Genomic DNA, 52,160 nt, shown 5'->3' on the forward strand with positions numbered 1-52,160 from the left:
CCCCCCCCCCCCCCCCCCCCCCCCCCCCCCCCCCCCCCCACCTGAAGGGTGGACGGGATCTGGCCCGGCTGAGCGAGGTGTTCCAGTCAGCCGCGTCTGTCGCCGACTCGTTCATGTCGCCGTCTCGCTCATGTCGCCGCCCTGAGACGCGAGTTCACCGAGGGCGTCGGCCAAAGCCTCGCGAATCCCCCCTCCCGCCATGACCGGTCAGGCTCTTCCGGCACTACTCCTTTCAGCCGTACGGCGACGTCGCTGGAGAAGCCATGTGCCCGGTTCCCTCGCGCCGTAAGATCGGTGATCTCAGGGGAGGTGGTCATGGGGAGGCAACGCCTTGGCGCGCCGACGCTGGAGCAGGTGGCTGCCCACGCCGGAGTGGGACGAGGCACGGTCTCCCGCGTCATCAACAACGCGACCGGCGTGAAGAAGTCGACGCGCCAGGCCGTGCAGCGCGCCATCGAGGAACTGGGCTACGTGCCCAATCTCGCCGCGCGCTCACTGGCCGGCCGACGGGCCGACGCCGTCGCCCTCGTGTTGACGGAACCGGACTGGCGGCAGTTCGCGGAGCCCTTCTTCTCCGAGATCGTCCGCTCGCTCGCGGACGCGCTGGCAGACACCGGGATGCAACTGCTGCTGACGCTGGTCCGTTCGGACGCCGAACGGCAGCGCTTCCTGGAGTACGCGCGCGGCGGCCGCGTCGACGGAGCGTTGCTGGTGTCCGTGCACGCCGGCGATCATCTGCCGGACATGCTCGCCGAGGCCGGGTTGCCGACCGTCATGCTGGGGCGGCGCTCGAACGACGAGTTCGTCAGCTACGTCGACGCGGACAATGTCGGCGGCGCCCGCAGTGCCGTGTCCCACCTGCTCAAACGGGGCCGTAGGGCGATCGCCACCATCACCGGACCGCTCGACATGTACGTCGCCCAGTGCCGGTTGCGCGGCTATCACGAGGCCTTGGCCATGGCGGGCCTGGAGGGCGAGCGGTCCTGGGTCGCCGAGAGCGACTTCACCGAGGAGAGCGGACGCCGCGCCATGGCCGAACTCCTCGAACGGCACCCGGAGATCGACGGCGTCGTCGCGGCGTCGGACACCACGGCGGCGGGTGCTCTGCAGGCGTTGCGCGCGGCGGGACGGCGCGTGCCCGAGGACGTCGCCGTGATCGGCTTCGACGACTTTCCGTTGGCTGAGCAGACCAAGCCGCGTCTGACCACGGTTCGTCAGCCGCTGGAGGAGATCGGGCGGGCCATGGTCCGGCTGCTCCTGGAGGAGATGGACGAGCCGGCTGTGGCCTGGCGGCACGTCATCCTCCGTACGGAGCTGGTGGTGCGCGAGTCGTCCTGACCGCCTTCGGCGGGAACAGGAGTTTCGGGAGCGCTCCCAAATCAAGCACGAACGACCCGCGCATTCGGCCATCCCCCACCTGCTCTCCCCCCTGTCCTGAACTGGGCCTTCGAAAATGCTTCGATCGATTCTCGCCCGCAGCCTTGTCAGGAACATGCACTCTTCCTAGAGTCCCTGCCGAACCGAAGGCATGGGAGCGCTCCCGCAGATCCGCCTACGGGAGCGCTCCCACTCCTACTCCCCCACCCCCTTCGGAGAGGATCCGCATGCGACCGTCACCGCACCATGCCCGCAACGCACGTGGCCTGATCGGCGCGCTGCTCACCGCGCTCGTCTCGCTGGCCGCGTTGCTGACCACCGCGCCGGCGGCACAGGCCGACACCACCATCTGTGAGACCTTCGGATCGGCCACGGTCCAGGGACGCTACGTCGTCCAGAACAACCGCTGGAACACCAGCCAGACTCAGTGCGTCACGACCTCCGACTCGGGCTTCAGGGTCACCCAGGCCGACGGCTCGGTCCCGACGAACGGCGCCCCGAAGTCGTACCCGTCCATCTTCAACGGCTGCCACTACACCAACTGCTCCCCCGGAACCAATCTGCCCGCCCAGCTCAGCACCATCTCCGGCGCGCCCACCAGCATTTCCTACAACTACGTCAGCAACGCGGTGTACGACGCGGCGTACGACATCTGGCTCGACCCCACACCCCGCACCGACGGCGTCAACCGGACCGAGATCATGATCTGGTTCAACAAGGTCGGATCCGTCCAGCCCGTGGGCTCCCAGGTCGGCACCGCAACCGTGGCCGGACGCCAGTGGCAGGTGTGGTCCGGAAACAACGGCACCAACGACGTGCTGTCCTTCGTCGCGCCGTCGGCGATCAGCAGCTGGAACTTCGACGTCATGGACTTCGCCCGGCAAGCCGTTTCCCGCGGGCTGGCGCAGAACAGCTGGTACCTGACCAGCATTCAGGCGGGCTTCGAGCCCTGGCAGAACGGCGCAGGCCTCGCCGTGACCTCGTTCTCCTCCACGATCAACACCGGTGGCGGTCCGGGCGGCTCCACGGCCTGCAAGGTGGCCTACGGGACGAACGTCTGGCAGGGCGGCTTCACGGCCGACGTCACCGTCACCAACACCGGCTCCTCCGCTGTCGACGCCTGGAAGCTCGGATTCGCCCTGCCTGCCGGGCAGCAGATCACCAGCGCCTGGGGGGCCGGCGTTTCTCCGTCGTCGGGAGCGATCACGGCAAGCAACCTGGCCTACAACGCGCAGATCGCACCCGGCGGTCAGGTGTCCTTCGGCTTCCAGGGCACTTACGGCGGCACCTTCGCCAAGCCCGCCGGTTTCAGCCTCAACGGCACCTCCTGCGGCGCCGCCTGACCCGCGGCTCCCACACTCCGGGGCCCGCCCGGCTTCCTCACGCCAACCGGGCGGGCCCCGGCTCCAACCAGCGGGGCCCCATCCCAACGGGCATGATCCTTCCCGAGGCTGTCAAGCTCGCCGGTATCGCAGGTCCACGGCCTCTGCGGGGTCGCCGTCGTGAATCCGGGCCCACCGGACCGGCTCGATACCGGGGCAGTCGAACAACCGCACTCCGGAGCCGAGCATGACCGGCGCCAGATGTACGCGGAACTCGTCGATCAGGTCGCGCTCCACGCACTGCCGGGCGATGTCCTGGCTGTGCAGTTCCAGGTCCTTGCCCTCCGCCGCGGCCAACCCGATCTCGACCGCCTCGGCCACATCGCAGTTGAGGAACGTGACACCGGGATCCGGAATCGCGTCCTCAGGGTGATGTGTCAGTACGAACACCGGACCACTCCACGCTCCGCCGTACGGCTGCTTGCTCGCCCGGCCGGGATACCGCTCAGCGAGCGCGTCGTACCCACTACGACCCCCGAGCACGGCCCCCAGACTGGCGATCGACTCCTGGACGACGCCCCGACCGGCCTTCACCCCGGCCATCCAGTCCATCGAGTGGCCCGGACCAGCCGCGAACCCGTCCAGCGACATCATCAGATGCCAGCGCACCTTGCCCTTGCCCATGAGGCCCTCCGTACGTCTCTGTGTACCGGTGTTGACCGACCGGCGCGCCGAAACTCGTCGGTGAACGACCGAACCATCGCGCACGGTCCTCGACAGGGCACGATGCCCGACCGCTGGCCAGTGGCCAGCGGCCGAATGGTCCCGCGCGCTGAGGCTCCCACCGATCGTCATCACCTGCTGTCGTCGGCCGCGATGGTGTCTGACAGGGCCGCGCGTCCGGCCTCCAGTCGGGCCGCTGGGATCCTGAAGGGCGAGCAGGAGACGTAGTCGAGGCCGGCACGGTGGAAGAAGTGGATGGACTCCGGGTCACCACCGTGTTCGCCGCACACCCCCGTCTCGAGGCGGGAATTGACGGCGCGCCCCTCGTCGAGGGCCAGTTGGACAAGGCGTCCGACGCCCTCCTGGTCGATCGTCTCGAACGGCGAGACCCCGAAGACCTCCTTCTCCAGGTACAGCGGGAAGAAGGACGCCTCCGCGTCGTCCCGGGACAAGCCCCAGGTCGTCTGGGTGAGGTCGTTGGTGCCGAAGGAGAAGAAGTCGGCGAACCGGGCGATGCTGCCCGCGGTGAGCGCCGCACGGGGCAGCTCGATCATCGTGCCGATCGGACAGGCCAGGGCCTCGCCGGTCTCGGCCGCGACTTCCGCGAGGACGCGTTCCGCTTCTGCCCGGGCCAGGCGCAGTTCCTCGACGGTGCCGACGAGTGGGACCATGATCTCGGCGCATGGTCGGCCGCCGTCGCGCAGACGTTGAACGACGGCCTCGGCAACGGCCCGCACCTGCATCGCCATCAAGCCGGGCACGGCTAGACCGAGGCGCACGCCGCGCAGGCCCAGCATCGGGTTCTGCTCGTGCATCCGCTCGACGGCGTCGAGCAGTTCGCGGTCATGGACGTCAGGATGTGCGGCGCTCGCCAGCCGGACGGCCAGCTCCGTGCGGTCGGGCAGGAACTCGTGCAGCGGCGGGTCCAGGAGTCGGATGGTCACCGGCAACCCGTCCATGGCCTTCAGAATGCCGGTGAAGTCCGCCCGCTGAAGCGGCAGCAGGGCCTCCAGGGCCCGTTCGCGAGTGGTGTTGTCGCGGGCCAGGATCATCGCCTCGACCAGGGCCCTGCGCTCGCCGAGGAACATGTGCTCGGTGCGGCACAGACCGATGCCCTGCGCCCCGAGGCTGCGGGCGCGCGCGGCGTCCTCCGGTGTGTCGGCGTTGGCGCGGACCTCCAGGCGGCGTACGGAGTCGGCGTGTGCGAGTGCTCCCTGCACCGCCTCGGTGAGCGGTCCGGTGCTCACACCTGTCTCCAGTGCATGTCCGACGTCCGATGCGGTCAGCGGCAGCGCGCCGAGGTGTACGGTGCCCGCGGTGCCGTCGACGGAGACGGTGTCGCCCTCACTCACGACCACCCCTGATTCCGTGGTGAGCCGACGGGCGACCGGATCTACGGCGAGTGACTCGGCCCCGCACACGCACACCTTGCCCATGCCCCGGGCGACGACGGCGGCATGGCTGGTCTTGCCTCCCCTGCTGGTCAGGACCGCCTCCGCGGCGATCATGCCAGGCAGGTCGTCGGGGGTCGTCTCCCGGCGGACGAGGACCGTGTGCTCACCGGCCGCAGCACGGCGTACGGCCTCGGCGGAGTCGAAGACCGCAACGCCCACTGCCGCTCCCGGCGAAGCGGGCACGCCGTGGGCCAAAGGCACATCGGTGGAGCGGGTCTCGAAGCGGGGGAACATCAGCCGCGTCAGTTCCGTGCCGTCCACGCGGGTCAGTGCCTCGTCGGGCGTGATGGTCCGCTCCTGGCTCAGGTCGTGGGCTATACGGAAGGCGGCCTCGGCGGTGCGCTTGCCGACCCGGGTCTGCAGGATCCACAGCTTGCCGCGTTCGACGGTGAACTCGACGTCGCACAGGTCGCGGTAGTGGCTCTCCAGCGTGCGCAGGTGGTCGCAGAGTTCGGCGTACGCGCGCGGGTCGAGCGCCTTGAGCTCGCTGATGGGCAGGGCGTCGCGCACGCCGGCAACGACGTCCTCGCCCTGCGCGTCGGGCAGGTAGTCGCCGTACATGCCGCGTTCGCCGGTGGCGGGGTCGCGGGTAAAGGCGACGCCGGTGCCGCTGCTTTCAGAGGTCACGGTGGAACCCAGGTTGCCGAACACCATCGCCTGGACGTTGACGGCGGTGCCGAGGTCCGCGGGGATGTGTTCGCGGTGGCGGTAGACGCGGGCGCGCTCGGTGTTCCAGGAGTCGAAGACCGCGAGGATGGCGCGGAAGAGTTGGTCTGCGGGGTCCTGCGGGAAGTCCTCGCCGGTCTCCTTACGGATGATGGCCTTGAACTCCTCGGTCAGCAGGGCGAGTTCGGCGGTGTCGAGCAGGTGGTCGTCGGCGACCGCACGCCGGGCCTTGTGCTCGGCGATGGCCTGCTCGAAAAGGTCACCGTCCACGCCCATCACGGTGTGTCCGAACATCTGGATGAGTCGGCGGTAGGAGTCCCAGGCGAACCTCTCCTGCCCGGACGCCTTGGCGAGCCCGGTGACGGACTGGTCGTTGAGCCCGATGTCGAGGATGGTCTCCATCATGCCGGGCATGGAGAAGCGGGCGCCCGAGCGCACGGACACCAGCAGGGGGTCGTCGGGCGCGCCGAGGGTGCGGCCCATGGTCTGCTCGAGACGGGCCAGAGCCTGGACCGCCTCGACGCCGAGTTCGGGTGGCTCCCCGCCCGTCTCCAGGTAGACCTTGCAGGCGTCGGTGGTGACGGTGAATCCGGGCGGAACGGGTAGGCCGATCCTTGTCATCTCGGCGAGTCCGGCTCCTTTGCCGCCGAGCAGGGCGGCCATGTCCCGGCCGCCCTCGGCGAATTCGTACACGTACTTCGTCGGCTTGCTCATCATGGCCTCTCAGACATGAGGTACGACGGCCACGGGGCAGCCGACGTGGTGGATGGCGGCGTGCGCGACGGGGCCGGTGCGCGGGCCGGCGGGCCGCTCCGTGATGCGTCGGCCGACGACGAGCAGACTCGCCCCGCAGGCGGCTCGGACCAGCACGGACTGCGCACGGCCCTCGGTCACCGTCTCGGCGACCTCGACTCCTGGATACTTCTCGCGCCACACCTGCAGGACGGCGGTCAGGAAGCCGAGCCACTCCTCGGCCCGCTGCGGGCCTTCCACCAGGTTGATGTCGCCGGGGCCGAGTCCGATCGGGGAGGGCTGGTGCCAGGCGTGGACGACCTTGAGGCGTGCCCTGCGCAGCCGGGCCTCCTCGAAGGCGAACTCGATGACCTCATCGCAAGGGTCGTCGAGGTCGACACCGAGGACCACGTCGCGGTATCCGGTGCGGGTGGACGCGCTGCCGTCACCCGCGAGGAGGTGCTCGTCGCAGGCCTCCTCGCCGGCCCGGACGAGTACGACGGGCCGGGTCGCCCGTGCCACCACGCCCAGCGCGACCGAGCCGACCAGGAGTCCGGTGAAGCCGGTCAGGCCGCGTGAGCCCAGCACGAGCAGGTCGGCGTGCTCGGCCGCCTTCAGGAGAGCGGCGGTCGCGGGGCCCTCGACCTGCTCGTCCTCGATGCCGACCTCGGGGCAGATGCGGCGGATGCGGTCCTCCGCCTGGCGCAGGAAGCGGCGGGCGAGGTGCCGCTGCGCGGCCGTGACCATTTCGCCGTCTTCCTGGCGCGGGTGCCAGTTCCATGCGTGCACGAGCCGCAACGGCCGGTCGCGGCGTACCGCCTCGTGAGCGGCCCACTCCGCGGCGGCCAGGCTCTCGGCGGATCCGTCGACTCCGGCGATGACGGGCACAAGCATGATGCGCACCTCCTGCGCTCGACCTGCTCCTCGATCCCAGCGTCGTCCCGTGGTCTACCGGCGGGTATGGGCCGCCAGGTCACCAACCGGGTCCGTTCGGCCCCTGCGCGGGCGGGGGATCCAAGGCCAGCGTGGAAGGCCCACGGCCCGGAAGGCGGCACACCATGCAACGCATGATCATCATCGGTGTCGACCGGTCGGCACACAGCCGTGCCGCGGCCGACTGGGCCACACGCGAGGCGCTGCTGCGCGGACTCCGACTGCGGGTGGTGCATGTGTCGCCGCCGGCTTCGTTGGATCCCGTGGAACAGTGGCCATACGATCCAGAGGCCGTGACGGACCACGTGGTGGCCGAACTCATCGAACGGCACCCGTCGTTGCGGCCATGGGGTGACAGCCTCACCGGAGCGCCGGCCCCGGTTCTGCGCGCCGTGGGCAAGGACGCGGAAGTGCTCGTGCTCGGCCTGCGAGGCGAGGGCGGTCACGCCGGAATCACTGTGGGATCGACGGCGGCGATCCTTGCTACGTCGTCGCCCGGGCCGTTGGTCCTGGTCCCCGGCACGTCGGCCGAGGATGGTCCGTCACGCCCTTCCTCCGGCGTGACCGTCGGCATCGACGTCCGCAGACCGGCAGGCGGCGCGCTCGACTTCGCATTCGAGGCGGCACGGCTGCGCGGCGCCCGCCTGCACGCTGTGTACGCCTGGAAGCTGCCCGCGCACACAGCCGCTTCGCCCCTGCCCGTCCTGGAGGAGGACCGCGCCGAGTGGGAGGACCACGAGGTCCAGCTGCTTTCCGATGTGCTGCGGCCGTGGCGCGCGAAGTACCCGGACGTCGATGTTCTGGCGGACGTAGTGTTGTTCACCCCGGTGGAGGCCCTCGCCCATGCCTCGGAAGGCGCCGAACTGGTGGTGGTCGGACGGCGTTCCGGCTCGGTCGGCACCGTCCGGGACCTGCTGGAGCATTGCCGGTGCCCTGTCGCCGTGGTGCCGTCCTAGGCAGGGCGGGTCCGGCGGATCGGACCAGTGGCACGGCGGGGAGGGTCGGCCCGTCGGGTCGGGTCGTTCGGCCCCTGTGGGCGTACGGCGTCGGCGCACCGTGAGGGGCATGAGCCCCAGGGGCGGTTACCCGGGCTCCACGAGGCATGCCGGCGGCTATCACCCGCGCCCCCCACTCGACGTGAGTGGGGGGCGCGGGGTCTGGTCGGTGTGCTCTCAAGGGAACGGGAGCGCGGCCCGGTCAGGCGGCCGGCAGGGACAGGGTGCCGCCCGCCTCGGCGCGCGCAGCCTCGACCGCTTCCCACTCCTCGGTGCTCAGGTTCGCGAGTGCGGCCGGGAAGACGCCGTCCTGCTCTTTGAGGATGTGGTCGCGCAGCAGGGCCATCGCCTCCATCAGACGGTCCGGCCAGGCCGGGTCCGAGGGCGTCGCGCGGTCGGCGGCCTCGTCGAGCACCGACTCGATGCGACGGTGTTCGGCCTCCAGGGCGGCGATCTGTTCGGGGAAGTCCCCGGCCAGCGCCGGGAACAGACCGAGCTCCTCCACCTGGGTATGCGGGCCGAGCACGGCCACGATCTCCCGGGCGACCTGCGCCATCCGGGCCGCTCCGCCCCCCTGGTGGGCGGGGCGCAGGTGGCTGATCAGGCGGACCACCTCGTCGTGCTCACGGGTCAGCTCGTCGATCGACGCCAGCGACTGGCATCCGCAGTACTCGCACACCGGTCTTCTCCCTGTCCTTCGTTCCTCTTGGTTTCGTCGGCTGGCCCTTACGCGGTGGTGTCGGCGGCGCGGTACTCGCGCCGACCGCCGGTGCGCGGCTTCCGCTTGTCGCCTGCGGCGCGGACACCGGTGAGTGTGAAGGCCAGTGCCGCCGCGGCCACGATCGCGAGGAGGACAAGACCGACCGCGTACGAGCCGTACTCGCCGTACAGCGAGCCCATCACCAGCGGCGGCAGGAAGCCTCCCAGCCCGCCCGCGGCGCCGACCACGCCGGTGACCGAGCCGACCTGGTTCGCCGGGGTGCGCAGGGCCACCAGGGCGAAGGTCGCCCCGCTGCCCGCACCGAGCGCGCCGGCCATGGCCAGGAAGGCGATGGTGCCCACCGGGGCCAGTGCCGGGGTGAACGACTGCACGACCGCTCCGGCCACGACCACGGCCAGCGCGCCGGCCAACACCCGCACCGGGCCCACCCGGTCCGACAGCCAACCGCCGATCGGGCGCATCGCGACCGCCAGCAGCACGAACCCGGCCATGCGGTTCGCGGCGTCCGCCTGGGTCAGGCCGTACCCGGTCTTGAGGTAGGTGGGCAGGTACACGGAGAACGCCACGTACCCGCCGAACGCGACCGCGTACAGCGCGGACGCCTGCCAGGTGATGCCGAGGCGGGCGGTGGCGGCCAGGCGGCGGGTCAGCGACTCGGTCGGCACGGTGCGTCCGGGTGCGTCGCGCAGCAGCAGTGCGGCGGCGACGGCGTACGCGGCCAGGACCGCGGCGGTGATCAGGAACGGGGTCTTCATACTGTTCGCGGCGACCAGCTTCACGGTGGTCAGGGCGCTGATCGCAGTGCCGCCCATGCCGGCGCCGAAGACGCCGATGGCCAGGCCGCGCCGCTCGGGCGGGAACCATGCGTTGACGAAGGGCACGCCGACGGCGAAGGCGGTGCCTCCGATGCCGAGGAAGAACCCGCCGATCAGCAGCGCCGTCAGTGAGGAGTGCCCGGCCAGGCCGAGGTAGAGCACCGGCACGATGGTGACCGCCGACACGATCGGGAACATGATCCGGCCGCCGAACCGGTCGGTCAGCGCGCCCACCGGAATCCGGCCCAGGGAACCGACCACGACCGGCACCGCCACCAGCAGCGACTGCTGGAACGACGACAGGTCGAGGCCGTCCTTGAACCGCGGGCCCAAGGGACTCAGCAGCGCCCATGCCCAGAAGTTCACAGCGAAACCGACCGTGGCCAGAGCCAGCATCAGCCACGCCCGGCCGGACACCGGAGCACCCGATGGCGAGCTCCCGCTCTTCGACTTCAACGACTGGACCATGTTGTCCGTCCCTTTCCTTTGCCTGGTGGTACAGCGCCAGCGGGATCGCACGCGCACAGCAGGCCCCTTGCCTGCCAGGCGGCGTCCCGCAACCACTGTCGGCATCCGGAGCCACCGCCGGGATGGGCCATGGGTCCCTATCGACGGACGGACAGGCCCTGGGCTCGGCTCCGGCCGTCCCTGCTCGCCCCCGCCACCCCGAGCACCGGGTTGCGGGCCGTGGCCCCCGCGAAGCAGCGGCCACGGCCGGCGCTCCCGACGGGACCCCTCAAAGGAGGGCCGGTCGGCCCTACCCCCTCGCAGCGCCCATGGGTTCCATGGACTGATGTCCCAGAACGACGCCTTTCGCGCACTCGACCGGCAGGAGTGCCTGCGCCTGCTGACCAAGGTGCCGGTCGGCCGCGTGGTGTACACCCGGCAGGCCCTGCCCGCGGTCCTCCCCATCAACTTCTCCCTGGACACGGACTCCTCCGTCCTGCTGTGCACCTCGCCGGACTCGAACCTTGCACACGCCATCGACGGCGTCGTGGTCGCCTTCGAGGCGGACGAGTTCGACGCTGCCACCCAGTCCGGCTGGAGCGTGGTCGTCACCGGACGGGCCACCGTGGTGACCGACCCCGACGAGCACGAACGCCTCTCGCAGACCGGCCCCAGCTCCTGGATGCCCCTGCACGATGCGGCGTTCGTACGGATCGAGTCCGAGATGGTCACCGGACGCGAGCTCTGGGGAGCGTGCGGCACACTGTGAGGGGCAACCCGCAGCGACCGCTGGGGCCTTGACGCCTCCGTGCGGACAAGGCGCGAGCCGACAGTGCGAGTCAGTCCGTCGGTTCGGACCTCGGATCGTCCTCGCATCAATGCTCAGATCAGGGCCTCCGGCCCCGGCCCCGGCCCCGCTGTGGGACCAGGCACAGCGTATGCACGCACGCGGGGCGTTCTGCCGCCGTCCGGGCCGTATCCGAAGCGGATCAGCAACTACGGGCAGCACCCCTGCCGCGATCCGGCCATCGCCACCCGCAGGTCCGGCCACTCCATGGCCTGGTGCAGCATTGAGGTTCGCACCCCGCGCTGGGTCGCCGTGAGCAGCACGCGCTGAAGGGCCTCCCCCGCCCTCAGCCTCATCTGGGAGCCCACCCGCGTCTGCCCCCTGGCCTGCCTCCACCGCCGGGCCGAGGCCGTGCCCGACCGTATCCGCCGGGTCGTGTGCGGCTCGCAGGGCTCCGACGAGCGTGGTGAGGCAGCGGTGTTCGCCGATCAGGCTCTCGACGAGGAGGCGGGCCGGGCCTCGGGCATGCGGTGGGCGGCGGGGTAGAGCGCGGCTTCCTCGGCTGCGGCGTGGGGCAGGAGCGAGCGGTCGCAGAGGGCCACGAGACCGGCGTGGATCTTCCCGGCGGCGTTCGGGTCGCGGTCCACGGCGGTGAGCAGCATTTTCACCCGTCCGGCCAGCTCGCCGGTCGGGTGTGGTGTGCCTCGGCTGATTGCAGGGCCGTGGCGTCCTCGGTGTTCGAGGCAAGGGTCAACTCGCTCATGTCGGTGTCTCCAGCAGGTCGGACCGGAGCAGCAGGCCCATGCGGTCGGGAAAAGGCATCCGAAGTGCCGGGGCGGATGCCGCGTCCGGCCGCGCGGGGCGGCCGGACGCGTGTGATCGAACCGGGCGACACGCGCCATACGCGCTGCGCCTGCGGCAGCCAGGGACGGGGGAATTGGCCGCCCGTCAGGCGCGGGACGCGGTCGTACGTGACAGGTGCGCATCTGCGGTTCGATCGCTGCCCAGCGTGCATGACGGGCGTGCCCGACTCCCAGCCGACCGGACCCGGCACCGGGGCCATTGGTCCCTATTGCAGCCGTCTCGGACTGGGCCGGAAGGCCATCCGGCAGGGGCCGCCGGCCCCAGGTACACCAAGGTTGTCACCGCCTAGCGTTCCCAGCCATGGAGAACGATCAGAACGCTCGGCGTCAGGCGTCAGGTGCCGGGGAAGGCTGGCCCCTGGCCGCCCGCAGGCTGCTCACCCGCAGCGAGGTGTCGGCTGACGGGCGCGCCGTGTTCGGCGAGAACGACGGCAAGTGGGAGGGCTTCTACCGGGACCGGTGGGCTCACGACAAGGTGGTGCGTTCCACGCACGGTGTGAACTGCACCGGCTCGTGTTCGTGGATGGTGTATGTCAAGGACGGCATCATCACCTGGGAGCACCAGGCCACCGACTACCCCTCGATCGGCGCCGACTGCCCCGAGTACGAGCCGCGCGGCTGCCCGCGCGGAGCATCGTTCTCCTGGTACACCTACTCGCCCAGCCGCGTCCGATATCCCTACGTGCGGGGCGAGTTGCTGAAGCTGTGGCGTGAGGCACGCAAGCGGCTCGGCGACCCGGTGGCGGCCTGGGCCGAGATCACCTCCGACCCGGCGAAGGCGCGGGCGTACAAGCGGGCTCGCGGCAAGGGCGGTCTGGTGCGCGCCGACTGGGAGGAGGTGTCCGAGCTGATCGCCGCCGCCCAGGTGCACACAGTGAAGGAGTACGGCCCCGACCGTGTCGCGGGCTTCTCCCCGATTCCGGCGATGTCGATGGCGTCGTTCGCGGCCGGTGCCCGGTTCCACTCGCTGATCGGCGGCACTCTGCTGTCGTTCTACGACTGGTACGCCGACCTGCCGATCGCCTCGCCGCAGGTCTTCGGCGACCAGACCGATGTCCCCGAGGCGGCCGACTGGTGGAACGCCGGCTACCTGATCATGTGGGGTTCCAACATCCCGGTGACCCGCACCCCGGATGCGCACTTCCTGACCGAGACCCGCTACAACGGCACCAAGGTCGTCGCGGTCAGCCCCGATTACGCCGACAACGTCAAGCACGCCGACGAGTGGCTGTCCCCGCACCCGGGCACCGACGGCGCGCTGGCGATGGCCATGGGCCACGTCGTCCTGCGCGAGTTCCTCGTCGACCGCGAGGTGCCCTACTTCCAGGACTACCTGCGCAAGTTCACCGACGCCCCCTTCCTGGTGACCCTGCGCGAGCACGACGAACACGGTCTCGTCCCCGACGGGTTCCTGACCGCCGCCGACCTCGGACACGACACGGAACATGCCGAGTCCAAGACCGTCCTCCTGGACGGGGCCACGGGCCAACCCGTGGTCCCGGGCGGCTCGCTCGGCTTCCGGTGGGGGGACGCCGAGCGAGGCCGCTGGAATCTCGATCTGGGCGATGTCGTACCCGAGCTGAGCCTGCTGGAGTCGGCCGAGGACACCGCGTCCGTCGCCTTGCCCCGATTCGACGAGGGGACCACCGAGGGCGGATCGGTGATGCTGCGCGGCGTTCCCGTCCGCTGGGTCGGCGGCCGACTCGTCACCACCGTCTTCGACCTGATGCTCGCCCAGTACGGGGTGAGGCGTCCCGGCCTCCCCGGCAGCTGGCCGTCGTCCTACGAGGACGCGTCCGAGCCGTACACCCCTGCCTGGCAGGAGACGATCACGTCCGTGCCGGCCGAGCAGGCGGCCCGGATCGCCCGGGAGTTCGCCCGCAACGCCGAGCGCACCAACGGCCGGTCCATGATCGCGATGGGCGCCGGCACCAACCACTGGTTCCACTCCGACACCATCTACCGGGCCTTCCTGGCCCTGACGACGATGACTGGCTGTCAGGGCGTCAACGGCGGCGGCTGGGCCCACTACGTCGGCCAGGAGAAGGTCCGCCCGGTCACCGGCCAGCAGCACTTGTCGTTCGCCTTCGACTGGCAGCGGCCCACCCGGCACATGGCGGGCACCTCCTACTGGTACCTGAACTCCGACCAGTGGCGCTACGAGGCGTTCGGGCCCGACGAACTGGCCTCCCCGCTAGGGGAAGGGCGGTTCAAGGGCAAGGGGTTCGCCGACTGCCTGGCCCAAGCCGTGCGGCTCGGCTGGACGCCCGGTCACCCCGGCTTCAACCGCAACCCCCTCGACCTCACCGACGAGGCCGCGCGGGCGGGGCGCCCGGTCGCCGAGCACGTCGTCGACGAACTGAAGTCGGGGCGGCTGCGGTTCGCGGTCGAGGATCCCGACGATCCGGCCAACTTCCCGCGTGTCCTCACTGTGTGGCGCGCCAACCTGCTCGGCTCGTCCGGCAAGGGCAACGAGTACTTCCTGCGCCACCTGCTGGGCACGGACGCGGCGGTCCGCTCCGAACAGACCCCGCCCGAGCACCGGCCGAAGGACGTGGTGTGGCGGGAGGAGGCACCCGAGGGCAAGCTCGACCTGCTCGTCACCATGGACTTCCGGATGACCTCCACCAGCCTGCTCTCCGACGTCGTCCTGCCGGCCGCCACCTGGTACGAGAAGGACGACCTGTCATCCACGGACATGCACCCCTTCGTGCACGCCTTCACCCCCGCCATCGCCCCGCCCTGGCAGGCCCGTACCGACTACGACACCTTCCTGACCATCGCCGACAGGTTCAGCGAACTCGCTGCCGAACACCTCAGCACCCGCACCGACGTCCTGGCGGTACCGCTGCTGCACGACACCCCTGACGAACTCGCCCAGCCGGGCGGGGTCGTACGGGACTGGAAGACCGGCGAGTGTGAACCCGTCCCCGGGCGGACCATGCCGAAACTGGTGGTCATCGAGCGGGATTACGCCGCGATCGCGCAGAAGATGCGCGCCGTGGGCCCGCTGCTGGACACCCTGGGCACCACCACCAAGGGCGTCACCGTCCACCCTGACCAGGAGATCGACGAGCTCCGGCACCGCAACGGCACCGTCAGGGACGGAGTCGCCGCCGGACGGCCCTCGCTCGCCACCGCGTCCCACATGTGCGAGGCGATCCTCGCCCTGTCCGGCACCACCAACGGACGGCTGGCCACCGAGGGCTTCAAGGAACTCGAGAGGCAGACCGGCAGCGAGGGCCTGGTGGAGCTCTCCGCCGAACGCGAGGCGGAACGGATCACGTTCGCCGACACCCGTACCCAGCCCCGCTCGGTGATCACCTCCTACGAGTGGTCGGGCTCGGAGACCGGCGGCCGCCGCTACTCCCCCTTCGTCATCAACACCGAGCACAAGAAGCCCTGGCACACCCTCACCGGCCGCCAGCACTTCTTCGTCCAGCACGACTGGATGGCCGAACTCGGCGAGCAACTTCCCGTCTACCGGCCCCCGTTGAACACGCCCCGGCACTACGGCGACGAGCAGTTGCACGAGAGTGGACGCGCCGAGGTCACGGTCCGCTATCTGACCCCGCACTCCAAGTGGTCCATCCACTCGAACTACCAGGACAACAAGTACATGCTCGACCTGTCCCGCGGCGGACCCACGATCTGGATGTCCACGCAGGACGCCGAGAAGATCGGCGTGAGCGACAACGAGTGGATCGAGGCGTACAACCGCAACGGCGTGGTCGCCGCCCGCGCGGTGGTCACCCACCGGATGCCCGAGGGCACGGTGTACATGTACCACGCCCAGGACCGCAACGTGAACGTGCCGAAGACCGAGGTCAGCGGCAAGCGCGGTGGCATCCACAACTCCCTGACGAGGCTGCTGCTCAAGCCCACCCATCTCGCGGGCGGCTACGCGCAGTTCACCTACGCCTTCAACTACTACGGCCCGACCGGCAACCAGCGCGACGAGGTCACCGTCATCCGCCGCCGCAGCCAGCAAGTGGAGTACTGACATGCGCGTCATGGCACAGATCGCGATGGTGATGAACCTCGACAAGTGCATCGGCTGCCACACCTGCTCCGTCACCTGCAAGCAGACGTGGACCAACCGCACCGGCGTCGAGTACGCCTGGTTCAACAACGTCGAGACCAAGCCCGGTGTCGGCTACCCCCGCCGCTACGAGGACCAGGAGCAGTGGAAGGGCGGCTGGATGCTCGACAAGCGCGGACGTCTCGTCCTGCGCTCCGGCGGACGTCTCAAGCGCCTGCTGTCGATCTTCGCCAACCCCGACCTGCCGTCCATCGAGGACTACTACGAGCCGGTCACCTACGACTACGACAACCTCGTCAACGCCCCCGCCCAGGAGGACATGCCCGTCGCCCGCCCCCGCTCCGTCCTCACCGGCAAGCCCACCGCGATCACCTGGGGCGCCAACTGGGAGGACGGCCTGGGAGGCGCGCCCGAGAACGCGGGGGGCGATCCGAACCTGACCGGTGAGTGGGCGGAGAAGGTGAAGTTCGAGTTCGAGCAGACCTTCCTCTTCCACCTGCCCCGCCTGTGCGAGCACTGCCTCAACCCGGCATGCGTGTCGGCCTGCCCGTCGGGCGCGATGTACAAGCGCGTCGAGGACGGCATCGTCCTGGTCGACCAGGACCGCTGCCGGGGCTGGCGGATGTGCGTGACGGCGTGCCCGTACAAGAAGGTGTACGTCAACCACGCCACCGGCAAGGCCGAGAAGTGCACCTTCTGCTTCCCGCGCATCGAGGCCGGCCAGCCCACCGTCTGCTCCGAGACCTGCGTGGGCCGGCTGCGCTACCTCGGCCTGCTTCTCTACGACGCCGACAAGGTCGGCGAGGCCGCCGCCACCCCGGACGAGAAGGACCTCCTCGACGCCCAGCGCGGGGTGTTCCTCGACCCGCACGACCCGGAAGTGCGCGCCGCAGCCCGCGAGTCGGGCATTCCGGAGGACTGGCTGGACGCGGCGCGCCGCTCCCCGGTCTACGACCTGGTCATGCGGTACAAGGTGGCGCTGCCGTTGCACCCGGAGTACCGGACCATGCCGATGGTCTGGTACGTCCCTCCGCTCTCCCCCGTCCTCGACGCCGTCGACGCAGCCGGCGGCAACCAGGACGACCCCGACCACGTCTTCGCCGCCGTCACCCGCCTGCGCATCCCGCTGGAGTACCTGGCGGAACTGTTCACCGCCGGGGACACCGACGTGGTCGCCGGCGTACTGATGAAGCTCACCGCGCTTCGCTCGTACATGCGCGAGCGCACTCTCGGCGAGGCCGGCGACGAGGCCCCGCTCAAGGCCGTCGGCCTGAACGCACGCGAGGCGGAGGACCTGCACCGGCTGCTCGCCGTCGCCAAGTACGCCGACCGGTACGTCGTCCCCGCAGCGCATATGGAGGACGCCGCCGCGCTGACCGCGATGGAGAACCGCTGCCCGGTCGAGACGTCCGGCGACGACGAGCCCCGCAAGGTCATGCTCGGCATCCCCACCCTGCGCCGCCGTACACCCGAAGCTCCCGCCGGAGGCCGTCCGTGAGCCCGCTGCCCTCAACGATTCCCGCGCTCGTCCGCACCCGCGTCCGCGCGGCCGTACGCCGCCCGGCCCGTCTCACACCTGAGGAGACTGCCGGCCGAGCCCTGATACTGCGGCTCGTGTCGCTGCTCCTGCAGTACCCCGACTGCGAACTGACCGCAGCCCGGACAGAGTTGACCGTCCTGGTGGAGGCTCTTCCGGCCACGCCCGCGGCCGAGGAACTGGCCCGGTTCACCGACTGGTTCGCCGCACAGGATCCCGAGGCGCTGGAGCGGCACTACGTCGAGATGTTCGACCTGCGCCGCAAGAGCAGCCTCTACCTCACCTACTACCTGCACGGCGACACCCGCCGTCGCGGCATGGCCCTGCTCACCCTGAACCAGCGCTACAAGGCCGCGGGCTGGGACATTGACGGCGGCGAACTGCCCGACCACCTGCCGGTCGTGCTTGAGTTCGCCGCCCTCGTAGGCCCGGGTGGTGGCGAGGCACCGCTGCGCCACCACCGGCGCGGCCTGGAACTGATCCACCGGGCGCTGACCGACGCCGACTCGCCCTACCTTCACGTGCCGGCCGCGCTGCTCACGCTGCTGCCACCGCCCACCGAGGCGGACCGCGCGGCGGTGGCCCGGCTCGTCGCGGAGGGCCCGCCGAACGAGGAGGTCGGGCTCGACCCCTACGGGACTTACGGAGACGGCGAGTTCGCCCCTCCCGGCACCTTCGTGCCGCCGGTTCCTGCCCCGCCGACCTCTGTGCCACCCGCTCCGAGCAGCCGTACGGAAGGCCCCCGATGAACGCCGTACCCACCACCCTGGCCGCCGCGTCCACGAGCGGCGCAGATCTCCTGCTGTGGGTCGCCGTTCCGTACATCTGTCTCGCGGTGTTCGTCGTCGGGCACGTCTGGCGCTACCGGCAGGACCAGTTCGGCTGGACCTCTCGCACCAGCCAGCTCCTCGAACACCGCTGGCTGCGTTTCGGCAGCCCGCTGTTCCACCTGGGCGCCTTCATGGTGATCGCCGGGCACGTGGTGGGCCTCGCCATCCCCGACTCGTGGACCGAGGCGGCCGGCATCACTGAGCACGCGTACCACACCACGGCCGTGTGGGCGGGTTCCGTGGCGGGCGTCGCCATGGTCACCGGACTCGGCATGCTGTGCGCCCGCCGGCTGCTGACCCGATCGATCCGGTTGGGTACCGACCGCAGCGACAAGCTTCTCTTCCCCTTGCTGTCCGCCACCGTCCTGCTCGGTATCACCGCCACCGCCGCCCACAACGTCTTCGGCCCCGGCTACGACTACCGCTCCACCGTCTCCGTCTGGTTCCGCGGCCTGTTCGTCCTCCAGCCGCAGCCCGAGGCAATCGCCGGAGCCCCGCTGCTGTTCCAGCTGCACGCCCTGACCGCCTGCCTGCTCTTCGCCGCCTGGCCCTTCACCCGGCTGGTCCACGTCTGGAGCGCCCCCATCGGATACCTCGCCCGCCCCTACCTGGTCTACCGCAGGCGAGCCACACCGGCCACGGCCCCGACGGCCGCGGGCCGGCCCCGGTCGGCCTCCGGCTCCCGGCGAGCCGCATGAGTCACTGGATGGCACTGGTGTCGATGGACACCTGGGCGCAGAACTCCTTGAAGCCCTCGGGCAGCCTGGGCGACCACAGGACGGTGAGGTTGGGCTCGGGTGCCGGGCCGAGGTTGTAGAGGGTCTGCAGGAAGCGGAAGGAGGTGCGGGTGACCAGCGGGCGGCCGTCGGTTCCTATGCCGCCGATGGACTCCGTCACCCAGGTGGGGTCGCCGGAGAACAGGGCGTCGTACTCGGGGGTGCGCAGGAACCGGACGATCCGCAGCTTGATCACGAAGTCGTCGATCAGCTCCTGGGCGCGGATTTCATCGAGGATCCCCTCGTCCAGGTCCCGCTGGAGGTAGACGTCCAGGAAGGTGGAGGTGCGGCCCAGCGACATCGCGGCGCCGTTCTGTTCCTTCACCGCTGCCAGGAAGCCGAGGTAGAGCCACTGCACCGCTTCGTGGGCGGTGACGGCGGGGCGGGTGATGTCGCAGCCGTAGGAGTCGGCCATCTGCGTCAGCTCTCCCAGTGCCCGGATCTGTTCGGCCAGTTCCTCGCGGTCGCGGATGACGTCCGGCGTGGAGGGCTGTGCGTCCAGGAGGGCCTTCTCGGCCCGCTTGGCCTCGATCAGTCGGGTCGTGCCGTACAGCGCGACGCGCCGGTAGTCACCGATGATCCGGCCGCGGCCGTAGGCGTCGGGCAGGCCGGTGATGATCCCGGCCTTGCGGGCGGCGCGCATCTCGGGTGTGTAGGCGTCGAAGACGCCGTCGTTGTGGGTCTTGCGGTAGGTGCCGAAGACGCGGGTGACGAAGGGGTCGGTCTGGTAGCCGTATGCCGTGAGCCCGTTCTCGACCATGCGCAGCCCGCCGTTGGGCATGATCGCCCGCCGCAGTGGCGCGTCGGTCTGCAGGCCGACGATCAGTTCGCGGTCGCGGTCGATGAAGCCCGGCCGGTGCGAGGTGATGGTGGACGGGTTGCCCGGGTCGACGTCGAGGATGCCCCGGCGGCGCTCTTCGGGGAACAGGGCGGCGACCTTGCCCCAGACGGCGAGGGTGCGCTCGGTCGGCCCGGTCAGGAATGTGGAACCATCCTCGTAGGGCGTGTAGTTGGCCTGAATGAAGTCGCGCACGTCGACGTGGTCCCGCCAGTGCGTGCCGGCGAAGCCCCGCCATGCCTCGGTCCTCGACCGGGGTCCAGCTGTCACCGTTGCCGTCATCGCGGTTACTCCCTCACTCCGCATGTGAACCTCTGCGCTTTTGATGCTCGTCCGTCGTCCTGCCCGCCGGGAGGGCCTGTCGGCGCACCGGAGGCCCGCCATCCGTCCCTGTTGTGCCGGGCCGTTGGGCCCCGTCAGGCGGAGCCTGGCTTTCTGATCAGCCCTTCCAGGACGCACTCGGGAGGGCAGCCGCGCCCAGTCCCTGCCCAGACCCCAAGTGGCACCGGCACTCGCGACCGTTGGGGCGATGAGGACGGCGTAGATGAGGTGGCAGTCGGCAAACGGGTTGGTCGACATGCTCGCCGGCCCGGCGGACAGGGTGCTTGGCCGGCGGCCACTCGGCGATCCACATCAGCGGCCATCATGGCCGTGCCGGCGCTCGCCGCGAGCCGCCAGCCGATGCCTGCGACCAGGGTGAGGCCGATGCCGAGCAGGCCGAGCATGAACAGCCAGGACGACGTCGGCACCTGTACTCCGGACCCCCTTTCGCGACACGCGAGAGCCCGGCGCGTGTGCCACGCCGGGGTCGTCCGTACCGAACCCGTGGACACCTTGGGCCGTACGTTCAGGTGCTCTGTCGTTCCTCCACCAGTTCGCCCGAGACACGTGCCGTCCATGCCTCGATCTCGGGGAAGTTCCGGAAGTCGCCGCCCTTTCCGTTACGCACGATCATCCGGGCGATGCGCCCCTTGGCTCCCTCTTCGAGGCAGCCTCCGAAGGTGACATGTCCCCGTGCGTCGAGCCGGGTCATGGCGCGGCGCACGCCGGGCACGGGTGGAATCTCCCGCTCGGAGGCCGAGGCGTCCAGCGGGCCGCTGCTGAAGAACCACAGCGGACGTTCGGCCAGTGCGCGGCGGTTGCGGCGCACGAACCGGCGGGCATCCTTGTGCCAGCGTCCGGCGTACAGTCCGCCGCCGACCACGACCGCGTCGTAGCGCGTCACGTCGGTGACGGATCCGGCCGGCAACACATCGGCCGTGAACCCTTCCTTGCGCAGAACCTCGGCCACGGCCTCGGCGATCTGCGCGGTCGATCCGTTCGTCGTCCCATAGGCGACCAGCACGCTGGTGGGCATGGCGGTCCGCCTCCTCTCAGCTCACAGCTTGCGCATCCAGTTGTCGGCGACGCCGTGCAGTGCCGGCTCGTCGGGCCGCAGATGGGAGTCGTCCAGCCGGTAGGTGAGCTTGTGGACGACCGCGACGACCCCGTCGATCTGACGGGTCATGGAGACGGTGATCTCCGTCTCGCTCTTGCGTTCCATGTGGCCGGACAGGGTGACCACACCCTCGACCACGGAGACGTCGATGCTGCGGGGCGCCAGCCACAGTGCGCGCACCAGAACCTCCTCGACGATCTCGCTGCGGATCTCCTCGTCGGGCCGCAGGAAGACCTGCAGCAGGTCACGGCGGGTGACGATGCCGACGAGCCGGTTCTCCTCGTCGAGGACGGGCAACCGCTCGACGTGATTCAGGGCCATGGTCCGGGCGGCCTCGACGATGCTGTTGTCGGCGTGCACCGTGATGGGCGGCTCGGTCATCAGCTGGCCGGCGGTGCGCGCCCGGGTCTTCGCGGCCCGGGCCCTGCCCTCGCGGGTGAGCGAGGCGAGGCGGTGATGCCTCTTCGACTCGTCGGGGCCCGGCGTCTCCGCCTGCCTGATCATGAGATCCGTCTCGGAGATGACGCCGATGACCTCGTCATCATCGTCCACCACCGGCAGTCCGCTGATGCGGTGTTCGCCGAGCAGTCGTGCCACCTCCTTGAACGGCGTGCCGTACGTGGCGCGGACCACCTCACTGGTCATCACGGAGCCGACCTTGTTGTGCTTCATGCCTCTTCCCTCCTCAGCGGAGTCGCCGCAGATACGGGTCCTGGGGCCTGCGGGGCAGCAGGCGCACGCGCGCATCGAGCACATGGACTCCGCCCGGTGTCGCGAGAACGGGGTTGAAGTCGGCCTCGGCCAGCTGCGGCAGATCGCTCGCCATCCGGGACAGCCTCAGCAGCAGCTGTTCGAGGCCTTCGAGGTCGACGGGGCGCGCGCCGTTCGCGCCGAAGAGCAGCGGGGCGCAGCGCGGGGCCGTGATCAGGTCGTGCACGTCGTGGTCGGTGAGTGGGGCGAGCCGGGCGGCGTGGTCGGCGAGCACTTCGGTCGCGGTGCCGCCGAGCCCGAACAGGACCAGCGGGCCGAACACCTCGTCCTGGACCACACCTGCGAACAGTTCGGTGCCGCGGTCGGCGAGCGGTTGCAGCACCACACCGGTCAACAGGCCTGCGAACCGGGTCTCCAGGTCCCGGAAGGCGGCCCGTATCTGGGCGTCGCCGCGCAGGTCGAGGTGGACGGCGTGCTCCGCGGTCTTGTGCAGCAGCCCCGGCCAGTACCCCTTCATGACCACCCGGCCGTCGGCGCCGCGCAGCCGGTCGGCGGCGAGAACGGCGTCGTCCTCGGTCTCGGCCCAGGCCCACGGCGACTGGGGAATGCGGTAGCAGGCGAGGAGTTCGGCACACGCGCGCGGGTCGAGCCAGCCGCCGTCCGGGTGCGCGTCGAGGTAGGTGTCCACAACGGCGTGGGCACGCGCGGTGTCGACCTCGTCGAGGTCGGGGACGGTCCCGGCGGGCCGTGCCAGCCAGGCCGCGCGCCGCCCTGCGTGGGCCAGCGCCCGTGCCGCCGCCTGCGGTTCGGCGTACGACGGGACGGTGCCGCCGCCGGCGGGCAACAGCTCGACGGGCAGGGCCTGTTCGAGCCGCACCGTCGCGATCGGCTTGGTCCACCGGGCCGGAGCGGCGGTAAGAGCTCGCACCAGGTCGTCGCCGGTCGCCTCGGCGACCGCCGTGGGAACGAGAGCGACCAGCACGGCGTCGACGCCGCTGTGCCGCATGATCCGGTCCACGCAGTCGGTGAGCTGTTCCTCCGTGACGGCGGCGGTCGCGTCGACGGGGTTGCCGACGGCGGCGCCCTCGGGCAGTACGGCGAGCAGGTCGTCGATCAGTCGCGCGGTGGGCGCCGGCAGGGTCAGGCCGGCCTCGGCGCAGGCGTCGGCGGCGAGGACGCCCGCGCCGCCCGCGTTGGTGACGATGGCGACGCGAGGGCCGGCGGGCAGCGGTTGGGAGTGCAGCAGGGCGGCGGTTTCCAGGAGTTCGCCGACCGACCGGGCGGCGGTGATGCCGGCCTGCGTGAACAGCGCGCCTCGGGTCATGGTGCGGGTGGCGGCGGCCGCGGTGTGCGAGGCCGCGGCGCGCCGGCCGGCGTCGGTGCGACCGGCGTCGACGGTCAGCACCGGCATGCGGCGGGTCACGCGGCGGGCGGTGCGGGAGAAGGCGCGCGGGTTGCCGAAGGACTCCAGGTGCAGCAGGGCGAGATCAGTGCGGCTGTCGCTCTCCCACCACTGGAGCATGTCGTTGCCGCTGACGTCGTACTTGTCGCCCAGGGACACGAACGTGGAGACGCCGATGCCGAGCCGGGACAGCCCGTCGAGCAGGGCGATGCCGACACCGCCGGACTGGACGGCGACGCCTGCACTGCCGGGGCGAGGATGGCCGGCGGCGAAGGTGGCGTCGAGGCGCAGGGAGGGGTCGGTGTGGGAGATGCCGAGGCAGTTGGGGCCGACGATCCGCATGCCGTAGGTGCGGCAGGACGTCATCAACGCCCCGGCCTGGTCGGCGTCCAGGCCCGCGCTGACGACCAGCAGAGCCCGTACGCCCGCCTTGCCGCACTCCTCGGCGGACTCCGGGACCGAGGCGGCGGGGACGGCGAGTATCGCGAGGTCGGGGGTCCTGGGCAGGGCTGCGACCGCCGGGTACGACGGCACGCCGAGGATGGAGGTCGCGGCCGGGTTCACGGCGAACAGACGCCGGGTGAATCCGCCGGCGCGCAGGTGGTGCAGGATCGCCCGGCCCACGGAGCCGGGTTTGCGTCCGGCACCGACGACGGCCACCGCTTTCGGCCGCAGCAGCGGCTCGAGGCTGGCCACGTCGGCGGCCCGGCCACGCTCCTCCACGGCCGTGAGGTAGGTGTCGCTGTCGTCGAGCTCGATGGTGCAGCGCACCTCCGGGCCTTCGAAACGGCGGGCCGTACGCAGGCCGAGGTCGGCGAAAAGCCGTAGCACCTCACGGTTCTCGCTGAGGGCGTCGGCCGTGAAGGCGGTGACGCCCTCGGCGCGGGCCGCGGAGACCAGATGCTCGACCAGAAGGGTGCCGACGCCGCGGTGGTGCAGTCCGTCGGCGACCGCGATGGAGATCTCGGCCGTGGTCCCGGTGCCGCCGGTGTCGTACTCGGCGAGCCCGATCACCTGGTCCTTCGTCTCGGCCAGCAGGGCGCGGTAGCCGGGACGCGTTGTGCCGCAGGCCCGGTCGGCTGCCCTTTTGGCGGAAGGGCGGCTGGCCGTGAAGAACCGCAGCCGCAGGTTCTCCGTGGACATCTCCTCGTAGAGCCCCTGCAGCTGGTCGTGATCACCCTGGTTCACCGACCGGATGCACACGGTGGTGCCGTCCGCGAGCAGGGCATGGACCATGGGGCGGCTGAGTGCGTCGTGCGTCATCGCAGTCTCTCCTCCGGGTCTACCGACACTTCCAGGGTCCAGCGGAACGGACTGCGTTCCCATGGGCTGTCCGGGCGGGCCTCCTGGGCCACTCGGCCCTCGGTGGCGGGGCAGGTCGACAGCGCCCCGAAGCGGCGCGCGGCTGTGGCGACATGCGGCTCCGCCGCGTGGGCGCGACCAGCCACGAAGGCGTCGCCCGGACCGACGGCGTATCGCCGCACTTCCCTGCGGAGCGCTTACGCGTTCCAGGTCCGGTCCGCGACCTGCCGGTGGATCAGCCACGGGTCGCCGTGGTACGCGAAGATCACCGGCTGGTCCTCGGTGCACAGGCCGTCGTACTCGAAGTCGCTCATCCCGTGCGGGTGTTCCTGGCCCGGCAACGGCCGGGTCATGTCGACGACGTTGACGACCCGGACGCCGAGGCTCGGCAGATGGCGGCGGAGCAGGTCGTAGGCGGCGAGCACCTGTGGGAGGCACCGTGACGCGTCGGCGAAAGCGATGACAAACGCCAGGCCCGCCTGAACATGACCGCCCACCGTCTCGGCACCCTGCACCACCACGAGGTGACGCCGCCGGTGCCGAAGCGGCCGCCGTCGAGCGGCTGTCGGCGCCCGCCACACGATCTGCCCTTCCACGTCCCCGATCAGGGGGCCGGCCTCTGAGCGTCCCGCTCCGGTACGACGGCGACCGGGCAGGCGGAGTGGTGCAGCACCGCGTGGGCGACGCGGCCGAGCTGAAGCCCGAGGTGCCCGCCGCGACGCTTGGCTCCGACGACCAGGAGGTCGGCGCGGTACGAGGCGTCCGCCAGCACCCGGCGGGCGTGGCCCTCGACGGTGCGGCGCTGCACCTCGACGTCGGGCGGGACGTCCCGCAGTGCGCTCGCCAGCGCCTCCGCGGCCCGCGCTTGGTGCAGCCGCGCCGGCTCCCCCGACAGCAAGGGATGGTCGGTGGTCTCGTGTGCGGGGCACCGCCAGGCCCTTACGGCCTCCAGGGGCACCCCGCGACGCCGTGCCTCCTCGACCGCGAACCGCACGGCCGGGGACTCCTTCCCGTCCTCGCCGACGCCCACGACGACTCGGCCGCGGGTGCCGGGCGCCCGGTTGTTGTGGCTGCCGCGCAGCACGATCACCGGGCACTCTGCATACGCGGCCACGGACAGGCTGACGGAGCCCAGCAGCAGCTCTGCCAGGCCACTGCGGCCACGGGAGCCCACCACCAGCGCGGAGGCGTTACGGCCCTGCCTCGCCAGCGCGTACTCGGGCTCCTCGGGCAGCACCTCGGCGGTGATCTTCAGTTCCGGGTGGCGTGTGTGTGCCCGCCGGGCCGCGTTGTCGACGATGTCGTCGGGCAGCACTGCCTCGGACGGTTTCCCGAGATCCGCGGCAAGCGCGGTGCCTTCGTAGCGCTCCCACAGCGAGGCGTACACCACCCGCAGCGGGAGCCCGCGCACCATGGCCTCGTCGGACGCCCAGTCGACGGCCCGCAGACTCGGTTCGGAGCCGTCCACGCCCACGACCAGGGGCAGTTCCGTCGTCTCCACCGTCCTCATCCTTCCGCTGCGAACTTGAAATCGATGCGGGCCTTGACCTCGCCGCGCAGCACCTCGTCGATCGACTCGTTGACGGAGGCGAGCGGCCGCGACTCACGGACGACCCTGGTGCGGCCCGCCGCGTGCTCCTTTGTGATGGGCGTCAGTTGTGGGCGACGACCGCGACGGGGGAGCCGGCGTGGTGCAGTACGGCGTGGGTGATCGGGCCGATGTGGGCGCCGAGCGGGCTGCGGCGGATGCGCCTGCCGACGACGACCAGACTGGCTCCCTGCGAGGCGTCGACCAAGTGGTTGGCCCCGTTCCCGGCGCGGGACTCCTCCACGACCTCGACGTCCGGGTACTTCAGGCGCCAGGGGCTCACGATTGCGGCCAGGGCCGCGGACTGCCGGCGCGCGATCTCGTCGTGGAACTCCGGATCGGCGGAAAGGCCGTAGGTGTAGTACGGCGGCAGGTTCCAGCCGTGGACGGCCCGCAGGACGGCGGAGCGCCGGGCGGCCGCGTCGAAGGCGAACTCGATCACCGAGCTGTCCGGCCCGTCGGGGTCGAGGCCGAGGACGACAGGCTGGTACGGCGTGGCGGCCGACGGGATGCCCGCCGGATCCGGCACGTGCTCGTCCGCGGCCTGCTCCCCGGCACGGACGAGGACCACAGGCCGCTCGGTGTGGGCCACGACGGCGAGGCCGACCGAGCCGACCATGAATCCGCCGATGCCGCTGAATCCCCGGGAACCAAGGGCGAGCAGTTCGGCGTTCTCGGCTGCCTTGACCAGGACGTCGGCGGGCCGGCCGCTCGACTGTTCCATGGTCATCTCGACTCCCCGATGACGCAGACGGAGGCCCTCGAGGGTCTCGCGGGGAATTCGTTCGCTCCAGTGCTGCTGCGTCTCGGCACCCAGGAGCGGGGCCTGCGCCACGGGATCCGGCACGGGCTCCCAGACATGGACGATCTTCAACGGCAGACCACGCAACTTTGCCTCGCGAGCTGCCCACTCCACAGCGGCGCGGCTCTCCGACGAGCCGTCCAGCCCTGCGACAACAGTGCGCACCATGGTTCCGCCTCCTCATCGGGAATGTGTCTCCAGACTCGGCGGAGGAGTGGTCGATACTGCAGGGGCCGCAGGTCCCCGACCGGGGCCGACCGGCCCAACGGTCGCGGTTGCGGCCGGGGTCCCTCTGCACCCGGGAGTGGATCCTGGAGGAGGCGACGAGAGGAGACCCATGTCCCACGACTCGGGCGGACGTGCCATGAGCTGGCGCCGTCTGACGCCCGGGATCGTCGTCCTGACCGGTTACCACCGCTCCTGGCTGCGCGGCGACCTGCTGGCGGGGGCGACGGTGGCCGCCTATCTCGTGCCGCAGGTGATGGCCTACGCGGTCGTGGCCGGACTGCCGCCGGTCGCCGGACTGTGGGCGATCCTGCCCGCCCTCGCTCTGTACGCGCTGCTGGGCTCGTCGCGTCTGCTGTCGGTCGGCCCGGAGTCGACCACGGCGCTGATGACGGCGACCGTGGTGGGCCCTCTCGCCGGCGCGGACCCGGGCCGCTACGCCGCACTGGCCGCCGCCCTGGCCCTCGCGGTCGGCCTGCTGTGCCTGGCGGCCTGGGCACTGCGGCTGGGCTTCGTCGCCGATCTGCTTTCCCGTCCGGTCCTGATCGGCTATCTCGCGGGCCTGGCGCTCATCATGATCACGAGCCAGCTCTCGAAGCTGACAGGCGTGCGAACGACGGGCGGGGATTTCTTCCCGCAGCTGTGGTCCTTCATCCGGCGTCTCGGGCAGGCGCACTCGACCACCGTGCTGTTCGCCGTCGCCGCACTCGCCTTCCTCTTCGCGGTGGCACGGTGGCTGCCCTGGGCCCCAGGCCCCCTGCTGGCCGTCGTGCTCGGCACGGCGGCGGTGGCGGTCTTCCACCTCGACGACCGACACGGCATCGAGGTCATCGGCGAGGTCCCGGCAGGACTGCCCGACGTCGCCCTACCGCACCTGACCGAACTGCCGCCCCTGGTGCTGCCCGCGCTCGGCGTCCTCCTTGTCGGCTACACCGACGTCATCCTCACCGCGCGCGGCTTCACGCGCCATGAGGACGACGAGGAAGGCGTGGACGCCAACCAGGAGCTGCTGGCCATGGGCGCGGCCAGTCTCGGTGCGAGCGCCCTCCACGGCTTCCCGGTGAGCAGCAGCGCGAGCCGCACCGCCCTCGCCTTCTCGACGGGCGCCCGCAGTCAGGCGTACTCGCTGGTGGCGGGCGTGGCGGTGCTCGCCGTCCTGCTGTTCCTGAGCCCTCTGCTGGCCCATACGCCGTCGGCCGTGCTGGGTGCCCTCGTCGTGTACGCGGCCGTCCGCATGATCGACCTGGCGGGCTTTCGCCGGCTGGCCTCCTTCCGCCGGCGCGAGCTGCTGCTGGCGCTCGGCTGCCTGGCCGGGGTACTGACCCTGGACATCCTGTACGGCGTGCTGGTCGCCGTCGGCCTGTCCGTGGCCGAGATGCTGACCCGGGTGGCCCGCCCTCACGACGCCGTGGAGGGGCTCGTGCCGGGCGTGGCCGGCATGCACGACGTGGACGACTACCCACAGGCCCGCACTGTCCCGGGTCTGCTCGTCTACCGCTACGACTCACCACTTTTCTTCGCCAACGCCCAGGATTTCCACCGGCGCGCCCTGGCCGCGGTGGACGAACAGACCGGCCCGGTCCACTGGTTCGTCCTCAACACCGAGGCGAACGTCGAAGTTGATATCACCGCGCTGGACGCGGTCGACGAACTGCGCCGCGAACTCACCCGCCGCGGGATCGTGTTCGCCCTCGCCCGGGTGAAACAGGATCTTCTCGCCGACCTGGAGGCGTACGGGCTCGCCGAAGCGGTGGGCAGAGACCTGATCTTCCCCACCCTGCCGACCGCTGTGGCCGCGTACCGTGAATGGAGCCGCAAGGGGTAGCCGGCTCAGCTCTTCACAGGCGTGCGCACGGCGGGCCGCTCCGGCCGACGCGCCGTCCCGGATGTCCCGGACGGCGTCCCGGGCGTCCCCGTGCCCGACGCCCGCCGTGCGGCACGGTGCTGCTGCGACCGCAGGTACACCGCGTCGAGCATTGCACTGAGCACAACGGTGACGGCCATGGCGATCACCAGGAGAACGGCGAACTCCCGCCAGAACTCCGGAGTCAGGCTCGTACCCATGGTGTTCCACCCCTTTCCGCTCGGGTTTCTGCTCCGCCGAGTGGCTCTCTCACCACCATCGAACCGCGGATCACCGGGTGGCACAGGGTGCCTCAGGGGTGGGGCGCGCCGCCGGGTGGCCCGTGGCGTGGGGCCAGGTGGCCCATAGCCGGTTCCGGGCCGGTCGGCACACGCTGCTCCTGGTAGCTCCGTACGCCTTACTGGAGGCACGCCATGAACGCTCCCGCAACCACGAGCATGCCGCGGGCGCTGCCTGCCGAGCACCGGCAGCAGCTGATGCGGATCGCCCGGGAGGTGTCGTTCCCCCAGGGCACGCGGCTCTTCGAGGAAGGCAGTCGCGCCGACCGGTTCTGGATCATCCGCACGGGCGCGGTCGACCTCGACATGCGCGTGCCCGGCCGCCGCGCTGCAGTCATCGAGTCTCTGGGACACAACGAACTCGTCGGCTGGTCCTGGCTGTTCACCCCGCACACCTGGCACCTCGGCGGCGAGGCGGCTTCGCCACTGCGGGCGTACGAGTTCGACGCCGCGGCCGTTCGGGCGCTCTGCCGGGAGGAACCCGCGTTCGGCCGGGCGATCGCGGGGTGGGTGGGCGAGGTGGTGGCCCACCGTCTGCAGGCCGCCCGCATCCGGCTGCTGGACCTGTACGGCCCGTACGGCAGCGGGACCCGCCAGTGACACGCCCGGCAGTCCCGAGGACCGAAGCGATCAAGGAGGCGTCGTGCACGCGTCCCCGCACATCGTGAGTGACGTGATGACCCGCGCCGTCGCCACCGTCGGCCGCGAGGCCTCCTTCAAGGACATCGTGCGCACTCTGCAGGACCGGAAGGTCAGCGCGGTGCCCGTCGTGGACCGCGGCAACCGGGTCGTGGGAGTCGTCTCCGAGGCGGACCTGCTGCCCAAGGAGGAGTTCCGCGACAGCGACCCCGACCGGCACACACAGTTGCGACGGCTGTCCGACCTCGCCAAGGCCGGCTCCGTGACCGCCGGTGAGCTCATGACGTCGCCCGCCCTCACCGTCCCGGCGGACGCCACACTCGCACAAGCCGCGCGGACCATGGCGCGGGCTCGGGTCAAGCGACTGCCCGTCGTCGACGAGACAGGGCACATCGAGGGCATTGTCAGTCGCGCGGACCTGCTCAAGGTGTTCCTGCGTGACGACGAGGAGATCGCCGAGGAGGTCCGGCGCGAGATCGTCTCGTACCTCTTCCCGACGCCTCCCTCCACCGTGTACGTCGAGGTCCGCGACGGCGTCGTGACACTCGGCGGCCGGGTCCACAACACCTCCCTCGTGCCCGTGGCAGCGCGCCTGGTCCGCGCGGTCGAAGGGGTCGTGGACGTGGAGTTCGCGCTCGACGGCCCGGACCGGACCGCGGTCTGACTCCTGCACACGTTCGAGACCCACAGGACAGGTACGCAGACCGTCCCGTCCGCCAGGACCCAGCCCGTCACTCGCCCACGAACGCGCCCGACACGCTCCTCCTCCGCGCCAGGCCGCGCTCCGACGCCCGCTCCACTACCTGCGCCGGAGACCGAGTCTCCGCCCATGTGCGGGACAACCGGTCCTGTACGGGTACGGATCCCTCAGGGGGCCGCGAGCACGAGTGGGGCCGGTCGGCCCTAGTGCGACCGGCCCCGTCGAGTGATGATCGTCGTGACGCGCGGCCCGCAGTCCGTGTGCCACATCTCCAGGAGGGGTCGACATGACCGAGGCACCCAGGTTCACGGCGCAGGACCCGATCCGCGTATTCCTGCTCGACGACCACGAAGTGGTGCGACGGGGAATCGCCGACCTGCTGGAGGCCGAGTCGGACATCTCCGTCGTCGGCGACGCCGAGAACGTGGAGCACGCGCTCGTGCGGGCCCCGGCGGTGCGGCCGCACGTGGCCGTCCTGGACGTACGCCTGCCGGACGGGGACGGCATCTCGGTCTGCCGCGATCTACGCAGCCGGATGCCCGAGCTCGCCGTGCTGATGCTGACCTCCTTCGACGACGAGGAGGCACTGCTCGACGCGATCATGGCCGGGGCCTCGGGCTATGTGCTCAAGCAGATCAAGGGTTCGGACCTGGTCTCCGCGGTGCGCACCGTCGCCTCGGGCCAGTCCATGCTGGACCCGGCGACCACGGCCCGGCTGATGCGGTCCCTGCGCGCCGAGCCCGCCGAGGAGCCGGCCCTCGCCCCCGAGCTGGCGGGCCTGTCCCCGCGCGAGCGAGAGATCCTCACGCTGATCGGGGACGGACTCACCAACCGCGAGATCGGCAAGAGGCTCTACCTCTCGGAGAAGACCGTCAAGAACCACATCTCACGGCTGCTGGCCAAGCTGGGCGTCCAGCGCCGCGTGCAGGCCGCGGTGCTCGCAACGCATCTGGAGCAGCCCGAGCCGGGTGACCGCCCCTCCCGGTGAGGCACGGCGTTCGGCGGCCCGACGAAGCGTTCCCGCCGCCGGACCATTGTCACCACAGGCGGCATGGGCATTCTCGCCTTCCCGGACCGCACCGGAGCGATGGAGCAGTGCGCGTACCGCAGGATCGTCGGGCCGTACGAGGCGGAGGAAACGACCGACGCGCCGTCTCTGTGTCCGGCGAAGCGAGCGCCCATCTCCTGCCGCCGATGGTGCAGTCCAGCTGACCATCGGCATCGGCGCGCCGGACTGGCACCGCCTGGGCCCTGCCCGGGACCGGCGCCAGAAATGTGGTTGGCGCCCTGTTCCGCACACCGGAGCAAGTGCACGCCGTCGGTCCGGCACTGGGCATGCTCGGCGGCCGCGTGTGGCCCTTGGGCTCTCGTGCCCGGCCGGCTGCGCGCCGCAGGACACGCGGTGCCGCGCTCCTGGGCCGTCGACGCCTGGGCCACGCGGCTCTCCCGGAACGGCGATCTGCCGGCGCTCCCGCGCGCGACCCGGTCGTCCTCGCTGCGGCCCGCGCACGGCCGCGGTTCGCCGTCAGCCTCCGAGCATCAGCCGGCACGTCTCCCCCGGCTGCAGGCAGACCGCCCGGTCCGGCAGCCGTACGTCGATCGGCGAGCCGTCCGACGACGGCACCGCGATCTCCAACAGTCCGCGCTCCAATCTGAGTTGCACCCCCCAGTGACCCTGGTAGCGCAAGGCGAAGCCGTACGAGGACAGTTCTGGCAGCGGCACGGGATCGAGCCACAACGCCCCGCCCCGCGTCTCCAGTCCGGTCAAGCCGCGCTGGACGAGGTCGAGGGTGCCGGCCATGGCGCCCAGATGGATTCCCTCACCGGTGGTACCGCCCTGCACGTCGGCGATGTCGCCCTGGAGGGCCTCCTGGCAGAACTTCCACGCCTCCGAGCGCCGGGCGCGGGCCAGGACCCAGCCGTGGACGAGGCCGCTGAGCGTGGAGCCGTGGCTGGTGCGTTGCAGATAGTGGTCGACGGTGCGCCGCCAGATGTCCTCGTCGAGTTGCAGACCCAACCGGCGGAACAGGTCCCGCAGTTCGGCCGGCGAGAAAAGGTACCCGAGCATCAGTACGTCGGCCTGTTTGGAGGCACGGTAGCGGTTGACGGTGTCGCCCTCCGCCTCCAGGATCCGGTCGAGGCGCCTGACGTCCCCGTACCGCGTGCGGTAGGCGTCCCAGTCGAGCTCCGCGAGGTCGCCGTAACCCTCGAACTGGCTGATGACGTCGTCATGGAAGGGCACATGGAGAGTGCGGGAGACGTCCTCCCACTGTTCGAGCTCGCCGCCGTCGAGCCCTGCGCGCTCGACCAGTTCGCGCCGCCGCGGCTCGGGAAGGGAACCAAGCAGCTCCAACGTGCGGGTGAGTACCCAGGCGGCCGTGACATTCGTGTACGCGTTGTCGTCGAGGCCCGGCTTCTGCGCGCCTGGATACGCGTCGTGGTACTCGTCGGGGCCGACCACGCCCTTGATGCGGTGCCGTCCGAGCGCCTCGTCGTAGACGGCCGAGTCGGCCCAGAAGCGGGCGATCTGCAGCAGCATCTCGGCACCCTTGGTGTGCCGGAACTCGGTGTCGCCGCTGGCCTCGCAGTACTGCCACACGTTGTACGCGATGGCCGATCCGACATGGTGCTGGAGCCGGGAGTGGTCGGGCAGCCAGCGTCCCGAGCGGGGGTTGAGGTGCAGTCGCTGGGTCTCCTCGCGCCCGTCGCTGCCGCTCTGCCAGGGATACAGCGCACCCCGGCGGCCCATCTCCCGGGCGGCGGTGCAGGCCTGTTCGAGTCGCCGGTGGCGGTAGCGGAGAAGGGCGCGCGAGACCTCGGGAAAGTGCAGGTTGAGATAGGGCAGGACGAACAGCTCGTCCCAGAAGACGTGACCGCGGTAGGCCTCGCCGTGCAGACCCCGGGCGGGTACACCGACGTCGAGGTCGGCGGTGTGCGGGGAGAGCGTCTGCAGGACGTGGAAGAGGTGCAGCCGCAGGATACGGCCCGCCTCCCCGTCGACATCGAGGTCCGCGCGGCGCCACAGCTGGTCCCAGGCCGTGAGGTGCGACTCGACCAGTTCGTCGAAGCCCGGCGCCCGGGTCACCCGGTCGACGGCGGCGGACAGGGGATCGCTGATGGCCGGGTCGCGCGAGGTGTGCAGGGCGACGGTCTTGTCGACGACGGCGGTACGGCCGTCGGCCAGGTGCAGGTGCAACAGCTGTGCGGCGCGCGGCACTTCGTGTCGGATCGTGACGGTGGCGTCGGCGCTCAATCGTGCCGCCATGCCGATACGGATGTCGGAAGTCCGGGTGCGGCAGCGCAGCCATACGGTGTCCGGGGCGGCCGTCCCCGTGTGCACATGGGTGAGGTGGCTGCCGTCCAGGTCTCGGTAACGTGGCACGCCGGAGTTGGTGACGCCGCCGTCGAGTGCCGCCTCGACGTCGAGCCCGCCGGAGAAACCCTCGGCCGTGAACTCGGTGCGCAGCGCGGCGAGATGGGGGTCGGCCATGTGCTGGAGACGCTGCTGACGGACCGCCAGCACCCGTCCCTCGCCGAGCTCGTAGCGCGTCCGTCGCTCCAGCAGCCCGGCGGACAGGTGCAGGGTCATACGATGCTCCAGCACGGTCGCTGTGTCGGGGGTGACCCACTGCTGCCCGGCCAACCGGAAGCGCAGTGGCAGCCAGTTCGGCACGTTGACCAGGTCCTCGTTCTCGACCTGGTGGCCGGCCACGCCGGAGGTGAGCCGGTTGTAGCAGCCGGCCACATACGTGCCCGGGTAGTGCACCTCGTCCGCGCCGCATTCGGGCAACGCCCCCCGCGTGGCGAAGTAGCCGTTGCCCAGCGTGCACAGGGATTCCCTCAGGCGTTCGTCGGCGGGCTCATAGCCCTCGTACTCCCAGGTCCAGCCCGTCACTTCGACGCTCCTTGCGTGACCAGTTCTCCCAGGTCGGATACGACGATGTCGGCTCCGTGCCGCAACAGTCTCTCCCTCGTTTCCGGGCCGGCCGCGCGGTCCACGCCGATCACCAGCGTGAACCCGCCGCGGCAGCCCGCCTCCACGCCCACCAGGGCGTCCTCGACGACCGCAGCACGACCGACCGGGACGCCCAGGCGGCGGACCGCCTCCAGGAAGAGGTCGGGTTGTGGCTTGCCCGGCAGGCCCAGGCGGGCTGCCTCGCCGCCGTCCACGAGGACGTCGAAAAGGTCGAGCACCCCCGCCCGGGCGAGCAGTTCGCCGGCGTGACGGGACGCGGAGGCGGCCGCCCGTGGTACACCGGCCCGGCGCAGCGCACGCACCAGCCGTACCGTTCCGGGGTACGCGTCGACGCCGTGCGTGCGCAGCCGCTCGGTGAACAGACGCTCCTTGTCCGCCGCCACGACGCTCACTGTTTCGGCGGACGCGTCGATGCCGCGTGAGCGCAGGAAGGCCGCGGCGCCGTCCAGGCGGGATTTGCCGTCCACGTACTGCAGATAGTCGTCCCGTACGTCGAACGGGCGGCGTCGGCCGGCGTCCTGGGGCGGGCCGGCGCACAGGAAGGCGTCGAACGCCTCCTTCCACGCCGCAGCGTGCACCCGGGCGGAGTCCGTGATCACTCCGTCGGTGTCGAAGACAACGGCGCGCACGTCCCGCAGCACCGGTGCAAGCATGTTGCGGGACGTGTCGGGGGTTGGTGGGCGGTGCACAATCACGCCTGGTGCGGCACGATCGCCACCGGACAATCGGCGTGGTGCAGCAACATGTGGGCCACCCGGCCGAGTTGGAGGCCGAGGTGACCGCTGCGGCGCTGCGCTCCGACGATCACGAGGTCTGCGGCGGCCGACCGGGCCAGCAGCACCTTGCGCGCGGGTCCTTCGACGGTGCTGCGGCGCACCCGGACGCCCGGGTGGTCCGCGCTCGCGTCCTCCAGCAGGGAGTCGAGCAGGGCTGACGCCCGTTCCTCGTGGCGGTGCGCCGGATCCTCAGCCAGCTTGGGGTGGTCGGCGCCTTCGTGTGCGGGGCAACGCCAGGCGCGTACGACGTCCAGGGTGCACCCGCGTACCTCGGCCTCGTGGAAGGCGAACCGAACGGCCTCACCGGCGGTCGCCGTCTCTCCCGCACCGAGCACGATCCGCTCGTGCGTGGCTTCGAGGCCGGCCTTGTCGCCACGGACCACGACCACCGGACTGTGGGCACGGGCCGCCACAGCCAGTCCTACCGAGCCGAGGAGCAGACCCGTCAGTTCACCGCGCCCACGGGAGCCCGTCACCAGCACGGACGCGTTGCGGCCCTCACGAAGCAGGGTGGAGACCGCTTCCTCGGGGACCACCTCGGCGGAGACCTTCACCTCCGGATCGCGCAGCCGGGCACGCTCCGCGGCGGAGGCAATCACATGCTCTGCCATCACCCGCTCAGAGGGGCGTTCGAGCTTGTCGGACGGAACAGCACCCTCGTAGCGTTCCCACAACGAGGCGTACACCAGCCGCAACGGCAGACCGTGCCGCGCCGCCTCGTCCACGGCCCAGTCGACCGCCGCGAGACTCCCGTCCGATCCGTCGACGCCCACGACCAGGGGCAGCTCCATTTTTCCCACCGCCTTTCGTCGGTCTGTACGGGAATTCAGCCCTCAACTCCACCTTCACCGTGGCACCCGCAGCCGGGCGACAGCAGGGGTGGTTCGGCCCCGGCCGGGGCCGTTCGGCCCATACCGCGGCACACCAGGGAAAGCACGGATACCGAGTCGGGACGGCGGTAGAGGCGGCGCAGCACCGTCCGCACCGGACGAGGAGGGTCGGCCCGGCCGCCGGGCTGGTCGAGCAGGGGCTGAGGGCCGAGGCGCGGCCCATGGAGACCGTGGAAGACGCGGACGCCTACATCATGTTCCGGCTCGTCGGTGGCCGCTTCGGGGACTACCGCGACTGGGCCGCGATCGACGCATGGGCGTCCGAGATCTCCGACGCGCCGGTCGGCGTTGACCGCGGCTCGTGACGACGAACGGCAGACGGCTCGGCACCGGACGAAGGCGCCGGCGCTCCTGCCTGCCCGTCGCGCCCGTCGGCCGGCTCGGGCCCCTGGCTGCGTGGCACGACGCCACGTGGGCCGACCGGCCATTGCTCCGGGGGCCCACGCGGTGGTGTTCTTCGGTGTTCCTCCCGTCACGGTGCGTCGACGTCATGGTGCGTGGACGGCGACGACCTCGCGCTGCGGTCCGCCGAGGACGACCTTGAGCGCCCCCGTCTCGGCCGCGTGGGCGAAGACCTCGTACGCCTCCTCCATGCGGTCGAGCGGGAAGGTGTGGGTGACCAGTTGCGAGGTCGGCAGCCGACCGGACGCCGCCATCCGCAGCAGAGTGGGCGTGGAGTGGGTGTCGACCAGCCCCGTGGTGATGGTCACGTTCTTGATCCACAAGTCTTCCAGGTGCAGGGTCACGGGCTTGCCGTGCACACCGACGTTGGCCACGTGCCCGCCGGGCCGCACCATGCGGGTGCACAGCTCGAAGCTGTCCGGTACGCCGACCGCCTCGATGACCACGTCGGCACCGAGCCCCTCGGTGAGGTCGGCGATCAGCTGCTCAGGGGCTTCGTGAGCGTCGGCCACGGCTTCGGCGCCGAGCTTCCTGGCGGCCTCCAGACGGGCGGGCGTCAGGTCCACGGCGACGATGCGCTCGGGCGAGAACAGCCGGGCCGTGGCGATCGCGGCCAGGCCGATGGGTCCCGCCCCGACCACGGCGACGGTGTCTCCGGGACGTACGTGCCCGTTGAGCACGCCCACCTCGTAGGAGGTCGGGAAGATGTCGGCCACCAGCACGGCATCCTCGCTGTCCACCGCGGCGGGCAGCGGATGCACGGAGAGGTCGGCGAACGGGACGCGCACGTACTCGGCCTGGGTGCCGTCGATCAGGTGGCCCAGGACCCAGCCCCCGCCGCCCCGGCACTGCCCGTACATGGCCTCCCGGCAGTAACGGCACCGCCCGCAGGCACTGATGCAGGAGACCAGGACCCGGTCTCCGGGCCGTACGCTGCGCACGTCGCTGCCGACCTCGACGATCTCGCCCACCGCCTCGTGCCCAAGGACGGTGCCGGGCGGGACCTCGGGTACGTCGCCCTTGAGAATGTGCAGGTCCGTTCCGCAGATGGTGACGGCATCGACCCGCACGATCGCGTCGGTGGCTTCCTGGATGCCGGGGTCGGGCACCTCTTCCCAGGCGGCCTGCCCGGGGCTGTGGAACACGTAGCCTTTCATGTCGCGCCTCACCTCCTGATCGCCTGCGGGATCTCGGAGCCGGCGAACCGCCGTCGACAGGCAGGAACTCGAGCATTCGACGCCCCGCCGGGAGCCCCGCACATCCAGCTTGTCCCGGGTCGGTGGCATCCGCATGGGCCGGTCGGCCCCGTCGGGTGGCCGGCCGGCGCCTTCACGGATGAGCGGGGCGAGGTTCGGCCCAGCACAGGCCGACCGGCCCCGGATCCCGTCCGGTCGGCCCCTGTCACGCCACGCGCCCCAGGGGTCACCTTCAGAAGGTGGCGATGCTTGGGAGGACCGAGGAGGGCGGACGGATGCACGGCAGCAGCAGAACGACAAAGCGACTGTGGCGGTGGCGGCGCAATCCGTTGCGACGGCACGACGACATCGCCGAAGCCTGGATCGTCCTGGCGATGTGGGTGGTCATCGCGGTGGGTGGCGCCATCGCCGGGCTGGTGACGGCCCATGCGGCTGCCGAGGAGTTCGCCCACCAGCGCGCCGAGCGCCATTCCGTGCAGGCCGTCCTGCTCAGCGCCGTCCCGCAGGATGCGCCGACGGTCAAGGCAAGCGGGAACCGGGTCCTGGCGAAAGTGCGCTGGACGTCCCCCGACGGCACCGCCCGTAGCGGATACACCCGGGTGAGCGCCGGGCTGCAGGCCGGGTCCCGACTCACGGTCTGGCAGGACGACCGCGGAGTCCTCACCACCAAGCCGACCGGTCCGACCGAGGCTACCGCCGAGGCCGTCCTCTTCGGTGCGGCTGCCGCCCTCGCCGTCTCCGGTGCCACATTGGGCGCCGGCGCCGCCGTACGGTGGCGACTCGACCAACGACGCTTCGCCCAGTGGGGCAGGGAGTGGGACCTGGTCGGCCCGCAGTGGGGCGGCAGCAAGGCTGGGTGATCCTGGAATCACCGCTCGGGATCAGTGTGCACGTCCTGGACCTGTCCCAGTGCCCGGCAGTCACGGTCCGGGCCAACGATCCTGCTGTCGAAGCCGGGTGGCGGCATCCGGCAGCAGCGGGGCGGAACGCGGCCGCTGCCGGCGTGCCGGCAGCGGCCGCTGATTCCCTGCGGGAAATCGCCTGCACCGCCGCCGAGTTGCACGGAATGCGCGTGCACGCCGTACCGGCTCTGCCGCTGTCCCATCCGCACGCGGTGCCGTCGGTCATGACGGCAGGCGCCACGAGCTGGAGGAACGCGCGCGGCTCACGGCCCGGCCGCGCAGGTGCCGCCCGCCGCGCCACCGCCCACAGTCACCTGGCGATCGTCGCTGACGGGTGAGTCCAACGGCCCTGCCGTCAGGCTCCTTGGGCGGCTGCGCCGTGCCGCGCCCAGTGCCGGGCCGCGTTGAAGTCCGGGCAGACGCGTGAGCGGCCGGCGTACCGGCCGCTCACACCTGGCGCGGCTGCACTCGAGCTCTCGTTCAGCGCTGCCGCACCGGGATGGTCTTCGTGCCCGTCTTCGTCTCGGGCACCGGGATCGTGACGGTCAGAACGCCGCCCTTGTAATCAGCAGTGGCCTCATCCCCCCTGGCGCCGGCCGGCAGCCGGACGGAGCGGGCGAAAGTGCCGTAGTGGAACTCCGTGCGGTGCTTCTGTGTCGTCTCCTCACTGCGCTCGGCCCGCAGGGTCAGAACGCCTTCCGTGACAGTGATTTCGACATCGTTGGCGGGGTCAATGCCCGGGAGCTCCGCCCGCAGCACGTACTTCTCGTCCGCCAGGTGCTCCTCGGTGCGGGGACCGTGCAGTCCGGGGACAGTGTGCGTCCCGGGGAAACCGGTCTCGACCCAGCCGAAGGTCGGGCAGGGTCGGCCAACCCGGCAGTCGCTCGATCATGCCAGCGATGTCTCCCTCCTCCACTTCTTGGCCACTTCCAGCGTCCCGCGCCGCGGCGGGGCCGGGCGTGGGCCGACCTGTGCCCTGCTGGGCCCAGTAGGCCCTGGCCCAACCTCCGCCCGTTGGCTGCGGGTTGAGGCGACCGCCTCATGCCCCGCCGCCGACTCCCGATGGCGGCGCATTCGTCCCGTTGTCCGTCAGATCCGGGTCGAGGTCGGGTCGGCGGTGCGGGCCCATGAGCGCGCAGTCGACGTCCACGACGCCCTCGACAGCCCGGACCAGACGTGTGGTGATGGGTACGAGGGTGGTGTCGGCGATCCTTCCGGTGAGCTTCACGACTCCGTTGTGGACCTTCACCGAGATCGGCTCGAGCGGTGCGGGGAACAGAAGAGCGACGACATCGCGCCCGACCTCTTCGGCTATGTCCTCGTCGTCCCGCAGGAAGACCTTCAGCAGGTCGGACCGGCTGACGATGCCCTGCAGATCACCGTCGTCGTCGACCACGGGCAGGCGCTTCACCTTGTGGAGCGCCATGATCCGCGCGGCCTGCCCGAGGGACGCGTACGCGGGGACGGTCAGTGCCGGGGCGGTCATCAGCTCCTCGGCGGTCACCGCACCGGCCTTCACCAGGTCGGCCGGCCGACGCAGTTGGGTGTACCGGTCCGGGTCGCCGTCGCGGAACTCCTCCTTGGGCAGCAGGTCGGCCTCGGAGACGACCCCGATCACCCGGTTGTCGCCCTCCAGCACGGGCATGGCGCTGACCTTCCAGTGCTGCATGGTCTTGACGATGTCCTTGAACGTCGCTTGGCGGCTGAGGGCGACAACAGTGCGGGTCATCACATCGCTCACGATGTGCGGAGTGCCGTGCATGGCATCCTCCAGGATGTTCGCGTCGCGCAGCAGGCTCCTCTCGCGACTCCTTCTGACTCGAGCACCGACCCGTTGGTGGCATGAGCCGAGTGGCCCCATTCCGGGTTCCGGTGGGCTCCTCCTCCCGACACACGGCCTGATCAGGCACAAAGGGCCGTTCGACCCGCTGTCGAGGCCACGCGGCCCCTGCCACGGCGGGCTCCTTCACCGGGAGGCTGGTGGCGCAGAGGTCCGCCGGAAGGTGTGCGGACGTCGATCCGGGGAGGTGTTGGCCGTGCTTCGCCCCGTGGTCGTTGGGCTGGACGGCTCACCCGAGAGCCTCGCCGCCGCAGATTGGGCGGCCGGGGAGGCATTGCGGCGCGGCCTGCCGCTGCGCCTGGTGCACGCGTGGGAGGGCCTGCCCTCCGACACGTCGTCACTGCCCGAGCTCGAGGCGCCGCGGTACTGGGCGCAGCGGATCCTCAATGGAGCCATGGACCGGCTGAACGAGCGCTACCCGCAGGTCTGCCTCAGCGCTGAGCAGATCGCCCGGCCCGCGGCCGAAGCCCTCGTCGCGGCGGGTGCCGAGGGCGAGTTGCTGGTTCTGGGCAGCCGGGCCTTCAGCGGGCTCGGCGGGTTCATGGCAGGTTCGGTGGCGCTCGCGACCGTGGCCCACGTGACCCGGCCGGTCATTCTCGTACGGGCCGACCGGACCGCCGAGGACGACCATGCGCCGGACGAGGAGGGTCGGCCGTCGGCGCGCACCCCGTACCGCGATGTCGTGGTCGGCGTGGACACCGCGCACCCGTGCGAGGAGCTGCTGGCGTTCGCCCTGGAGAACGCGGCGCTGCGCGGCGCGCCGCTGCGGGTGGTGCACGCCTGGCACATGCCCTACACCCAGAGGGCGGCGGTGGCCAGGATGAGCGCGGTGGCGAAGCGGGCCGCCGAGCGGGCGCTGGACGCGACACTTCGGCCGTGGCGGGAGAAGTACCCGACGGTGAAGATCCAGGAGTTGGTGGAGAACGGGCGTCCGGCGCAGCTGTTGCTGAACGCCTCGCAGGACGCCGGTCTGCTGGTCGTGGGCCGCAGGGTCCGGCCGGCCACGCTCGGCACGCACACCGGACCGGTCGCGCACGCGGTGATGCACCACGTCCCCTGCCCCGTCGCGGTGGTCCCGCACGAGTGACTCCCGGGTCCCCGATCCATCCGGCATCGACGTACCGGGGACCCCACGCTCCACCGGGGACGCTCGCCCCTGCGCAGCCGGCCCTGCCCGGCGTTACGAAGACACGGAGGCCACTGTGGAAGCAGAGTGCCGTGTTCCGGGTACGCATCCACGGCCGTGGCTGCCAAGGCGCCGTCACGGCCGCGGAGTTGTTGTCCGTGGCGGCGTTCATGGAGGACCGGTACACCCAGGCGTTCCCGAAGTTCGGCTCGGAGCGGACCGGGGCTCCGGTCGTGGCGTTCCGCCGGGTCGACGACCGGCCGATCCAGGTGCGCAAGCCCGTCATGCGGCCAGATGTACTGATCGTCCAGGACCCAACGCTGCTGCACCAGGTCGATGTCTTCGCAGGACCGCGCCCCGACGGCGCCGTCCTGATCAACTCGCCACGCCCCGCCACCGAACTGGGCCTCGGGGACCCTACCGACCATGCCCTCACGGTCCCGGCCACCGCACTCGCTCTGCGTCACTTCGGCCGCCCCGTGCCGATACGTCGTCCTGCCTGGCGGCCTCGCCGCGCTCACTGATCGCCGGCGATCGACTCGTTCACCGCCGCCGTCCGGACACACTTCCCCGGCGTCTGGGTACCGCCAACGCGGCCGCTGCCCGGGAGGCATACGACCACGTCCGCGCCCAGCGGGAGGACACACCCATGCGAGTACGTCAACGTCGAGTGGGAGCTCGCCGCAATGTCCATGCGCATCGGGGCGTCGGCGGCGGCCGACGCAGAGGCCGGGTGAGCACTTACATCCGCCTCTGCCGAGAGTCAGTCGTCGTCCCCGTCGCCACCGGACGCCGCCTTGGAGAAGCCGTCGTGCCACGCGGCCTTCGCCCCTGAGTCCCCGATACGGTAGACGTCCACAACAGCTCCCGTGGCCACAGCGAGCGACAGAACCGCCGCCGCGATGCGCACTGGCGTGGCGGACCGGTGGGTGCCGCGCGCAGTGCCGGCCGCGGCGGTGCGGCGGGCCGTCCACCAGACAACGGTCGCCAGAACGAACAGGCCCCCGGCCCAGGGGAGCAGGCCGTCGCCAAGCTCGGCGTGCCGGCGCACCAGCGCATTGCCGGGAACGTGTTCCTCCAGCCACTCCCCGGCCTGCGTGGTGAGCGGCACGCTCCCCAGCGTCACCAGCGCGAGCAGCGGCAACACGATGCCCATGCGCTGCGCCGCGCCCGGCCAGATCGCCCCGACCACGAGTGCCAGCGCTGTCAGCGGAACGAGCACGACGACGAAATGCACGAGCAGAACGTGCACAGGCAAGCCGTTGACCAGGCTCATGGGTGGGTCTCCTCCAACAGGTTGGGCCACGAAGGTGTCGATCAGGCGCGGCCAGCCTGGCACAGGAGTTTCTCAGCTTCTTCTGAGGTGAAAAATCATCAATCCACAATAAATAGGGCGCCGTCCCGGTGTGTCCTGTCCGTGGATCCGTCGACGAACTCTCCCGCTGCCACCTTCAGTTGGGCGAGGCCCTGCTTGGCGTCGGTGAAGAACATCCCGTCTTCGGGTACCCGGTCACCGGACGGCGTACGCCCCGGTGTGCTCCGGTCGTGGCCGCGCCTGTCGGCGGGAGGTGCCGCCCCTCCTATTCCGGGGACAGCGGTACGCGCCACGCGAGCACGGTGCCGCCTTCGGCCGGGCTGCCGAGGTCGAGTGCTCCGCCCAGTTGCCGGGCCCGTTCCTCCATGTTGCGCAGGCCGCTGCGCCGGCCCTCGGACGGGATGCCCACGCCGTTGTCGGAGACGGTCAGCCGGATCTCGCTGCCGTCGGTCTCCAGGGCCACGTCGGCGCGGCCGGCCCGGGCGTGCCGGGCGATGTTGGTCAGGGCCTCGGAGAGCACGGCGACGACGTGGTCGGCGACGTCCCTCGGCACATCGGTGTCCAGCAGGCCTTCCATGCGCAGGCTGGGCGCGAAGCCCAGCACCGTCGCCGCCTCGCCGACCGCGCGCACCACGCGCGCTCGCAGCCCGGTGCCGGCGCCGCCCTCACGGGAACGCAAGCCGAAGATCGTCGACCTGATGATCTTGATGGTCTCGTCCAGGTCGTCGACCGCGCGTACGACACGCTCGGCGGCCTCTTCGTGCTCGATGAAGCGGCCGGCGCTCTGCAGCGTCATGCCGGTGGCGAACAGTCGCTGGATGGCCAGGTCGTGCAGGTCCCGGGCAATGCGGTCGCGGTCCTTGAGCACCGCGACCTCCTCGGCGTCCTGGCGGCGCTCCGCGAGTTCCATCGCGACGGCGGCCTGCGCGGCAAAGGTCTGCAAGGTCTCGGTCTCCGTTGCCGAGAACGCCTGACGACCGGCTTCTCGTGCCAACAGGACCACGCCTCGTGGGCCCGCCTTGTCCGTGCCGATGGGCACGGCCACGGCGGGGCCCAGTCCCCCGAAGCGCGGAGGCTCCAGGGAGATCCGTTCGTCGTGGCCGACATCCGCGCTGGTGACGGGTTCGGCGCCGGAGAAGGCCAGACCCATCAGGCTCCTGTCCATGGGCAGTACGAGCCCCCGGTGCGCCTCGGCCTCCATCCCGACGGCGATCTCCACCGCGAGTGACTCGGTGTCCTCCATGGGCAGCGCGACCGCCGCCAGGGCCGAGCCGGTGATCTCACCGGCCCGCTCGGCGATCAGGCCGAGGACCTCGGTGCGCGCGCGGCCGGACATCAGGTTGTAGGTGATCTCCGCGTTCGCCTGCAGCCAGCGCTCGCGCAGCCGGGACTCCTCGTAAAGGCGGGCGTTGTCGATGGCGACGCCGGCCGCGACGGCCAGGGTCGCCAGCACGGACTCGTCCTCCCCGTCGAACTGCAGCCCGCCTCGCTTCTCGGTCAGGTAGAGGTTGCCGAAGACCTGGTCGCGCACTCGGATCGGGACGCCGAGGAAGGTGTTCATGGGCGGGTGGTGAGCCGGGAAGCCGTACGAGGAGGGGTGTTCGGAGAGTTTGACCAGCCTCAGTGGCTCGGGGTGGCTGATCAGTTCCCCGAGGATGCCGTGCCCCTCCGGGAAGGGACCGATCTTCTCGATCAGCTCCTGGCTGACTCCGATGGTGTGGAAGGCGGACAGCCGCTTGCCGTCCGGTCCGATCACGCCGAGGGCGGCGTACTCCGCGTCGACGAGCGTCGCCGCGGCCTCCACGATGCTGTGCAGCGTACCGCGCGCGTCGAGGTCGCGCCCTACCGAGAGCACGGCCTCCAGGAGGCTGTGCACCCGGTCACGGGTACCGCGCGCCGCGTCCAGGCGGGCCTGCAGTTCTTCCAGCAGCTCGTCCAGCCTCAGCTGCGGGAGCTGTACGCGGGCTTCCCGGGGCTCCTCAGAGCTTCCCACCGATGATCCTCCAGGTCCCCATGCCATGCCGGTGGCCGACGATGTCGGTCATGTGCCACGGTATCGTCCCAGCGCAGAGGACGGTATGGGATCCGGAGGCGTGACGGATTCCGGGAGGGGTCAGCCTTGCGGGAGCCGCGCGGCGACGTATTCGGTGAGCTCGAGCAGGCGGTTGGTGTAACCCCACTCGTTGTCGTACCAGCCGAAGACCTTGACCAGGTCGCCGTGCGCCTGGGTCAGCGGGGCGTCCAGAACGCACGAGGCGGGGTCGCCCACGATGTCGCGGGAGACGATCGGGGCGTCGGAGACCCGAAGGACACCCTTCAGCGGCCCGTCCGCCGCCTCCCGGAAGGCGGTGTTCACCTCGTCCACGGTCACCTCTCGTTCGAGGACAACGCTCAGGTCGGTCAGCGAGCCGTCCTCCACCGGCACCCGTACGGCGATGCCGTCCAGCGTGCCTGCCAGCTCCGGCAGGACCAGCCCCACGGCGCGGGCGGCACCGGTGCTGGTGGGGATGATGTTGACCGCGGCGCTGCGCCCGCGCCGCAGATCCTTGTGCGGGCCGTCCAGGACCACCTGGTCGTTGGTGTAGCCGTGGATGGTGGTCATCAACCCCTTGACCAAGCCGAAGTGGTCGTCGAGGACCTTGACCATGGGCGCTACGCAGTTGGTGGTGCAGGACGCGTTGGAGACGACGTGGTCGCTCTCCGGGTCGTAGGTGTCCTCGTTGATACCCATCACGACGGTGGCGTCAACGCCCTTGCCCGGCACGGAGAGCAGCACCTTGCGGGCGCCGCCCCTCAGATGCAGCCCCGCCTGCTCACGGGTGCGGAAACGGCCGGTGGACTCGATGACGACGTCCACGCCGAGGCCGCCCCAGTCCAGGGCGCCGGGGTCACGTTCGGCGGTCACCACGATGCGGTGCCCGTCGACGGTGATCGAGGTGTCGTCGTGCTCCACGGTGCGGCCGATGCGGCCGTACGTCGAGTCGTATGCCAGCAGGTGCGCCAGTGCCGTCGGCGAGGTGAGGTCGTTGATCGCCACGACCTCGACAGCCGTGCCGACCTCGGTCTCCGCGCGCTGCAGCACGCAGCGCAGGTAGTTGCGTCCGATACGGCCGAAGCCGTTGATGCCCACGCGCACGCTCATGTCCGTCGTCCTCCCGATTCGAGCCCGGCGGCGTCCGGGGCCCGCGAGCCAGAGTGCGCGTGATGCACCGGGCGGGGCTTGGGCCGTCCGGGGGCGAGCCGGGGGACGTTCGGCCCGGGTGTCAGCGGCCTTCCCACCGGAGCCGGTCATGGACCGGCCCGGCCGGCGAGGCACGGTCGACACCTGGTCCGAGTCCTGACGCTGCTTGAGGACCTACCCGGACGCGCCCCTCATGACCGCGTCCAGCACCCGACGCCGTACGACCTCGAGATCGTCCAGCAGGACAACCCGGATCGGTGCGCCGGGCCGGGGCTGTTCGCCACCGACTGCTTCCTGTTCCCTCCCGATACCCGTCCGCCTCGCACGCCCGCCGGCTCGCACCGGCCCCGGACGCCGCCCACTCCGAGGGACCGCTCCGACCGGGACCGATGGTCCCCGAACGGCCCCCACCGGCCCTCGCGCGGGCTGCCGCTCGACCGCCACGCTGGGCTTGGGCCCAAGTCGGCGCATCTGGAGCCATGGGCCGAAGGAGTTGATCGCCATGACAACCCTGGCGGGAACACCGGACCGTCCCGTCCGCGTGAACGCGGTGCTGGACGTGCCACTGTCCCGGTGGCTGTGGCTGGTGAAGTGGATCCTGGCCATCCCTCACTACGTGGTGCTGCTCTTCCTCTGGATGGCCTTCACCGTGGTGAGCGGCATCGCGTTCTTCAGCATCCTGTTCACCGGGCGCTACCCAAGGTCCCTGTTCGACTTCAACCTCGGGGTGCTGCGCTGGAGTTGGCGGGTGGCGTACTACTCGTACGGCGCGCTGGGCACCGACCGGTATCCGCCGTTCAGCCTGGGCGAGGAGCGGGACTACCCGGCGCGGCTGGACATCGCGTACCCCGAGCGCCTCTCCCGGGGCCTGGTGCTGGTGAAGTGGTGGCTGCTGGCCATCCCGCACTACATCGTCATCGGATTCTTCCTGGGCGGTTACCACCTCGGCTGGTGGTACGGCGGGCTGGTCGCGGTGCTGGCGATGATCGCAGCCGTCACGCTGGCCTTCACCGAGAAGTACCCACGGGGCCTGTTCGATCTGATCCTGGGCCTCAACCGGTGGGTGCTGCGTGTGGCCGCCTACGCCGCCCTGATGACGGACACGTATCCGCCCTTCCGCCTCGACATGGGTGGCGTCGAGCCCGGCAGTTCGGAGGAGTTGTCGTGACGACCCTGCTGGTGGCGACGTTCCTCATCGTGCACGGGCTGCTGCACCCGGGCGTCTGGACGGCACCACAGCAACCCTGCGGACCGGCCCCGTTCGTCCCCGGGCACTCGTGGGCGCTCACGGCGGTTCGCGTGCCCGCGGCGACGGCCGGAGCCGTGGCCCTGGCCCTGGCCTGGTACACGGCGCTCGTGTACGTCATCGCCGGCGTCGGCGTGGCGGCGGGTGCCGGATGGTGGCCCACCGCGGCTCTGGTCGCCGCCTCGACCGGGCTTGTACTCAAGGCCATTTGGTTCGACCCGTGGCTGAGTCTCGGCGTGCTGCTGGACGTGGGGGTAGTCGTCGCCGTGGCCTGTACCTGGCCTGCCTCCGTGTACTGACGCCGTGTACCGCGGGGGTACGTCAGTCGTGTGCATGCTGCAGTGCCGCATGCGTCACCGGTCCGATGTGACCCCCGACGAGGGTACGGCGGTTGCGTCGGCCGACGACGACCAGGGCCGCGTCACGGGAGGCGTGCGCGAAGTGCCGGCCGATGCTGCCGACCACAGCCTGCTCGCGCACCTGGACGCCGGGGAACTTGTCCTTCCACGGCCGCAACGCCTCAGCCGGACGACGGCTCACCTCCTCGGACGGTTCGGACAGTTCGGCGTCGAGTCCGGCGTCGAAGGCCGGCGGGCGGCGGACTCCAGCCGTGGACCACCCTCAGGTCGGCCGCGCGGCGCTGGGCCGCCTCGCATGCGAAGCCGACGACGCCTTCGCCGGGGTTCTCCAGATCCAGGCCCAGCACGACGTCGCGGTAGGGCGTGCCGGTGGACGCGGATCCCATGGCGTCCGGCAGGTGTTCGTCCGCGGCGTCCTCACCGGCGCGTACCAGGACCACGGGCCGCTCACTGCGGGCCCCTGCGGCGAGCGCGACGGAGCCGACCAGGAACCCGGCCAATCCACCAAGACCCCGGGAGCCGACGATCAGCAGGTCGGCGTCCGCGGCGGCGGTCAACACGGCAGCAGCGGGTGGTCCCGCCCGCGCTGCGCTTCGATGTCGACCGGCGCGAAGGCACCGGCCAATGGCGTACAGGTGCGGGGCTGCGGTTCCCAGGCATGGACCAGACGCAGGGACGCCTCGCGCTGTTCCGCTTCGCGGGCGGCCCAGTCGGCCGCGGCGATGCTCTGGGTCGAGCCGTCGAGACCGACGGTGCCGGCGGGCATGCACGGAACTCCTCCGGGGGATGCGCTCTCAGTCTCCGGGCCGGGCACGGGGGCAGGTGGGGCCTGACGTCCCTGCCGGGGACCAACACCCACAGCCCGCCCGTTCGTGATGTGGCGTCACCTTGTTGCCCTGGCCAACACACCCGTCAGCGCTGCCGAACTCGTCTGCGGCCCCGTCACACGATGTCGAGTACGTCGGCCACGCGTCGACGGGGTGTGGCCGGTCCGCGGGGGCCGTAGCCGAGGCGCAGCACCATCTGCACCTGGCCGGTGCCCTGCACCGGGTCGCGGGCCAGTCGGCGCAGGTCCGTGCTTTCCAGCGGGTGGGAGGTCAGGGAGGTGGCCAGGTCGGCCCGGGTCGCCTCGAGCAGCACGCGCTCCAGCGCCTGTCCGGCACGCAGCCAGTCGGCCGGCCCGTCGCCTGCTGTGCTCAGCAGGGCCAGATGAGGCGTGTACTCGAAGACGGTGCTGCCGCGGTCGGCCACCGTCCGGCGGCCCGCGAAGTCCCGCAGGGGAGCCTTGCCGTCCCGTTTGTGCGGCCCGAACGCGTACTCGGGCACGCCGTCGACGGCGGTGTCCGCCTCCGGTCCGAGCCGGGTCCAGCGCTCGAGGTCCTTCCTCGCACCGGCGTCCAGCGCATCGCGGCTCTCCGCGTCGTGGACGAGAGAGAGCACTGTCTCGACATGCCACGGACGGGGGAAGAGCAGGCGGGCGCCCTCCGCGACCGCGGCCTGCTGCAGCCTGGCCTGCAGGTCTTCGGGTACGTCCTTCTCCGCGAAGGGGTGACGGCTGGTGTGCCGCTGCCGGATCACCGCGTGCAGCCGTACAAGATCGTCCTCCACCGCGGGTGTTCCGGCGGGGCCCGCAAGCCGGACGGCGGCCATCAGCAATGGGTCGTCCGGCTCGGGCAGCAGTCGCGTGTGCGCGCTCAGGCCCGCGTGGGCGGCGGCCACGCGCAGGTTGAACAGGGCTGCACCGCAGCCGATGTGCAGCGCCCGGTTGTCGGGGTCGGAGCCGGGCATGGCCCGCTCGGCGTCGGCGCGCAGCAGCAGGAGGTGCTCGGCGGTTTCGAAGCGGAAGCGCCAGGGCTGCGCGTTGTGCATGGACGGTGCTGCCGTGGCATCGGTGACCAGCGCGATCACCGTGCTCTCGTCGAGCTGTGGCTGTTGCATCGCGTCCTCCTCACTCCGGACACCTGCCGAGCTCACCATGGCGGCACCCGCGGTGCAATGCGCCGATCGGCCCTGGGTCGGGGCCGGTCGCCTCTCTTCCTTCCGGTCGCCGCGCGTGACCATTGGATCAGGCGCGGACGCCGGGCACGGCGACGCAAGGGGTTCCCCCGCCCCCCACCGCAAACGGCGCCCGCACCAGGGGGACGGCCTCAGAAGGGGCCGCGGCCGTACGTGGGTCGTCGGCCGCGTGCTCGCACGGCTCGCTACCGCGCGAACACGTCCCCCGCCCGGTGCCACGCAGAGGTGCAGCCCGACCGGACAGGGCCGAGAGGAGATCTCCGCGATGCCGTACGGCCCCAGGGTTCGAGCGGACCGTTGGGCCGATGCGCCCGACTCGGTGGGCCGTCCGGCCCCTGTGCGGTCCACGGGCACCGAACGGCCCCGAAACACGGGCGGGCGACTGGTACACAGAAGTCCGGCCCGCACCTTGGACGCGGTGCCCACCCTTTCCCGACCATCCCCCTGCCCGGGAGGTTCCATGCTGTCCGCAGAATCCGCCGCCGTGGTGCGTGCCACCCTGCCCGCCGTGGCCGAAGCGCTCGACGAGATCACGACGCGCTTCTACGGCGCGATGTTCCGGGACCGGCCGGAACTGCTCGACGGGATGTTCAACCGCGGCAACCAGGCCAGCGGGGCCCAACGGCGGGCTCTGGCCGGGTCGATCGCCGGGTTCGCGAGCGCGCTGCTGAAGGATCCGGACAGCCGCCCGGACACGCTGCTGGACCGGATCGCGCACAAGCACGCGGCGGTCGGGGTCACTGACGACCAGTACACAATCGTGCACAAGTACCTGTTCGGCGCGATAGCCGAGGTGCTGGGCGGCGCGGTCACTGCGGAGGTGGCGGCCGCCTGGGACGAGGTGTACTGGCTGATGGCCGGCGCCCTCATCGGCCGGGAAGCGCGCCTGTACCAGGACGCGGGCGTCGAGCCGGGCCGAATCTGGCGGCAGTGGACAGTCATCGAGCGCCGTACCGAGACCCCGGACACGATGTCCTTCGTGCTCCGCCCTGCAGACGGCCGTCCGGCGCCGCGGGCACGAGCGGGCCAGTACGTGAGTGTGCGGGTGTGCATGGCCGACGGAGTGCACCAGGTGCGTCAGTACAGCCTGTCATCGGACCCGGGCAGGGACTTGCGGCGCATCACCGTGAAGCGGGTCGCCGGCGCGGACGGCGACCCGAACGGTGAAGTTTCCGACCTGCTGCACGACCAGGTCCGCGAAGGACACGAACTGACCCTCTCCGCCCCCTTCGGCGACGTCTTCCTCGACGACCCGGCAGGCGCCACCGACCCGCTGGTGCTGGTCTCGGCAGGCATCGGCTGCACCCCCATGACGGGCATCCTGGCCCACCTCGAAGCCATCGGCTCGACCCGCCCGGTGCTGGTCCTGCACGCCGACCGCTCCCCCAACGATCATGCCCTGCGCACCGAGACGCACGATCTCGTCGGGCAACTGCCCGCCGCACGCGCCGAGTTCTGGTACGAGCGCCCCGGCCCCGAGGAACCCCTCGCCCACGAAGGCCTGATGGACCTCAGCGGGTGCGAACTCCCCGACGGCGCCACCGTGTTCCTGTGCGGCCCGCTGCCCTTCATGCGGGACGTCCGCGGACAGCTGCTGGGCGCCGGTGTTCCAGCGCAGCGCATCCGGTACGAGGTCTTCGGACCCGATCTGTGGCTGCCCGGCCCGGGGGCCTGAACGACATCGCGCCTTCCACGAAAGGGACCATGATGACCAGCGACAACACGAAGGCCACGCCCTCGGTGCGACTGCGCCGCGACGGCGCGGTGGACGACGGGACCCTGGCGTACGCACGCACGAAGATCGACGCCGTCGTGGGCCGGCCGGGACTTCCCTCCGTGTTCGGCGAGGTGCGCATCCAGCGAGCGGCCGCTCACCACGTGCAACGTCCCTGGTCGGCCACGGCCGACCTGCACATCGGCACCCGGCAGGTGGTCGTCCTGGCCGAGGAGGCCTCCGGCCGGGCGCTTGTCGACCAGCTCCAGGACCGGCTGCGCCGCCAGGCCGAGAAGGCCGCCCACGCCTGGGACGACGGCCATCGGACGACGAACCCTCCATGGCGCGGCGGCGACCGGCACTCGGCCTGAGTCCGGGACGAACACAGGCCCGGTCGGTGACGGTCCACCGACC

47 protein-coding genes and 5 pseudogenes are annotated in these 52,160 nt (G+C 71.0%); 21 read left to right on the forward strand and 31 right to left on the reverse strand.

The features are described from left to right. Window positions 1-315: 315 nt before the first annotated feature. Window positions 316-1,338: a LacI family DNA-binding transcriptional regulator gene (locus ACN6LB_RS34980; protein ID WP_445029352.1), complete on the forward strand. Its 1,023-nt coding sequence runs from the start codon at window positions 316-318 to the stop codon at window positions 1,336-1,338. Window positions 1,339-1,604: 266 nt separating this feature from the next. Continuing rightward, entirely contained in the window at window positions 1,605-2,720 is a 1,116-nt protein-coding gene (locus ACN6LB_RS34985) for a GH12 family glycosyl hydrolase domain-containing protein (protein WP_445029353.1), read from the forward strand. A gap of 111 nt (window positions 2,721-2,831) precedes the next feature. Here the strand turns inward: ACN6LB_RS34985 and ACN6LB_RS34990 are convergent, their stop codons facing one another. From ACN6LB_RS34990 to ACN6LB_RS35000, 3 genes are all read right to left on the reverse strand, one after another. Next, window positions 2,832-3,383: a dihydrofolate reductase family protein gene (locus tag ACN6LB_RS34990; RefSeq protein WP_445029354.1), complete on the reverse strand. Its 552-nt coding sequence runs from the start codon at window positions 3,381-3,383 to the stop codon at window positions 2,832-2,834. Window positions 3,384-3,553: 170 nt separating this feature from the next. Beyond that, complete coding sequence (gene ppdK, locus ACN6LB_RS34995) at window positions 3,554-6,256, reverse strand: pyruvate, phosphate dikinase (RefSeq protein ID WP_445029355.1); 2,703 nt, start codon at window positions 6,254-6,256, stop codon at window positions 3,554-3,556. Window positions 6,257-6,265: 9 nt separating this feature from the next. Further along, complete coding sequence (locus tag ACN6LB_RS35000; RefSeq protein WP_445029356.1) at window positions 6,266-7,168, reverse strand: universal stress protein; 903 nt, start codon at window positions 7,166-7,168, stop codon at window positions 6,266-6,268. 173 nt (window positions 7,169-7,341) lie between these two features. On the opposite strand from ACN6LB_RS35000, the gene ACN6LB_RS35005 reads away from it, so the two are divergent. Beyond that, a complete protein-coding gene (locus ACN6LB_RS35005; protein ID WP_445029357.1) occupies window positions 7,342-8,163 on the forward strand; it encodes a universal stress protein in 822 nt (273 codons plus the stop codon). Window positions 8,164-8,404: 241 nt separating this feature from the next. Here the strand turns inward: ACN6LB_RS35005 and ACN6LB_RS35010 are convergent, their stop codons facing one another. Both ACN6LB_RS35010 and ACN6LB_RS35015 read right to left on the reverse strand, forming a co-directional pair. Next, on the reverse strand, window positions 8,405-8,881 hold the full coding sequence (locus ACN6LB_RS35010) for a hemerythrin domain-containing protein (protein ID WP_445029358.1): 477 nt from the start codon (window positions 8,879-8,881) through the stop codon (window positions 8,405-8,407). A 47-nt stretch (window positions 8,882-8,928) separates the two neighbouring features. Beyond that, entirely contained in the window at window positions 8,929-10,134 is a 1,206-nt protein-coding gene (locus ACN6LB_RS35015) for an MFS transporter (RefSeq protein ID WP_445029398.1), read from the reverse strand. A 397-nt stretch (window positions 10,135-10,531) separates the two neighbouring features. On the opposite strand from ACN6LB_RS35015, the gene ACN6LB_RS35020 reads away from it, so the two are divergent. Then, the gene (locus ACN6LB_RS35020; RefSeq protein ID WP_445029359.1) at window positions 10,532-10,954 is read left to right on the forward strand and encodes a pyridoxamine 5'-phosphate oxidase family protein; all 423 of its coding nucleotides are present in this window, start codon (window positions 10,532-10,534) and stop codon (window positions 10,952-10,954) included. 113 nt (window positions 10,955-11,067) lie between these two features. On the opposite strand, the pseudogene ACN6LB_RS35025 reads toward ACN6LB_RS35020, so the two are convergent. Beyond that, window positions 11,068-11,322: pseudogene (locus ACN6LB_RS35025) on the reverse strand (hypothetical protein); the annotation flags it as partial. Window positions 11,323-11,460: 138 nt separating this feature from the next. Then, window positions 11,461-11,634, reverse strand: a complete 174-nt coding sequence (locus ACN6LB_RS35030) for a hypothetical protein (protein ID WP_445029360.1) — start codon at window positions 11,632-11,634, stop codon at window positions 11,461-11,463. A gap of 502 nt (window positions 11,635-12,136) precedes the next feature. On the opposite strand from ACN6LB_RS35030, the gene ACN6LB_RS35035 reads away from it, so the two are divergent. The 4 genes from ACN6LB_RS35035 to narI are packed head-to-tail and all read left to right on the forward strand — an operon-like array spanning window position 12,137 to window position 18,942. Then, entirely contained in the window at window positions 12,137-15,838 is a 3,702-nt protein-coding gene (locus ACN6LB_RS35035) for a nitrate reductase subunit alpha (protein WP_445029361.1), read from the forward strand. A gap of 1 nt (window position 15,839) precedes the next feature. Continuing rightward, window positions 15,840-17,375, forward strand: coding sequence for a nitrate reductase subunit beta (gene narH / locus ACN6LB_RS35040; protein WP_445029362.1), 1,536 nt, complete (start codon window positions 15,840-15,842; stop codon window positions 17,373-17,375). Next, entirely contained in the window at window positions 17,372-18,163 is a 792-nt protein-coding gene (narJ, locus tag ACN6LB_RS35045) for a nitrate reductase molybdenum cofactor assembly chaperone (RefSeq protein WP_445029363.1), read from the forward strand. The genes narH and narJ overlap by 4 nt, the downstream gene beginning before the upstream one ends. Beyond that, a complete protein-coding gene (gene narI / locus ACN6LB_RS35050) occupies window positions 18,160-18,942 on the forward strand; it encodes a respiratory nitrate reductase subunit gamma (protein WP_445029364.1) in 783 nt (260 codons plus the stop codon). The genes narJ and narI overlap by 4 nt, the downstream gene beginning before the upstream one ends. Before the next feature lie 4 nt (window positions 18,943-18,946). Here narI and ACN6LB_RS35055 read toward each other — a convergent pair. From ACN6LB_RS35055 to ACN6LB_RS35095, 9 genes and pseudogenes are all read right to left on the reverse strand, one after another. After that, window positions 18,947-20,140, reverse strand: a pseudogene (locus tag ACN6LB_RS35055) (pyruvate formate lyase family protein); the annotation flags it as partial. A gap of 183 nt (window positions 20,141-20,323) precedes the next feature. Continuing rightward, window positions 20,324-20,598: pseudogene (locus ACN6LB_RS35060) on the reverse strand (hypothetical protein); the annotation flags it as partial. 107 nt (window positions 20,599-20,705) lie between these two features. Then, on the reverse strand, window positions 20,706-21,215 hold the full coding sequence (locus ACN6LB_RS35065; protein WP_445029365.1) for a flavodoxin domain-containing protein: 510 nt from the start codon (window positions 21,213-21,215) through the stop codon (window positions 20,706-20,708). 21 nt (window positions 21,216-21,236) lie between these two features. Further along, on the reverse strand, window positions 21,237-21,968 hold the full coding sequence (locus ACN6LB_RS35070; protein ID WP_445029366.1) for a CBS domain-containing protein: 732 nt from the start codon (window positions 21,966-21,968) through the stop codon (window positions 21,237-21,239). A 13-nt stretch (window positions 21,969-21,981) separates the two neighbouring features. Further along, window positions 21,982-24,672: a bifunctional acetate--CoA ligase family protein/GNAT family N-acetyltransferase gene (locus ACN6LB_RS35075; RefSeq protein ID WP_445029367.1), complete on the reverse strand. Its 2,691-nt coding sequence runs from the start codon at window positions 24,670-24,672 to the stop codon at window positions 21,982-21,984. 248 nt (window positions 24,673-24,920) lie between these two features. Next, window positions 24,921-25,139, reverse strand: a pseudogene (locus ACN6LB_RS35080) (phosphoketolase family protein); the annotation flags it as partial. Window positions 25,140-25,315: 176 nt separating this feature from the next. Then, a complete protein-coding gene (locus ACN6LB_RS35085; RefSeq protein WP_445029368.1) occupies window positions 25,316-26,221 on the reverse strand; it encodes a universal stress protein in 906 nt (301 codons plus the stop codon). Further along, window positions 26,218-26,382: pseudogene (locus ACN6LB_RS35090) on the reverse strand (zinc-dependent alcohol dehydrogenase); the annotation flags it as partial. The pseudogene ACN6LB_RS35090 and the gene ACN6LB_RS35085, both read right to left, overlap by 4 nt. After that, window positions 26,364-27,269: a universal stress protein gene (locus ACN6LB_RS35095; RefSeq protein ID WP_445029369.1), complete on the reverse strand. Its 906-nt coding sequence runs from the start codon at window positions 27,267-27,269 to the stop codon at window positions 26,364-26,366. The pseudogene ACN6LB_RS35090 and the gene ACN6LB_RS35095, both read right to left, overlap by 19 nt. A 169-nt stretch (window positions 27,270-27,438) precedes the next feature. On the opposite strand from ACN6LB_RS35095, the gene ACN6LB_RS35100 reads away from it, so the two are divergent. Continuing rightward, complete coding sequence (locus ACN6LB_RS35100; RefSeq protein WP_445029370.1) at window positions 27,439-29,151, forward strand: SulP family inorganic anion transporter; 1,713 nt, start codon at window positions 27,439-27,441, stop codon at window positions 29,149-29,151. A gap of 5 nt (window positions 29,152-29,156) precedes the next feature. Here the strand turns inward: ACN6LB_RS35100 and ACN6LB_RS35105 are convergent, their stop codons facing one another. Next, window positions 29,157-29,390 (reverse strand): hypothetical protein, encoded by a 234-nt coding sequence (locus ACN6LB_RS35105; protein WP_445029371.1) that lies wholly within the window; start codon window positions 29,388-29,390, stop codon window positions 29,157-29,159. Window positions 29,391-29,603: 213 nt separating this feature from the next. Here ACN6LB_RS35105 and ACN6LB_RS35110 point away from each other — a divergent pair, with 213 nt between their 5' ends. The 3 genes from ACN6LB_RS35110 to ACN6LB_RS35120 all read left to right on the forward strand — a co-directional run bounded on the left by ACN6LB_RS35110 (window position 29,604) and on the right by ACN6LB_RS35120 (window position 31,795). Then, window positions 29,604-30,068: a cyclic nucleotide-binding domain-containing protein gene (locus ACN6LB_RS35110; protein WP_445029372.1), complete on the forward strand. Its 465-nt coding sequence runs from the start codon at window positions 29,604-29,606 to the stop codon at window positions 30,066-30,068. A gap of 43 nt (window positions 30,069-30,111) precedes the next feature. Further along, window positions 30,112-30,771, forward strand: coding sequence for a CBS domain-containing protein (locus ACN6LB_RS35115; RefSeq protein WP_445029373.1), 660 nt, complete (start codon window positions 30,112-30,114; stop codon window positions 30,769-30,771). 322 nt (window positions 30,772-31,093) lie between these two features. Beyond that, complete coding sequence (locus ACN6LB_RS35120; protein WP_445029374.1) at window positions 31,094-31,795, forward strand: response regulator; 702 nt, start codon at window positions 31,094-31,096, stop codon at window positions 31,793-31,795. A gap of 537 nt (window positions 31,796-32,332) precedes the next feature. Here ACN6LB_RS35120 and ACN6LB_RS35125 read toward each other — a convergent pair. The 3 genes from ACN6LB_RS35125 to ACN6LB_RS35135 are packed head-to-tail and all read right to left on the reverse strand — an operon-like array spanning window position 32,333 to window position 36,350. Then, window positions 32,333-34,702: a glycoside hydrolase family 65 protein gene (locus tag ACN6LB_RS35125; protein WP_445029375.1), complete on the reverse strand. Its 2,370-nt coding sequence runs from the start codon at window positions 34,700-34,702 to the stop codon at window positions 32,333-32,335. Then, window positions 34,699-35,436 carry an HAD family hydrolase gene (locus tag ACN6LB_RS35130; protein WP_445029376.1) on the reverse strand — a complete coding sequence of 246 codons (738 nt, stop codon included), beginning with the start codon at window positions 35,434-35,436 and terminating at the stop codon, window positions 34,699-34,701. Before ACN6LB_RS35130 ends, ACN6LB_RS35125 begins: the two co-directional genes overlap by 4 nt. A gap of 38 nt (window positions 35,437-35,474) precedes the next feature. Further along, complete coding sequence (locus tag ACN6LB_RS35135; RefSeq protein WP_445029377.1) at window positions 35,475-36,350, reverse strand: universal stress protein; 876 nt, start codon at window positions 36,348-36,350, stop codon at window positions 35,475-35,477. 260 nt (window positions 36,351-36,610) lie between these two features. Between ACN6LB_RS35135 and ACN6LB_RS35140 the strand changes: the two genes are divergently transcribed. Continuing rightward, window positions 36,611-36,754, forward strand: coding sequence for a hypothetical protein (locus ACN6LB_RS35140; protein ID WP_445029378.1), 144 nt, complete (start codon window positions 36,611-36,613; stop codon window positions 36,752-36,754). A 183-nt stretch (window positions 36,755-36,937) separates the two neighbouring features. On the opposite strand, the gene ACN6LB_RS35145 is transcribed toward ACN6LB_RS35140, so the two are convergent. After that, complete coding sequence (locus tag ACN6LB_RS35145; protein ID WP_445029379.1) at window positions 36,938-38,008, reverse strand: zinc-dependent alcohol dehydrogenase family protein; 1,071 nt, start codon at window positions 38,006-38,008, stop codon at window positions 36,938-36,940. Between the two features lie 284 nt (window positions 38,009-38,292). Here ACN6LB_RS35145 and ACN6LB_RS35150 point away from each other — a divergent pair, with 284 nt between their 5' ends. Next, complete coding sequence (locus ACN6LB_RS35150) at window positions 38,293-38,907, forward strand: Rv1733c family protein (protein WP_445029380.1); 615 nt, start codon at window positions 38,293-38,295, stop codon at window positions 38,905-38,907. Further along, on the forward strand, window positions 38,904-39,287 hold the full coding sequence (locus tag ACN6LB_RS35155; RefSeq protein WP_445029381.1) for a hypothetical protein: 384 nt from the start codon (window positions 38,904-38,906) through the stop codon (window positions 39,285-39,287). The genes ACN6LB_RS35150 and ACN6LB_RS35155 overlap by 4 nt, the downstream gene beginning before the upstream one ends. A 142-nt stretch (window positions 39,288-39,429) precedes the next feature. On the opposite strand, the gene ACN6LB_RS35160 is transcribed toward ACN6LB_RS35155, so the two are convergent. Beyond that, entirely contained in the window at window positions 39,430-39,708 is a 279-nt protein-coding gene (locus ACN6LB_RS35160) for an Hsp20/alpha crystallin family protein (RefSeq protein WP_445029382.1), read from the reverse strand. A 280-nt stretch (window positions 39,709-39,988) separates the two neighbouring features. Further along, the gene (locus ACN6LB_RS35165) at window positions 39,989-40,711 is read right to left on the reverse strand and encodes a CBS domain-containing protein (protein WP_445029383.1); all 723 of its coding nucleotides are present in this window, start codon (window positions 40,709-40,711) and stop codon (window positions 39,989-39,991) included. 274 nt (window positions 40,712-40,985) lie between these two features. Between ACN6LB_RS35165 and ACN6LB_RS35170 the strand changes: the two genes are divergently transcribed. Together ACN6LB_RS35170 and ACN6LB_RS35175 are read left to right on the forward strand one after the other, a co-directional pair. Then, window positions 40,986-41,876, forward strand: a complete 891-nt coding sequence (locus tag ACN6LB_RS35170) for a universal stress protein (protein WP_445029384.1) — start codon at window positions 40,986-40,988, stop codon at window positions 41,874-41,876. Between the two features lie 131 nt (window positions 41,877-42,007). Beyond that, entirely contained in the window at window positions 42,008-42,439 is a 432-nt protein-coding gene (locus ACN6LB_RS35175) for a 2-oxoacid:acceptor oxidoreductase family protein (protein ID WP_445029385.1), read from the forward strand. A gap of 239 nt (window positions 42,440-42,678) precedes the next feature. Here the strand turns inward: ACN6LB_RS35175 and ACN6LB_RS35180 are convergent, their stop codons facing one another. The 4 genes from ACN6LB_RS35180 to gap form a co-directional block, all read right to left on the reverse strand. Then, complete coding sequence (locus tag ACN6LB_RS35180) at window positions 42,679-43,191, reverse strand: DUF2231 domain-containing protein (RefSeq protein WP_445029386.1); 513 nt, start codon at window positions 43,189-43,191, stop codon at window positions 42,679-42,681. Between the two features lie 98 nt (window positions 43,192-43,289). Further along, the gene (locus tag ACN6LB_RS35185) at window positions 43,290-43,523 is read right to left on the reverse strand and encodes a hypothetical protein (protein WP_445029387.1); all 234 of its coding nucleotides are present in this window, start codon (window positions 43,521-43,523) and stop codon (window positions 43,290-43,292) included. After that, a complete protein-coding gene (locus tag ACN6LB_RS35190) occupies window positions 43,496-45,223 on the reverse strand; it encodes a GAF domain-containing protein (RefSeq protein ID WP_445029388.1) in 1,728 nt (575 codons plus the stop codon). The genes ACN6LB_RS35185 and ACN6LB_RS35190 overlap by 28 nt, the downstream gene beginning before the upstream one ends. 120 nt (window positions 45,224-45,343) lie before the next feature. Then, window positions 45,344-46,372, reverse strand: a complete 1,029-nt coding sequence (gene gap, locus ACN6LB_RS35195; RefSeq protein WP_445029389.1) for a type I glyceraldehyde-3-phosphate dehydrogenase — start codon at window positions 46,370-46,372, stop codon at window positions 45,344-45,346. A 541-nt stretch (window positions 46,373-46,913) separates the two neighbouring features. On the opposite strand from gap, the gene ACN6LB_RS35200 reads away from it, so the two are divergent. Beyond that, on the forward strand, window positions 46,914-47,579 hold the full coding sequence (locus ACN6LB_RS35200; RefSeq protein ID WP_445029390.1) for a DUF4389 domain-containing protein: 666 nt from the start codon (window positions 46,914-46,916) through the stop codon (window positions 47,577-47,579). Then, on the forward strand, window positions 47,576-47,956 hold the full coding sequence (locus ACN6LB_RS35205) for a hypothetical protein (protein WP_445029391.1): 381 nt from the start codon (window positions 47,576-47,578) through the stop codon (window positions 47,954-47,956). Before ACN6LB_RS35200 ends, ACN6LB_RS35205 begins: the two co-directional genes overlap by 4 nt. A 22-nt stretch (window positions 47,957-47,978) precedes the next feature. On the opposite strand, the gene ACN6LB_RS35210 is transcribed toward ACN6LB_RS35205, so the two are convergent. The 4 genes from ACN6LB_RS35210 to ACN6LB_RS35225 all read right to left on the reverse strand — a co-directional run bounded on the left by ACN6LB_RS35210 (window position 47,979) and on the right by ACN6LB_RS35225 (window position 49,954). Further along, window positions 47,979-48,197: a hypothetical protein gene (locus tag ACN6LB_RS35210; protein ID WP_445029392.1), complete on the reverse strand. Its 219-nt coding sequence runs from the start codon at window positions 48,195-48,197 to the stop codon at window positions 47,979-47,981. Then, complete coding sequence (locus tag ACN6LB_RS35215; RefSeq protein ID WP_445029393.1) at window positions 48,178-48,576, reverse strand: universal stress protein; 399 nt, start codon at window positions 48,574-48,576, stop codon at window positions 48,178-48,180. Before ACN6LB_RS35215 ends, ACN6LB_RS35210 begins: the two co-directional genes overlap by 20 nt. Beyond that, window positions 48,570-48,782: a universal stress protein gene (locus ACN6LB_RS35220; protein WP_445029394.1), complete on the reverse strand. Its 213-nt coding sequence runs from the start codon at window positions 48,780-48,782 to the stop codon at window positions 48,570-48,572. The genes ACN6LB_RS35215 and ACN6LB_RS35220 overlap by 7 nt, the downstream gene beginning before the upstream one ends. Window positions 48,783-48,958: 176 nt before the next feature. Then, window positions 48,959-49,954 (reverse strand): Acg family FMN-binding oxidoreductase, encoded by a 996-nt coding sequence (locus ACN6LB_RS35225; RefSeq protein WP_445029395.1) that lies wholly within the window; start codon window positions 49,952-49,954, stop codon window positions 48,959-48,961. A 538-nt stretch (window positions 49,955-50,492) separates the two neighbouring features. Here ACN6LB_RS35225 and ACN6LB_RS35230 point away from each other — a divergent pair. Continuing rightward, window positions 50,493-51,707, forward strand: a complete 1,215-nt coding sequence (locus tag ACN6LB_RS35230; RefSeq protein ID WP_445029396.1) for a globin domain-containing protein — start codon at window positions 50,493-50,495, stop codon at window positions 51,705-51,707. A gap of 32 nt (window positions 51,708-51,739) precedes the next feature. Next, on the forward strand, window positions 51,740-52,117 hold the full coding sequence (locus tag ACN6LB_RS35235; protein ID WP_445029397.1) for a hypothetical protein: 378 nt from the start codon (window positions 51,740-51,742) through the stop codon (window positions 52,115-52,117). Window positions 52,118-52,160: the final 43 nt, after the last annotated feature.

It is taken from the genome of Streptomyces sp. SAS_270 (assembly GCF_052543295.1).

Excerpts from the sequence above, each read along its gene's own strand:
- ACN6LB_RS34980 (WP_445029352.1), top strand. The coding sequence starts at position 316 with ATGGGGAGGCAACGCCTTGGCGCGCCGACGCTGGAGCAGGTGGCTGCC.
- ACN6LB_RS34985 (WP_445029353.1), top strand. The coding sequence starts at position 1,605 with ATGCGACCGTCACCGCACCATGCCCGCAACGCACGTGGCCTGATCGGC.
- ACN6LB_RS34990 (WP_445029354.1), bottom strand. The coding sequence starts at position 3,383 with ATGGGCAAGGGCAAGGTGCGCTGGCATCTGATGATGTCGCTGGACGGG.
- ppdK (WP_445029355.1), bottom strand. The coding sequence starts at position 6,256 with ATGAGCAAGCCGACGAAGTACGTGTACGAATTCGCCGAGGGCGGCCGG.
- ACN6LB_RS35000 (WP_445029356.1), bottom strand. The coding sequence starts at position 7,168 with ATGCTTGTGCCCGTCATCGCCGGAGTCGACGGATCCGCCGAGAGCCTG.
- ACN6LB_RS35005 (WP_445029357.1), top strand. The coding sequence starts at position 7,342 with ATGATCATCATCGGTGTCGACCGGTCGGCACACAGCCGTGCCGCGGCC.
- ACN6LB_RS35015 (WP_445029398.1), bottom strand. The coding sequence starts at position 10,134 with ATGCTGGCTCTGGCCACGGTCGGTTTCGCTGTGAACTTCTGGGCATGG.
- ACN6LB_RS35020 (WP_445029359.1), top strand. The coding sequence starts at position 10,532 with ATGTCCCAGAACGACGCCTTTCGCGCACTCGACCGGCAGGAGTGCCTG.
- ACN6LB_RS35030 (WP_445029360.1), bottom strand. The coding sequence starts at position 11,634 with ATGCTGCTCACCGCCGTGGACCGCGACCCGAACGCCGCCGGGAAGATC.
- ACN6LB_RS35035 (WP_445029361.1), top strand. The coding sequence starts at position 12,137 with ATGGAGAACGATCAGAACGCTCGGCGTCAGGCGTCAGGTGCCGGGGAA.
- narH (WP_445029362.1), top strand. The coding sequence starts at position 15,840 with ATGCGCGTCATGGCACAGATCGCGATGGTGATGAACCTCGACAAGTGC.
- narI (WP_445029364.1), top strand. The coding sequence starts at position 18,160 with ATGAACGCCGTACCCACCACCCTGGCCGCCGCGTCCACGAGCGGCGCA.
- ACN6LB_RS35065 (WP_445029365.1), bottom strand. The coding sequence starts at position 21,215 with ATGCCCACCAGCGTGCTGGTCGCCTATGGGACGACGAACGGATCGACC.
- ACN6LB_RS35070 (WP_445029366.1), bottom strand. The coding sequence starts at position 21,968 with ATGAAGCACAACAAGGTCGGCTCCGTGATGACCAGTGAGGTGGTCCGC.
- ACN6LB_RS35075 (WP_445029367.1), bottom strand. The coding sequence starts at position 24,672 with ATGACGCACGACGCACTCAGCCGCCCCATGGTCCATGCCCTGCTCGCG.
- ACN6LB_RS35085 (WP_445029368.1), bottom strand. The coding sequence starts at position 26,221 with ATGAGGACGGTGGAGACGACGGAACTGCCCCTGGTCGTGGGCGTGGAC.
- ACN6LB_RS35095 (WP_445029369.1), bottom strand. The coding sequence starts at position 27,269 with ATGGTGCGCACTGTTGTCGCAGGGCTGGACGGCTCGTCGGAGAGCCGC.
- ACN6LB_RS35100 (WP_445029370.1), top strand. The coding sequence starts at position 27,439 with ATGTCCCACGACTCGGGCGGACGTGCCATGAGCTGGCGCCGTCTGACG.
- ACN6LB_RS35105 (WP_445029371.1), bottom strand. The coding sequence starts at position 29,390 with ATGGGTACGAGCCTGACTCCGGAGTTCTGGCGGGAGTTCGCCGTTCTC.
- ACN6LB_RS35110 (WP_445029372.1), top strand. The coding sequence starts at position 29,604 with ATGAACGCTCCCGCAACCACGAGCATGCCGCGGGCGCTGCCTGCCGAG.
- ACN6LB_RS35120 (WP_445029374.1), top strand. The coding sequence starts at position 31,094 with ATGACCGAGGCACCCAGGTTCACGGCGCAGGACCCGATCCGCGTATTC.
- ACN6LB_RS35130 (WP_445029376.1), bottom strand. The coding sequence starts at position 35,436 with ATGCTTGCACCGGTGCTGCGGGACGTGCGCGCCGTTGTCTTCGACACC.
- ACN6LB_RS35135 (WP_445029377.1), bottom strand. The coding sequence starts at position 36,350 with ATGGAGCTGCCCCTGGTCGTGGGCGTCGACGGATCGGACGGGAGTCTC.
- ACN6LB_RS35140 (WP_445029378.1), top strand. The coding sequence starts at position 36,611 with ATGGAGACCGTGGAAGACGCGGACGCCTACATCATGTTCCGGCTCGTC.
- ACN6LB_RS35145 (WP_445029379.1), bottom strand. The coding sequence starts at position 38,008 with ATGAAAGGCTACGTGTTCCACAGCCCCGGGCAGGCCGCCTGGGAAGAG.
- ACN6LB_RS35150 (WP_445029380.1), top strand. The coding sequence starts at position 38,293 with ATGCTTGGGAGGACCGAGGAGGGCGGACGGATGCACGGCAGCAGCAGA.
- ACN6LB_RS35165 (WP_445029383.1), bottom strand. The coding sequence starts at position 40,711 with ATGCACGGCACTCCGCACATCGTGAGCGATGTGATGACCCGCACTGTT.
- ACN6LB_RS35180 (WP_445029386.1), bottom strand. The coding sequence starts at position 43,191 with ATGAGCCTGGTCAACGGCTTGCCTGTGCACGTTCTGCTCGTGCATTTC.
- gap (WP_445029389.1), bottom strand. The coding sequence starts at position 46,372 with ATGAGCGTGCGCGTGGGCATCAACGGCTTCGGCCGTATCGGACGCAAC.
- ACN6LB_RS35200 (WP_445029390.1), top strand. The coding sequence starts at position 46,914 with ATGACAACCCTGGCGGGAACACCGGACCGTCCCGTCCGCGTGAACGCG.
- ACN6LB_RS35220 (WP_445029394.1), bottom strand. The coding sequence starts at position 48,782 with ATGCCCGCCGGCACCGTCGGTCTCGACGGCTCGACCCAGAGCATCGCC.
- ACN6LB_RS35225 (WP_445029395.1), bottom strand. The coding sequence starts at position 49,954 with ATGCAACAGCCACAGCTCGACGAGAGCACGGTGATCGCGCTGGTCACC.
- ACN6LB_RS35230 (WP_445029396.1), top strand. The coding sequence starts at position 50,493 with ATGCTGTCCGCAGAATCCGCCGCCGTGGTGCGTGCCACCCTGCCCGCC.
- ACN6LB_RS35235 (WP_445029397.1), top strand. The coding sequence starts at position 51,740 with ATGACCAGCGACAACACGAAGGCCACGCCCTCGGTGCGACTGCGCCGC.